The 57,671-nt window shown below is 39.7% G+C and carries 35 protein-coding genes and 2 tRNA genes (1 of these 37 running past the window's edge); 10 read left to right on the top strand and 27 right to left on the bottom strand.

The genetic code is table 11. The features are described 5' to 3' along the window. From G3T18_RS09190 to G3T18_RS09125, 14 genes are all read right to left on the bottom strand, one after another. Nucleotides 1-1,460: the start of a response regulator gene (locus G3T18_RS09190; protein WP_224410251.1), read on the bottom strand. It extends 2,206 nt beyond the left edge of the window; the window shows 1,460 of its 3,666 coding nt (coding positions 1-1,460); it begins with the start codon at nucleotides 1,458-1,460; its stop codon lies beyond the left edge, outside the window. Nucleotides 1,461-1,488: 28 nt separating this feature from the next. Continuing rightward, nucleotides 1,489-3,384, bottom strand: coding sequence for a response regulator (locus tag G3T18_RS09185; protein WP_224410250.1), 1,896 nt, complete (start codon nucleotides 3,382-3,384; stop codon nucleotides 1,489-1,491). Between the two features lie 3 nt (nucleotides 3,385-3,387). Beyond that, on the bottom strand, nucleotides 3,388-5,325 hold the full coding sequence (locus G3T18_RS09180) for a response regulator (RefSeq protein ID WP_224410249.1): 1,938 nt from the start codon (nucleotides 5,323-5,325) through the stop codon (nucleotides 3,388-3,390). Further along, nucleotides 5,318-5,719, bottom strand: a complete 402-nt coding sequence (locus G3T18_RS09175) for a response regulator (RefSeq protein ID WP_224410248.1) — start codon at nucleotides 5,717-5,719, stop codon at nucleotides 5,318-5,320. The genes G3T18_RS09180 and G3T18_RS09175 overlap by 8 nt, the downstream gene beginning before the upstream one ends. A 13-nt stretch (nucleotides 5,720-5,732) precedes the next feature. After that, nucleotides 5,733-12,215 (bottom strand): ATP-binding sensor histidine kinase, encoded by a 6,483-nt coding sequence (locus G3T18_RS09170; protein ID WP_224410247.1) that lies wholly within the window; start codon nucleotides 12,213-12,215, stop codon nucleotides 5,733-5,735. Between the two features lie 16 nt (nucleotides 12,216-12,231). Then, nucleotides 12,232-14,013 (bottom strand): O-linked N-acetylglucosamine transferase family protein, encoded by a 1,782-nt coding sequence (locus tag G3T18_RS09165; RefSeq protein ID WP_224410246.1) that lies wholly within the window; start codon nucleotides 14,011-14,013, stop codon nucleotides 12,232-12,234. 90 nt (nucleotides 14,014-14,103) lie between these two features. Continuing rightward, the gene (locus G3T18_RS09160) at nucleotides 14,104-15,429 is read right to left on the bottom strand and encodes a phthiocerol/phthiodiolone dimycocerosyl transferase family protein (protein ID WP_224410245.1); all 1,326 of its coding nucleotides are present in this window, start codon (nucleotides 15,427-15,429) and stop codon (nucleotides 14,104-14,106) included. Between the two features lie 65 nt (nucleotides 15,430-15,494). Beyond that, nucleotides 15,495-17,270, bottom strand: a complete 1,776-nt coding sequence (locus G3T18_RS09155) for an O-linked N-acetylglucosamine transferase family protein (protein WP_224410244.1) — start codon at nucleotides 17,268-17,270, stop codon at nucleotides 15,495-15,497. Beyond that, nucleotides 17,270-17,668: a hypothetical protein gene (locus tag G3T18_RS09150; RefSeq protein WP_224410243.1), complete on the bottom strand. Its 399-nt coding sequence runs from the start codon at nucleotides 17,666-17,668 to the stop codon at nucleotides 17,270-17,272. Before G3T18_RS09150 ends, G3T18_RS09155 begins: the two co-directional genes overlap by 1 nt. 5 nt (nucleotides 17,669-17,673) lie before the next feature. Further along, nucleotides 17,674-17,973 carry a hypothetical protein gene (locus tag G3T18_RS09145; protein WP_224410242.1) on the bottom strand — a complete coding sequence of 100 codons (300 nt, stop codon included), beginning with the start codon at nucleotides 17,971-17,973 and terminating at the stop codon, nucleotides 17,674-17,676. A gap of 50 nt (nucleotides 17,974-18,023) precedes the next feature. Then, nucleotides 18,024-18,677: a hypothetical protein gene (locus G3T18_RS09140; RefSeq protein ID WP_224410241.1), complete on the bottom strand. Its 654-nt coding sequence runs from the start codon at nucleotides 18,675-18,677 to the stop codon at nucleotides 18,024-18,026. A gap of 44 nt (nucleotides 18,678-18,721) precedes the next feature. Then, the gene (polA, locus tag G3T18_RS09135; RefSeq protein ID WP_224410240.1) at nucleotides 18,722-21,658 is read right to left on the bottom strand and encodes a DNA polymerase I; all 2,937 of its coding nucleotides are present in this window, start codon (nucleotides 21,656-21,658) and stop codon (nucleotides 18,722-18,724) included. Nucleotides 21,659-22,310: 652 nt separating this feature from the next. After that, on the bottom strand, nucleotides 22,311-24,617 hold the full coding sequence (locus G3T18_RS09130; protein WP_224410239.1) for a GumC family protein: 2,307 nt from the start codon (nucleotides 24,615-24,617) through the stop codon (nucleotides 22,311-22,313). A gap of 28 nt (nucleotides 24,618-24,645) precedes the next feature. Further along, nucleotides 24,646-26,220, bottom strand: coding sequence for an SLBB domain-containing protein (locus G3T18_RS09125; protein WP_224410238.1), 1,575 nt, complete (start codon nucleotides 26,218-26,220; stop codon nucleotides 24,646-24,648). 127 nt (nucleotides 26,221-26,347) lie between these two features. Between G3T18_RS09125 and G3T18_RS09120 the strand changes: the two genes are divergently transcribed. Further along, nucleotides 26,348-27,760 (top strand): O-antigen ligase family protein, encoded by a 1,413-nt coding sequence (locus tag G3T18_RS09120; RefSeq protein ID WP_224410237.1) that lies wholly within the window; start codon nucleotides 26,348-26,350, stop codon nucleotides 27,758-27,760. On the opposite strand, the gene G3T18_RS09115 is transcribed toward G3T18_RS09120, so the two are convergent. Together G3T18_RS09115 and G3T18_RS09110 are read right to left on the bottom strand one after the other, a co-directional pair. Continuing rightward, complete coding sequence (locus G3T18_RS09115; RefSeq protein ID WP_224410236.1) at nucleotides 27,757-28,722, bottom strand: glycosyltransferase family 2 protein; 966 nt, start codon at nucleotides 28,720-28,722, stop codon at nucleotides 27,757-27,759. The genes G3T18_RS09120 and G3T18_RS09115 overlap by 4 nt on opposite strands. After that, nucleotides 28,679-28,843: a hypothetical protein gene (locus G3T18_RS09110; protein WP_224410235.1), complete on the bottom strand. Its 165-nt coding sequence runs from the start codon at nucleotides 28,841-28,843 to the stop codon at nucleotides 28,679-28,681. Before G3T18_RS09110 ends, G3T18_RS09115 begins: the two co-directional genes overlap by 44 nt. Before the next feature lie 126 nt (nucleotides 28,844-28,969). Between G3T18_RS09110 and G3T18_RS09105 the strand changes: the two genes are divergently transcribed. Together G3T18_RS09105 and G3T18_RS09100 are read left to right on the top strand one after the other, a co-directional pair. Next, nucleotides 28,970-30,289, top strand: coding sequence for a flippase (locus G3T18_RS09105; RefSeq protein WP_224410234.1), 1,320 nt, complete (start codon nucleotides 28,970-28,972; stop codon nucleotides 30,287-30,289). Nucleotides 30,290-30,370: 81 nt separating this feature from the next. Further along, nucleotides 30,371-31,315 (top strand): glycosyltransferase family 2 protein, encoded by a 945-nt coding sequence (locus G3T18_RS09100; protein ID WP_224410233.1) that lies wholly within the window; start codon nucleotides 30,371-30,373, stop codon nucleotides 31,313-31,315. A 15-nt stretch (nucleotides 31,316-31,330) separates the two neighbouring features. On the opposite strand, the gene G3T18_RS09095 is transcribed toward G3T18_RS09100, so the two are convergent. From G3T18_RS09095 to G3T18_RS09080, 4 genes are all read right to left on the bottom strand, one after another. Then, a complete protein-coding gene (locus G3T18_RS09095) occupies nucleotides 31,331-32,458 on the bottom strand; it encodes an acyltransferase family protein (protein WP_224410232.1) in 1,128 nt (375 codons plus the stop codon). Between the two features lie 310 nt (nucleotides 32,459-32,768). Continuing rightward, nucleotides 32,769-34,067, bottom strand: a complete 1,299-nt coding sequence (locus G3T18_RS09090; RefSeq protein WP_224410231.1) for a glycosyl hydrolase — start codon at nucleotides 34,065-34,067, stop codon at nucleotides 32,769-32,771. 110 nt (nucleotides 34,068-34,177) lie between these two features. Then, nucleotides 34,178-34,456 (bottom strand): Calvin cycle protein CP12, encoded by a 279-nt coding sequence (locus tag G3T18_RS09085; protein WP_224410230.1) that lies wholly within the window; start codon nucleotides 34,454-34,456, stop codon nucleotides 34,178-34,180. Between the two features lie 171 nt (nucleotides 34,457-34,627). Then, nucleotides 34,628-35,839 carry a DNA cytosine methyltransferase gene (locus G3T18_RS09080; RefSeq protein ID WP_318013947.1) on the bottom strand — a complete coding sequence of 404 codons (1,212 nt, stop codon included), beginning with the start codon at nucleotides 35,837-35,839 and terminating at the stop codon, nucleotides 34,628-34,630. A gap of 297 nt (nucleotides 35,840-36,136) precedes the next feature. On the opposite strand from G3T18_RS09080, the gene G3T18_RS09075 reads away from it, so the two are divergent. The 5 genes from G3T18_RS09075 to G3T18_RS09055 all read left to right on the top strand — a co-directional run bounded on the left by G3T18_RS09075 (nucleotide 36,137) and on the right by G3T18_RS09055 (nucleotide 40,208). Continuing rightward, nucleotides 36,137-36,337: a hypothetical protein gene (locus tag G3T18_RS09075; RefSeq protein ID WP_224410228.1), complete on the top strand. Its 201-nt coding sequence runs from the start codon at nucleotides 36,137-36,139 to the stop codon at nucleotides 36,335-36,337. Between the two features lie 803 nt (nucleotides 36,338-37,140). Then, the gene (locus tag G3T18_RS09070) at nucleotides 37,141-37,620 is read left to right on the top strand and encodes a hypothetical protein (protein ID WP_224410227.1); all 480 of its coding nucleotides are present in this window, start codon (nucleotides 37,141-37,143) and stop codon (nucleotides 37,618-37,620) included. A gap of 369 nt (nucleotides 37,621-37,989) precedes the next feature. Beyond that, nucleotides 37,990-38,057: transfer RNA gene (locus tag G3T18_RS09065), tRNA-Met, on the top strand. Between the two features lie 454 nt (nucleotides 38,058-38,511). Beyond that, a tRNA-Leu gene (locus G3T18_RS09060) sits at nucleotides 38,512-38,577 on the top strand. 197 nt (nucleotides 38,578-38,774) lie between these two features. Beyond that, complete coding sequence (locus G3T18_RS09055) at nucleotides 38,775-40,208, top strand: vWA domain-containing protein (RefSeq protein WP_224410226.1); 1,434 nt, start codon at nucleotides 38,775-38,777, stop codon at nucleotides 40,206-40,208. 39 nt (nucleotides 40,209-40,247) lie between these two features. Here the strand turns inward: G3T18_RS09055 and G3T18_RS09050 are convergent, their stop codons facing one another. Continuing rightward, complete coding sequence (locus G3T18_RS09050) at nucleotides 40,248-40,562, bottom strand: DUF433 domain-containing protein (RefSeq protein WP_224410225.1); 315 nt, start codon at nucleotides 40,560-40,562, stop codon at nucleotides 40,248-40,250. 111 nt (nucleotides 40,563-40,673) lie between these two features. On the opposite strand from G3T18_RS09050, the gene G3T18_RS09045 reads away from it, so the two are divergent. Continuing rightward, the gene (locus G3T18_RS09045) at nucleotides 40,674-41,489 is read left to right on the top strand and encodes a vWA domain-containing protein (protein ID WP_224410224.1); all 816 of its coding nucleotides are present in this window, start codon (nucleotides 40,674-40,676) and stop codon (nucleotides 41,487-41,489) included. Between the two features lie 58 nt (nucleotides 41,490-41,547). Here G3T18_RS09045 and G3T18_RS09040 read toward each other — a convergent pair whose 3' ends face one another. Beyond that, a complete protein-coding gene (locus tag G3T18_RS09040; RefSeq protein ID WP_224410223.1) occupies nucleotides 41,548-41,850 on the bottom strand; it encodes a WGxxGxxG family protein in 303 nt (100 codons plus the stop codon). 580 nt (nucleotides 41,851-42,430) lie between these two features. Between G3T18_RS09040 and G3T18_RS09035 the strand changes: the two genes are divergently transcribed. Then, a complete protein-coding gene (locus tag G3T18_RS09035; RefSeq protein WP_224410222.1) occupies nucleotides 42,431-43,561 on the top strand; it encodes a J domain-containing protein in 1,131 nt (376 codons plus the stop codon). 322 nt (nucleotides 43,562-43,883) lie between these two features. Here G3T18_RS09035 and G3T18_RS09030 read toward each other — a convergent pair whose 3' ends face one another. From G3T18_RS09030 to G3T18_RS09010, 5 genes are all read right to left on the bottom strand, one after another. Then, nucleotides 43,884-45,809 (bottom strand): adenylate/guanylate cyclase domain-containing protein, encoded by a 1,926-nt coding sequence (locus G3T18_RS09030; protein WP_224410221.1) that lies wholly within the window; start codon nucleotides 45,807-45,809, stop codon nucleotides 43,884-43,886. Nucleotides 45,810-45,857: 48 nt separating this feature from the next. After that, a complete protein-coding gene (locus tag G3T18_RS09025) occupies nucleotides 45,858-48,353 on the bottom strand; it encodes a response regulator (RefSeq protein ID WP_224410220.1) in 2,496 nt (831 codons plus the stop codon). A 72-nt stretch (nucleotides 48,354-48,425) separates the two neighbouring features. Further along, nucleotides 48,426-51,488 (bottom strand): ATP-binding protein, encoded by a 3,063-nt coding sequence (locus G3T18_RS09020; RefSeq protein WP_224410219.1) that lies wholly within the window; start codon nucleotides 51,486-51,488, stop codon nucleotides 48,426-48,428. A 26-nt stretch (nucleotides 51,489-51,514) separates the two neighbouring features. Beyond that, nucleotides 51,515-52,474 (bottom strand): diguanylate cyclase, encoded by a 960-nt coding sequence (locus G3T18_RS09015; protein WP_224410218.1) that lies wholly within the window; start codon nucleotides 52,472-52,474, stop codon nucleotides 51,515-51,517. Between the two features lie 89 nt (nucleotides 52,475-52,563). Beyond that, the gene (locus G3T18_RS09010; protein WP_224410217.1) at nucleotides 52,564-57,330 is read right to left on the bottom strand and encodes a PAS domain S-box protein; all 4,767 of its coding nucleotides are present in this window, start codon (nucleotides 57,328-57,330) and stop codon (nucleotides 52,564-52,566) included. Between the last annotated feature and the right edge of the window lie 341 nt (nucleotides 57,331-57,671).

Below are 57,671 nucleotides of genomic sequence, written 5' to 3'. Positions count from 1 at the left end.
ATATGAGCATTGCCGAAAATGGGAACTTGGAAATTCGGGATTAACTCTCGTACAGAGGCAATGGAACCTATTTGTATATATTCAGCGACTAAAGGAATTTCTGGTATTGCGCTTTCAATGTAGGTGTGAATTAAACAGCGACTCGCACCGAAAGCTGCGCCAATGCGATCGGCTGCGGTAGGAAAAATTTGTTTGGGATCTAAGCTAGAGCGAATTTCTTGGGTTATTTTTTCTAGTAAGAGGACTTTGTGAATTTGTTTTTCTAATGCGGTTTTGGCGTTAGCCAGTTCAATTTCGTATTGTTTGCGATCGCTGACGTCTACTTGGATGCCGATATAATGAGTCAAATCTCCTTCGTCGGATCTCACTGGGGAAATTGTCAGTTCGTGCCAAAAAAAAGTGCCATCTTTACGTAAATTGCGCAACAATACCTGACATTCGCTGCCTTGAGCAAAACACTGACGCAATTTGGCAATTTCTCTGGGATCTGCGTCTTCAGGTTCGAGGAAGTGAAAGTTTTTCCCAAGAACTTCGGCGGCTGAGTAACCTGTCAGCCTTTCAAAACCTGAATTAACGTAAACGATCGGATTACCTGGGGCTTGGGCGTCAGTAACGATCGCTCCGTTAAAAGAAGCCGCGATCGCTCGCTCTAACAACTTTAAACGTTTTTGGGCTTGTTTGCGAATACTAATATCCCGAAATGTCACTGCTAAACCATCACTTAATTTCACCGCACTCACGTGAAACCAAGCTTCAATTCCATCCCCAGAATAATAAATTTCTCGTTCTTGAGATTTTCCTGTTTCGACTACAGAAATATAAAGGTCTAGCAAGCCTGTTTGCTGATGTCCGGGTAGGGATTCGAGCAATGTTTGTCCTACTAATTGCTCTTTTTGCTGACCGATAATTTTTTCGGCGGTAGGATTTAACAATAACCAGCGAAAGTCGCTAATTTTTCCTTCTCGATTCCGAATTGCAGCAAAGGCGGCTACTCCATCTAAAGAACTATTTAAGACACTCGCTAAAAGAGATTGAGACTCTTGTAGTTGATGGTTTTGGGCAACTAATTGTCTTTGCAAGCGAGAAATTGTTAGTTGATTTTTCACCCTAACTAATACCTCTTCCGGTTGAAAAGGTTTCGTAATATAATCAACTCCACCCAAATTAAAAGCTTTTACTTGTTCTTCAACTTCATGAAGAGCGCTTAAGAAAATTATCGGGATCTCTTTCGTCGGAGGAGCTGCTTTTAATTTCTGACAAACTTCATACCCATTCATTTGCGGCATCAGAATATCCAGTAAAATCAAATCTGGCGGCGAGTCTAAGGCGGCGTTTAATGCTAGTTCTCCCGAAATTGCTTTTTGAACTTTATAGCCATTTTCGGTCAGCAGTTTAGCTAAAAACCTCAAGTTACTTGGTTTATCATCTACTACTAAAATTTTCAGTTCGCCTTCGTTCATTTTTTTATTTTTTAGGATGCAACATTGACTATGATTTTTCAATCACCTGTTTGGTTAAACGCACAATTTCATCGAGACGAAAGTTATAAACTAAATCTTTTAATGCTTCTGCTAATGCTGCTTGGGTTGGGGGAATTTCCACGATCAATTCTTCAATTGTTTCTTCGCGAACAGTATTTGCTGCTTGATATAATTCTCTCACCCAATCAGGAGGCATTGCTGCTAATTCTGAGAAATAGAAAGAATCTGCTCGACTTACATTAGTAAATTGACGACTGCTGTGCGGAGAAGGTAAATCTTCATAAATATAGGATACTCCGAGACGTTCGCCGATGCGAGCAAAGATTGTTTCTTCGGTAAAAGGTTTACGAACAAAATCATCTGAACCTGCGGCGATAATTTCGCCCCGACGCTCTTCAAAAGCACTAGCAGTTAAGGCAAGAATAATAGTTTGGAGCTTATTTTTGCCCTGGTTTTTCTCTCGGAATCTAATTTGTTTGGTTGCCTCTAATCCGCTCATCACGGGCATTCTCGTGTCCATCAAAATCAGATGTGGTTGCCAAGTTGACCAAAGCGCGATCGCTTTGCGACCGTTTTTTGCTTCTCGAACTTGAAAGCCGATTGGTTCGAGCATTTTTACTAATAACAAGCGGTTTTCTTCTGTATCGTCAACTACTAAAATTCGATATTTTTTTTCACTGGGTTCTAAACCAACGACACGCCGGGTTGGTTGAGCAATTTCTGCTAAGGCATCTGCGATTTTTGCTTTAATATAAAATTGAAAAATTGAGCCTTTATCTAAAACACTACTAACTTTAATTTCTCCTCCCAATAATTCGACAAAGCGTTTAGTGATACTTAAACCTAAGCCAGTACCTTCTGCTGCTTGGCGACCTTTTTCTGCTTGGACAAAAGCATCGAATAAAGTTTGTATTTCTTCGGGAGCAATTCCGGTTCCTGTATCCTGAACCGTAAAAAGTAGTTCGATTTCGTCATTTTCTGGGGAGAGCGATTGAGTTTCGACTTTGAGATTAATTTGACCAAGTTCAGTAAATTTAACCGCATTACCTAAAAGATTGATTAAGCAACCTCTCAGTTTAGTTTCATCGCTTCTGATATACTGGGGAACCTCAGGAGCGAGGCGAAATTCGAGCGTCAGATTTTTCGTTTCGGCTTTAATATGAAACATCTCTTCGATTTGGTCGAGAAGACGATAAAGGTCAAAGTTAGTGTAATTAAGAGAAACTCGACCTGCTTCAATTTTTGATAAGTCTAAAACATCGTTAATTAATTCTAATAAATGTTGACTGCTACGATTAATTATACCTAAATAATCTTGTTGTTCGGGAGTCAAATCTGGTTCTCGCCTTAGCACTTGAGTAAACCCCAAAATAGCATTGAGTGGAGTACGCAATTCATGACTCATATTGGCAAGAAATTCGCTTTTCGCTTGGGAGGCAGCTTTAGCCGCAGCTTCAGCTTTTTGTCGCTCTTTAATTTCTTCTTGTAGTCGTTCGTTTTGAATTTGGAGTTGCTTTTGTAGTCTTTGAATTGTCAGTTGGTTTTCAATTCGGGCTAAAACTTCTTCGACTTGAAATGGTTTAGTAATATAATCTACACCGCCAATTTGAAAACCTTTGACTTTATCAGTAACTTCGTCTAAAGCACTAAGAAAAATAATGGGAATTTGCTTAGTTCTTTCGTCAGCTTTTAAACATTTACAGACTTCATAGCCATCCATATCAGGCATTTTAATGTCGAGTAAAATTAAGTCTGGGGGAACTGATTGAGCAGTTCGGATTGCCATTTCTCCTTTAACTGCGCCGCGAACTTTATACCCTCGTTTAGATAAAGTTTGCGATAAAACTTGCAAGTTTTCGAGAGTATCGTCAACAATTAAAACGTTGTCCTGGCGATAGCTCATTGGTTATTTCTTAATCCCCTCGATTAAATCTATTATTTTATCACAGCGAAAGTTGTTTACCAAATCGGCGAGAGCTTTGGCGATCGCTGCTTGTTCGGACGGAATTTCTGCAATCAGATGAAAAATCTTCTCGTTGTCAATAGCGTTAGCGGCTTCTTCCAACTGACTAAACCATTCGGAGTACATGATTGGTTTTAGTGTTTGCAAGGAAATTTCGGTTTTGGTGTTTTCAGGCAGAATTGTCTCTTCTTCATAAAGGTATTCTACTCCTAAATACTTGGCGATTTTTTCAAAGATAATATTTTCCCGAAAAGGTTTGCGCACGTAGTCGTCACAACCTGCTTGTTGAACTAATTTGTATTCGTCTCCTAAGACGCTAGCCGTCAGGGCAATAATCACGGTGTGAGATTGGCGATCTTTTTTTCTTTCCTGAAGGCGAATTTGTTTGGTTGTCTCGTAACCGTCAAGGACAGGCATTCGTAAGTCCATCCAGATTAAATGGGGTTGCCAATTTTGCCACACGGAAATAGCTTGTTCGCCATTTTCAGCTTCTTTAGTCAGAAAACCAACCGAGTTTAAAATTTTCGCGAGCAGTTGGCGGTTATCCCACATATCATCTACCACTAAAATTCGATATTCGGGTTGATTAGCGGTGAGGGCGATCGCGCGACGACTGGGTTGTTCGTTTTCGAGTAAGGCAAAATCGGTAACTACTTTGATGGGAATGGTAAATTGAAAGCTACTACCTTGGTGGATTCGAGAGTTAACAGTGATTTCGCCTCCCATAAGTTGGACGAACTTGCGCGCGATCGGCAAACCTAAACCCGTTCCTTCTTGGGCTTCTCTTCCAGCCTGAGTTTGGACGAAGGCTTCAAACACACTATCTAATTCTTCAGGAGCAATACCTGCTCCGGTGTCTTTCACTTGAAAGAAGATCTGGGCAGAATTTGCCTTGATGTTTTCGCCTTTTACCTGTAAACAGACCTGACCTTGTTTGGTAAATTTAATGCCGTTACTGAGCAAATTAATCAACACTTGACGTAATTTGACTTTATCAGCCTGGATATATTGGGGAACGTTACTAGTTCGCTTAAAAACTAAGTTCAACCTTTTATCTTCTGCCTTAAATTGAAACAGATCTTCTAACTCATCGAGCAGGTTGTAGAGGTCAAAGTTAGTTTCGTTGAGAGTAATGCGTCCTGCCTCAATTTTCGACAAATCCAGGACATTATTAATCAAGGTCAGCAAATGTTCGCCACTTCGGTTCATAATGCTGACATTTTCTTTATGTTCTTCCCCAAGGGTGGCACTGCGAGCCATTAATTGACAAAAGCCGAGGATCGCGTTCAGTGGCGATCGCAACTCGTGGCTCATATTGGCAAGAAATTCGCTTTTCGCTTTATTCGCAATATCGGCGGCTTCTTTTGCCTGTTGCAGTTCGATTGTCCGTTCGGCAACTTTATTTTCTAAGGAAGCATTTAATTGCTCTAATTCTCGATTAATTTCTTGTAAAGCTTGGTTTTGTTCGGCTAATTGTTTATCCTGGAAGTATCGCCGCAATGCCTCGGTAACAGTCAAATTTAAATCTGTTTTATCCCAAGGTTTAGCAATATAACGATATAAATTCGCATAGTTAACTGCGTTACCTACAGCTTCGGCACTCGCCTGTCCGGTGAGCATAATTTTTAAAGTTTTGGGATAGTGCTGGTGAATTTCGATTAATAGTTCGTCGCCTTTCATCTGAGGCATCAATTGGTCGGAAATAATTAGCGGAATTTCCACTCCTTCTGCGGCTAATTCGCTAAAAATTTCTCGAGCTTCTTCCCCACTTTCTGCTAATTCAATTTCATATTCGTTTCCTAAGTGCTGATTAAGCTGATCGCGCAAGCTAATCAACACCACTCTTTCGTCGTCTACACAAACAATTGCTGGTTTATTCATCAATTTTCTCCAATCCCGATTTCAGCACTTCGACTAAGGTAGTTTCATCCCACGGTTTAGGAAGATAACTGTGTAAATTAGCGTACTGACGAGTACGTTCAACTGCTTCTTCGTCCGCTTGTCCGGTTAACAATACTGTGACTACATGAGGATACTGTTCGTGAACTTTAATTAAAAATTCATCTCCTTTCATCTGAGGCATCAACCAATCAGAAACAATCAAAATAATTGCGATTCCTTCTTCATCTAATTCTTCAATTACTTCCAAGGCTTCATCAGCACTTTCTGCCAGTTCACACTGATATTCACTGCCGAAATTACGGGTGATTTGGTCGCGCAAACTGGTTAAAATGATTCGTTCATCATCGACACACAAAATGGCTTTATTGGGCATAACTAGCTATCAATTATGCAGACTTAGGTTGAGCGATCGGCAACCGGACGCTAAAAGTAGTTCGCCCTGGTTCGCTCTCAACTTCTATTTTACCTTGATGTTTCTCAATAATCTTGCGTACTATATCTAAGCCCAAACCACTACCTTCTCCTGCTGGTTTCGTAGTGAAGAATGGTTCAAAAATTCGCTGTTTGATTTCAGGCGGAATGCCACTACCAGAGTCGGTTATTTGAACGACAACTTGCTGGTTCTCCTGAAATACATTAATCTCTAGTTCACCTTTGTTATTCATCGCTTGAATAGCATTATGAATCAGATTTGTCCAAACTTGATTCAGTTCTTCTGGATAACAAAAAATAGTTGGCACTCCTTGATAATTTTTGTTAATTTTTATCCCATGTTTGAGCTGATTATGATAAATAGTTAATACTACATCAATTCCTGACTGAACTTGGGCTTCACTCATTTCCCCAGAGTCACTTTGACGAGCGTAACTTTTGAGAGCGAAGACAATTTTTGAAGCGCGATCTACGGCAAGTTGAATATTTTCGCTGTTAGTTTGGAGAATAGAAAGATTATAAGCAACATTAACAATTTCCCCGTTATTATCCTGTTGCAAAATTGTCAGAAAGGGAGCGATATTTTCCGTGATGCCCATGTGAACTAAGCTAGTAGCGATCGTATCAGAGTTGTCAATATTTTGGCTTGCCAACTCTTTTCTGAGCGCTCGTTTTAGTTGACGTTCTTCTCGGAAAGATAGATGTAATTCTTTTTGTCTAGCGGCGGCTAATAAAGCAAAGAAATTAGCTTGTTGTTCGGGAGAAAGACTAGCCAGGAGTTGGGGTAGTTTTTCCAGAGTGTGATTTAAAGCAGTAGTAATATTGCCAATAGAGGCGCGAATTGCTCCCATTGGCGTATTGATTTCGTGAGCTACTCCGGCAATTAATTGTCCGAGGGATGCCATTTTTTCCGATTGAATTAACTCTTGTTGAGTCATTTGGAGTTCCTGCAAAGCCTTGGCTAAATCCTCGTTTTTTTGCCGCAAAGCTGATTCGGCAAGTTTTCGTTCGGTGATATCGTTAGAAAGGGCTAGGAGACATTCTTGTCCGTGAATGTTAATAATTTCTGCGGATAAGAGTGCGGTTTTAGTGGTACCTTGTTTAGTACGAAACTCAAACTCGTAATTTTGAATTACGCTATCGGTTTGGAGAAGTTCAAATAATTGTTGGCGTTGTTCGAGATTTACCCACAAGTTTAGCTCGGTGGAGGTGCGATCGATGATTTCTTCTTTGCGATAACCAATGAGACGACAGAAGGTTTCGTTTACTTCAATATGGACTCCAGTTTTAAGAATAGTTAAAGCAATGGCAATGGGGCTAGAACGAAAAGCTTTTGAGAATTTTTCTTCAGATAAACGTAGTGCCGATTCGGCAAGTTTTCGTTCGGCAATTTCTAATTGAAGTTCTCGCGTGCGTTTGGCGACTTCTTGTTCCAAAGTACGGTTGTAGTCAGCGAGAAGTTTTTCTGCTTGTTTGCGCTGAGTAATATCGGTAAAAGTGGCGATCGCATATTCGATCTCGCCTGTTTCGGCAAAAATTGGCGTACTGGAAACTTCTAAGGGGATCGAACGATCTTGGTGACGAATTTCGATGTCGTCAACTTTCGCAGTTTCTCCACTCAGCGATCGCGCGATCGGTAAGTTTTCGCTTGGGTATAAATTTTCGCTTCCTACCTGATAAACTTGATAAGCCGCCGCGATTTGCTCGGTTGCTACTGCGGGTAAGTCTTGAAGATTTAGTAATTGTTTCGCCGTGCGGTTAGCATAGTACACTTGTCCGCTTGAATTGTGAACCGAAACACCCACGGGCATTGCTTCGAGAAACTGCTTGAGGCGGGTTTCGCTTTCCTGCACTTCCGCATAAAGTTTAGCGTTAGCAATGGCGATCGCGGCTTGTCCCGATAATAGTTGAATAACTTCTAATCTGTCTGGGGTAAAAGCACCAACTGTTAAATTATTTTCTAAATAAACTACTCCCGCCAATTGTCCTCTATTGAGGAGAGGAGAACAAAGAACCGATTTGACTTGATAGTTTTTTAGATACGGTTCGTTAGTAAATTTTCCTTCATTGCTAGCATCGTTTAAAACTATACTTTCTTTTGTCCGGAACGCATAATTAACAATTGCTGAAGAAAGTAAAGGTTTTGTGCCGTCAGATTTAACAAAATTGAGCGGCATTGACTGCAATACTTCAATTTCTCCGTTCGCAAATCCTTCCGCTTCGATCAGTAGTTCGTCGTTACTTTCTAAAATTAAAAAGCCGAATTGCGCTCCCGCATTTTCTAGCAGAATTTGCATTAACTTAGCTAGTAATTTATCCAGCTTCAATTCACTAGAAATTGCTTGAGAAGCTTTCATCACCGTAGCTAAATCTAAAGCTTCACCTAAGCGAGTGCTGGTTTCAGTTGTATCATTTGAGCTTTGCATATCTAGAAAACGAGGCACTGTTGATTTTGTCAGTAATTGAGGATATTTTTGCTCTAAATCGGCAACTTTACGTTTGGCTCCCCAAACCTGATAACTATAGCGAGCATTTTTGAGGTAAAGCCGAGCAAAATCAGTTTTTTCTTTCATTAACCAAAACTTAGCCGCCAATTCGTTGGCTAAAGCTTCATTTTGGCTAAATTTACCATCTCTTGCTGAAGAAATTGCGCGATCGTATAAATCCATCGCTGCTAAATCTTCCCCAAGAATACGCGCTCTTTCTGCTGCAACTAACCAGTATTGATGTAAAAAGTTTTCTGGACAATTATCTGCCCAATTTTTCATTAATTTTTGATTCTTTTCTAGCTGTTCCAAGTATTGTTTTTTCTCAGTTTCTGAAGCTGTTGGATAAATAGCAGTCAAGCTCAAAGAATAATAAAAATTATAAGCTACCAGCGAAATAATCCCCGGAATATTAGTTAACCCCGCTTCCGCTTTTCGGAGCAAGCTTAAGGCAGTTTCTGGTTTGGCAAATAAATATTCTTCTTGAGCCTTAACAATTAAGTAACAACAAGATAAAAATTTTTCCTTGCTGACCTGAGAATCCACTAGATTTACCGATTTTTGACGGTTATTCTCGCCACTTTGAAGCTCAACTAAATTCGCCACAGCCAACTTTAAATTGACTAAAATATCAATTTCTAATTCACGATCGTGCTTGGGTAATGTGAGGAAATAATTCTTTAATTTTTTTAGATACTTCTGTAAATTATATCCTTGATAAAAATAATTGTAACATTCGTACCAAAAAGGAGATAAGGCAAATTGAATTTCTCCCAATTCCATCCGAGAGCGTTCGGCTAATTTCGCAAGTTCTAACGAAGATCTAAGAGGCTTACGCCAATGATTTATATGACCGACTAAAACTCGCAATACTAAACTTTTTTGACGCAAACTTTGGAAATTTTTGCTTAATTGTAGACCCAAATCACCAAACTCATAAGCAGCTTGGTAATCTTGATAAACACATTGGACAATACCGTAGCAGGCATACATATAAGCAGATTCGGCTACGTTACCGTATTCTAAAGATAAATTAACTGCTTTAGCACTGATAAAAAAGAATAATTGTTGACAAGACATAAATGTTGGCGGCACTAAAGAATTAAAAATTCTCATTACCACTTTTTGCTCTTTTGATATCGAAGTAGATGGCGCGATTAAAGCAGTAGAACTAGCGCGACGGCTCAAGTTTTCTTTCACCAGTTTTATTTCTGCGGCTAAAGCAGTTTCTAAATCAGTTTCTGGCAACTCAATTCCTAATAATTGTAAAGCTTTACGTCCAGCTTCAATTGCTTCAGCATAGGCAAAACAACTATTATATTGTACGATCGGTAATTGGTATATTTCTACCTGTTCTACTGAAGTTCTCGCTTGCGCTAACAAATACTCAATTAACTCCCGTGAAGCTTGAAAATTACCATTTAAATATTCCAGTTCAGCTCGTTCTTTATACAGGCGAAAACAAAATTCATACTGACTCTGCCAGCTATCTGCTGGTAAAATTTTCAGAGCAACAGTAATATATTGAAGAGCAGTAGCATAAGCTGTCGCTGCCTTCGCTTTTTGAGCGATTTGTAAATTCAGCTTGGCAATTGTATTTTTTTCTTCTCTGTCAGTAATAAGCTCAATTCCTAGATTAATTCCCTCAATAATAGTAAATAATTTTTCTGATAATTCCTCCAAGGAAACGCGACTTAAAAGTAAGCGACCTATTTGCAAGCGAATAACTTTTTCCACCGATTTATCGATTAAAGCATAAGCCGCTTGTTGAATGCGTTCGTGGACAAATTTATAATTAGTAGCTAGTAATTGTTCGTTTAAGTCTGAAGTGGGCAAAATTAACCCTGCTTCAACTGCTACCGTTAACGCTTGAGAAATTTCTGAGGCTGATTTGTCACAGATAATTGCTAACGTATCTAAGTCAAATTCTGCACCGATACAAGCCGCCAAGCGTACAACTTGCTGAGTAGACAGAGGCAGTTTCTTCATTTTACTAATCATTAAATCCACGACATTATCCGTGACGTGCATTGCCTCGATTTCAGCAAGATTCCACTGCCAGCTTAAACAATCAAAATCAAAAGTAATTAACTTTTCAGTGTAAAGAGTTTTCAAGAATTCGTTAATAAAGAAAGGATTCCCGCTAGTTTTTTGCAAGACTAATTTTGCCAAAGATTTAACTGACTTCGTGTCACTGTGTAAGGTATCGGCAATCAGTTGGCTAATATCTTCTAAACTTAAAGGTGCTAAACTAATTTTCTCTATGGTTATATTTTGTTGATGTAACTCTTGAATGACAGTATTTAAAGGATGAGTTAAACTTAGTTCGCCTTCGGGATATGCGCCAATAATTAATACATTTTTGGTTTTCTCATCAGTTATAATTAATTGAAGCAATTGTAAACTAGCTGAGTCTGCCCAGTGAAGTTCGTCTAGAAAAATAACTAAAGGGATTTCGCAAGCACAAAAGACATAAAGCAAATTTTTTAGAGCCAGATTAAAGCGATTTTGGGATTCGCTGGCGCTTAATTCAGCAATTTTTTCTTGCTTGCCGATAATTAATTCTATTTCAGGAATTACATCAATAATTAGCTGGGAGTTAGCCCCCAAAGCTGCTAAAATTTGCTCTCGCCATGCTTGTAGTTTGTCTTCACTTTCGGTTAAAAGTTGTTCGCTTAATCCTCGTAAAGCATCGATGAAGGCAGAGTAGGGAAGATTATGCTGGGAGCGATCGAATTTACCTGTTATAAAATAGCCTTGTTTTTCGGTGATTGGTTTATGAATTTGGGCAACTAAAGAAGAAGTTCCCATACCAGTATCGCCTGAGACTAGGAGCATTTTAACTGAATTTTTTTCAGTGATTATTTGTTCAAATGCTGTTAGTAAAGTCGCAGTTTCTTTTTCTCTCCCGTAAAGTTTTTGTTGAATTTGAAATTTATTAGAAACGTCATTTTCACCAGGGATGATGTCTTCGATTTCTCCGGTTGCTTCTAACTGAAGTAAGCAAATTGCTAAATCTGATTGAATTCCCCAAGCACTTTGATATCTGTCTTCGGCGTTTTTTGCCATAAGTTTCATGACTATTTCGGAGACAATGGAGGGAATTTCTGGTTTAATTTTATGGGGAGGGATTGGTTGTTTAGCGATGTGACAATGAACTAATTCAAGAGCATTAGTTGTGGGAAAAGGTAAGCTGCCTGTAAGTAGTTCGTAGAGAGTAACACCCAGAGAATAAAAGTCACTGCGGTAATCTAAATAGCGATTCATCCGTCCGGTTTGTTCTGGGGAGATATAGGCTAAAGTTCCTTCTAAAAGATTGGGACTTTTTAAGGTTGGTTGTTCGCGGGTTAAGATTGAAGCTAAGCCAAAATCAATAATTTCTAAATTACGAGTTTCGGGATTAATAACAATATTGCCTGGATTTATATCTTTATGAATAACGTTTTTATTGTGCAAATTAGCGATAATTTCAGTAATTTTAACGCCAAGATCGAGGATTTCTGCTAGGGACAAAGGATGCTGTTGTCGTTGGCGAGATCCGATCCATTGTTTTAAGGCTATACCCCCAAAGTCTTCGAGGACGATAACTAAACTGCGTTGATAGGGGATCAAATTGTAGGCTTTGATTACGCCGTCAATGTTGAGCTTACTGAGAATTTGATATTCTTGCCTGTAGCGAGTTAAATCTTGCTGAGTTGGATATTCGGCTTTGAGTAGTTTGAGGATCGCGCGGCGATTGTCTTCCTCGCGGATACCTCGGTAAACTAGAGAGTTGCTGCTCTCACAGATTTGGGCGACAATACGGTAGCCAGGTAAGGAGATCATCGTCAAGTTCTCAATTTTTCCACAGCAATAGTTCTTGAATTTTAGGCTAGCATTTTTTCTTAAATCTGTAGCTACGGACTGGCGATCGCCAAAAATAACCCCCCAATCCGGGGGTTTGCAAGTCATTTTTCCAGAAATACTGCTATCCAATTTTAATTGGTTTTTGCGAGTTTTCTGCTTGTAGCTGCGAGTGCTTTTCAATCAGCAAATCAATCGCTTTTTTCAAGTAAATTTTGCTCTCGCTACTAAAAATTGTCTCGTCTAAATTAACTTGATGCAGTTTTTGCTGAATAATAGTCCGATAAGGATCTTCATGAATTAATCTTAAAGTCAAGCGCATATATTCTCGCGCACTTGTAGCAATCAATTCTTCTAAACCAATCGCTCTCAGCATTTGCGAACCAATCCGATTGTACCATTTATTACCTTCAAAAGTCACAATTGGCTGACGCAAATACAAGCTTTCTTTCACGGTATTATAACCGCCAAAATGGTAGGAGTCGAGACTAATATCTCCTAACTCCATCAACTCCATATACTCTTCATAAGGTTTAGCGGGAATAATCTCAAAGCGGTCTTTTCCTAACAAGGATTCCAAGTCTTGTTTAAAGGGAATAAAACCATTTTTTCGAGCCAGGGTATCGACACCACTTGTAAAAAAGCGAAAGAAAATTTTTCTTTTTGACTGGCGGATAATTTCACTTAATAACGACAGCATCGGATAATTAACTTTTTCTGATGACCAAGAACAATTGATGATAAATTCTTTGTTCTTTTTAGCTGGATTTTTCGGCTCGTAGTTGGGTGGTTGATTAATAATTCCCAAACCTGGTAACAACACTAATCTTTCGGAATAGTTTTCTTCTGCACCTTCAGAAATTTCTACATCTGCTCCACTGATAAAATAATCGACTTGCGAACCATAGGTACTTACCGGAAAACCATGACCGCAAATTTGGATGGGAGCAAGTCTTAAATTGGAAAGTAAAATACTTTCTGCACTCAGCCCCATATCCGGATAAAATACTGCCATAAAGTCATTTTCCCGAATTTGCTCTAGATTTAATGAACCATCTTTAAAGTCTACATATTTAACTTCTTTAAACACAGCCGTAGCTAAATTTTCCCTTGGCGTACCTAAGTGAATTAAAGTAAGTTCATAATCTGCGGCTAAAGATTCTACAAATAAAGAAAGAACCTGATAAACTGGATTTTCCGGAAACCATTTGGCGGTAATAATGGCAATTTTTTTCGCATTAGGATTGTTAGCAATCGTGACATTTCTAGCGAAAGGACTTTTTCTGATCGAACTATTAAGCTGCTGCTTGAGCTGGCGATCGCGCGAAGCTCCAATAAATGTTGCTCCATAGTAAACGTCGGCAATGTTATGAAAATCTGTTAATTTTTCATCGATGAATGTCAAATGTTCCCGGAGATTTTGATAAGCTTTTTTGTTAACTAAAGCCGAGCGATAAAGTTCGCAGAAATGCGAATACCACAGACAAGCAAAACTAGGATAGGCTTGAAATAAAATTTGCGGCTCGATCCTCACTGTATTGCGAGCCGAGTATAAAGCTAAAATTTTTGCGAAGTTGTGAGGCTGACTTTTTAATACTTCCAGAGAAGCATCGGTTGTCTGAAAACTCGACATAGCTACTAAATTAGCAATTGTCGTATTCAAGCGAATAAATCTCGCTGCGTGTTTTTCATTCAGAAAGTAATCCGGCTGAGTAAATAAGTATAAAAAATTCTTGACAAAAACATTGATAAAATACTGTGCATCTGCTCCGAGTTCAAAGTAGGTAATATTTTCAAAATGTTCGAGAATACCGATTAAATTTTCCGAAAGGAGATTGTAATCTTTCTGAAGATAGAGATTAAGCAGTTCTCGCGAATTTATTTCTAATTTTTGGGTATTTGTCATCTATCCGATCCTATATTTAAGAATTTGCACCCCATCTATAATGGCATATTCGCTCTCAGGCTTAGTTGCTGCTAGAGGAGTAAGATTGTCTTATCTAACTACAGCTAGTTCGGGCTTTTCTTCGCACGCCGCTACTAAAATAGACAGGGTACTATTGACGATAGTTTCCATCGTCTCGTGACTTAGGGAAGGTTCGGAATAAGGAAAATTTAAGAGCATTTTACCTGCAAAGGTGTTGACAGTAGCGGTGAAAATTCCGCTATAGGCTGCTTGGGCTGGTAGAAAACGAATTGCTTCTAACTCAAATAGTCGGTAGTTTTGGCTAATATTTAATCTGCCGAGGTTGGAAACTCCAATGCTGACGGGGACTTCTTGAGGATGAGCAAGAAAAAACTCGACCATTTGCCTCAAGACTGGCATAATTAAGAAGATATCGCCTCGTTGAATCTGTTTTTCTAGGTTTTCTTTTACTTCCCGCGCTAAGTGCCAAAATGATGTCTCTGGTTTGAGTAAGTGAAAGGTGGTTGCTGGTGCAATTAACGCTGCTAAATGTTCTTTACTCAGTGGAGGTTGCAAGCGATCGCGTAAATCCACGTATGACTGACAAGTAAAATAGGCGCTTGACTTATTTTTGATGTTAATTTTTCTGGCTACTGCTAACAGCATCGCCGCACATAATGCACCTTGTACGCTGGTTTTTTCTTTTCGACAAATTGCTACTAATTTTTCGGTTATTTGGGCGTCTAATTCGGCAAAAATTACTTGGCTACGACGTGACTCAAAAGCAACAGACTTTTCAATTTCTAGACTTTGGGGACGATACCAAATTCGTTTCCATTGCAATTGTAAAATTAATAACAGCGATCTGAGTTTATCTGGTAATTCTGATGATTTGGCGATTAATTCTGTGACTGGTGGTAGTGCGGGTAAACGAGAAACAGAAAGAATTTCTTCACCACAACTAATTTTATCACAGTATGTCAGGATTTCTTGATGTAAGTAAATGTTCGAGAATCCGTCGGCGATCGCGTGATGTATCGTAGTAATTAAATGACTGATTTCCTTTTCTTCACGATCTAAAACTAATACTACTCGCATTAAACATTGACTACTAGCTATTTTCTCATTTTGTTCGCTATAAACTATTTCTTGCCAATCTCTTTCGTGTAATTTTTCTACCACTCGCAAAGGAATTGTTTGCGTTCCTTCTTTTTCAAAAGAAAGATTATCTGAGGAGCCAACAATATGATAATTAAGCCTTTCGTGGCGACTTTGTAGAAGATCGAGAGCTTGTCTGAGAATTTCGCCACTAAAAAATCCTTTAATCCGACTAATTGTTACTATATTAAACGAACTTGCAACCTGATTTAAAATTTCCATTCCTTGCTCGATTGAGACAAGTTTTCGGTTAGTCATGTAAAATCCCATTATCTTTGCTACAAATTGTAACTTAGGAGAGAACTTGTCAGCAACTTTTGTCCTTAATTTATGATAATCGCTTCTCTTGATTTTTCCTCTTGTAGCTGCTGGTGATTCGCGACTAAAAAATTAATTGCTTTTTTAAAGTAATGCTTTTTTTCTGAACTAAAAACGGTCTTACTCAAATCTACCTGTTGCAACTTTTTTTGAATTTTAATTCGATAGCGATCGTCATGAATTAATTTTAAAATTAGGTAAATATATTCTTTTCTACTATTAGCAATTAACTCTTCTAAGCCAACAGCGCGTAACATTTGCGCCCCAATTCGATTATACCACTTTTTCCCCGACCAAGTTACGGTTGGTTTGCGTAGATATAAACTATCCGCAACCGTATTTGAGCCACCAAAGTGATAAGCTTCGATAGAAATTTTTCCTTCTTCCATGAGACTCATATATTCTTGATAGGGTTTAGCTGTCACTACCTCAACTCGTTCTTTTCCGAGCATTGCTTCTACATCTTGTTGAAAAGGAAGAAAGTCATTTTTTCTCAGTAAAGCAACACCAGAGAAAAAGCGAAATAAAATTTCTTTTTCTGATTTGGTGGCTATTTCCTGCAAACAACGAAGGAGAGGATAGTTAACTTTTTGAGCGAACCAAGAACAGTTAATAATAAATTTTAAACTGGTGTTTTCAGGATTTTTTCTTTGATAATTTGGTTGTTTGTGAATAGCACCAAATCCAGGAATTAACACTAATCTTTCGGAATAATTTTCGGCTGCTTTTTCAGTGATTTCTACATCTGCACCACTGAGAAAGTAATCAATTTTTGAACCAAATGTGCTCACAGGATGACCTGTGCCGCTAATCTGAATTGGTGCTATTCTTAGGTTAGAAAGAAAGATACTTTCTGCACTCATTCCAATATCAGGATAGTAAGCGACGGTAAAGTTATTTTCGCGAATAGCATCTAAATTCAAGGAATTATTTTGAATATTAATGTATTTAATTTCTTGAAAAGAACCGATATCTAAATAATTTTTGGTGTCACCGAGATGAATTAAAGTAATTTCATAATCGTCTTGCAAGGATTCTATATATCCAGCTAAGGTGCGGTAAACTGAATGTTGAGAAAACCATAATGCGGTGATTACTGCAAGTTTTTTCGCTTGAGGATGATTGCGAATTTCTAATTGAGAAAATAAGGGATTATTTTGGATTGCTTGGTTAATTTTTTGCTTAATTTTTCGGTCAATGTTACCGTTGATATAGGTTGCACCAAAATAAACATCTTCGACGTGATAAAATTCCGTTAGTCGCTCATCTTCATAACTCAAATGTTGTTTAAGATTCTGGTGAACTATGGGATTAACTAGCCCGGAACGATAAATGTCACAGTATACTGAATACCATAAACAAGCTAATTTGCTATTAGCGTCAAATAAGGTTTTGCGGTCAAATTTTACTTGGTTACGTGCTGAGTATAAAGTTAAGATTTTAGCAAAGTTACGAGGCTGATTGCGTAAAATTTCCAGGTAAAAATCGGTGTTTTTTAAGCTGGAGATAGCGACTAAGTTAGAGATAGTTAAGTTAAGTTGAATGAATCGAGGGACGTGGCGATCGCTCAATATATAATCTGGTTGTGTGAATAAATATAAAAAATTCTTGGTAAATATATTGACAAAATACAAAATATCTGGTAATAATTCAAAATGAGTATGACGCTCAAAGTAACTTAGAACTTGGAGAAATTGTTCTGAAAGGCGATCGTACTCTCGACGAAAATAAAGATCGAACAGTGCTTGGGGATTAATACGAGGATTACTTGTTTCTGTCATCAAAAAATGGTAAAGGTAAGATTCACGCCATCAAACTCAATCCGATATTGATTCATTAAATCACGACCAATCAAAATTATTTCACCAATATCGTCAATTGGACAACCAAAAACTCGTAAAACTGGATGACTATTATTATCAAAAATCATTCCTACATAATGAGGAATACCAATAGTTTTACTACCTCCTACAGGAATGTTAATCGCTCGACCAGAAATTTGTGCATTTACTTGCACTAATAATGGTAGAGGAATTAAAGTACAATCTGACCCAGTATCCAAAATAGCTTCACAATCAAGTTTTGTGGTTGGTGTGAGTCCCGGTGTAAATAATTGAACCTTAATTAAAGGAATTGCTGGAATTTCCGGAGAGATAAAAGTATAGTTGTAAATACCCACAGTAATTAGGTTTCCATAGGACGATAAGGAGTTCTAACTACAGGTTGTGGTTCTTGAGGAAGCACTTTTTGCACAAACATTGGTCGCCTACCCATTTTCTCATAAGTTCGTATTACTAAAGCTACTTCGTCTCGATCAAAATCTAGTACCTCTCCATCTTCAAAAACTACATACATTCCCCTATATTTATTTAGTAACTCGGCTCGTTGCAAATCAAATAATTTTGCTTGATGCTCCATATACGCCATGATTTCTGGATCTGGATATACAGTTTTTTCGGGTTTTCTTGTTGGTGTTTCTGACATTTTTCTTATTAGCTAGTTTAAGATAATTATAACATTATTGGCGGTGTTACTTACGAATCAAATAATTCAAAAATCCATAAACAATCAGCTAGAAACTTTTCCATTTCTTCTGGTTGATAGCGATAATTTCGACGATAGACAAGAAATTGCTTTCCTCTCACTTCTGTACGGATACCTAACAAAAGACCCTGAGTTTCGTAGAAAAATAGCACTGCTTCATTAAATAATTGACGAATGCGATCTTCATCTTCTCCTAAGAGTAAATAATTTTCTGAGAAACGAGGATGGCTATCAAAAAATATTTTTCTTTTTCGCCATTTTTGTCCAAATTTGTTTAAAAATAAAGCATCTGGTTCGAGAGAAAAATCTGGTAATTGCAAGCGTAAGTCTTCAATTAATACTCCAGTCCGATAATTTTTACTTTTATTTGCGTAGTAATAATTTTCAAAGATATAGATATTTTTCCCTTTAATTCTACAAAATAAAATATTGCGAAAATTTTGTCTATTATACCAAATTGCTGTTAATCTAAAATGAGGATTAATCGGTAAAATATTATTACGATTATCTTGGTGAAATTGCCAGCCTAATTTTTGCGCGATCGCGCGAATTTTCTTACTTCTTCTTACTTCCCAAAAATACGTGATTCCCAGAAAAATTAAAACAAATATTATCGGAAAAAGATAAAAGAGAAAAACGTCCATTTTTTACATAAACTCCGGAAAAATTAGCCAAAATACACCCTAGTTTACTTTGCTTCCATCCAGTTATCTCCTGCGCGTACTTCTACCACTAAAGGTACAGTTAAAGCTACTGCATTTTCCATTGTCGCACGAATTTTTGGCTGCAATTCTGAAGACTCTTCCGGAGGAACTTCTAACACTAATTCATCATGAACTTGCAACAGTAATCTTGCTTGATAATTCTGTAAAATTTGATGCAGATTGACCATAGCAATTTTGATAATATCAGCGCTAGAACCTTGGATCGTCGCATTAGCCGCAGCGCGAAGTAATTGAGAGTCAAACTGACCGATATTTTTCAGTTTATCGAGGTCAATTTCTTCTGGTTTATGACCCCGCAATTGTTGCAAATTTCTGCTAGTAAAGTTAAAGTAGCGACGACGACCATGAATTGTGGTTACATAACCTCGCGCGATCGCGTCTTTTTTCACTCCCTCTAAATACTCAAAAATACGCGGATATCTGTAACGATATTTCTCAATAAATTCCTTCCCCAATTTGGGGTCAATTCCTGTTTCTCGCGCAAACCGAAACGAACCCATTCCGTAAATTACACCAAAGTTAATTGTTTTTCCCAAACGACGTTCGTCAGACGTAACATTTTCCTTTTCAAACAACAGTTGCGCGGTAACTGTATGAATATCGCGACTATTTTGGTAAGCTTCGACTAAGACTGGTTCTTTACTTAAATGCGCTAAAATTCGTAACTCAATTTGGGAATAATCAGCCGAAATTAATGACCAATTTGATTCGGGGATAAACGCTTGACGAATTTGTCGCGAAAACTCCGTCCGAATGGGAATATTCTGTAAATTTGGATTAGAAGAAGATAGCCTTCCCGTTGCGGTCACAGTTTGATTAAAATTAGTATGAACCCTTCCTGTATCCTCGCGGACTAATGCAGGTAAAGCATCCACATAAGTTGACTTTAATTTCGACAAAGTGCGATATTCTAAAATATCATCAATAATCGGATGAGATCCTTGTAATTTTTCCAAAACCGCGTGGTTTGTCGAATAACCTGTCTTTGTTTTGCGCGATTTTCTGCGGTCTAAATTCAGTTTATCTTCATCAAACAAAATTACGCTTAACTGTTTCGGAGAACCTAAATTAAATTCTTCTCCTGCTGCTTGATAAACCCTAGCTTCTAAAGTTTGTAAATCTGCTGATAACTTTTCCGAAAACTTCTCCAATTTGGCTTGATTTATCCTAATTCCTGTATGTTCCATCATCGCCAAAACTGGTTCTAAAGGTTGTTCAACCTCCAATAACAATTGATGCAATTCAGGAATTTGTGTTAATTCTGCGCGTAATTTCGGAACTAAACTCCAGGTAGCATAAGCATCTAAACCGCAATAATCAGCAACAGTTTTGATATCCAAATCGGCAATATTTTTACCTTTAGGAATATTCAAATCCGCGTATCTTTTCGGTTTCACTCCCAGAGAATATCTTTCTGCAACATCGCTTAAATTGTGGTTATTATCTGGTTGCAATAAATAACTGGCTAACATTGTTTCAAAGGTAACTCCCGCCAGTTTTATCCCTTGATTTAATAACACTAAACGGTCAAATTTAGCATTGTGTAAAACTTTCGGATAAGTTTCACTTTCTAAAATTGTCCGTAAGGCTGTGAAAACTCGATCTTGTTCGAGATTATTTCCTTCGCTATGATTAATCGGAATGTAAGCAACCTCGTTTGATTTTTCTCCCCAGCAACAACCAATTCCGACTAATTTTGCGTCTCTTGGTTCTAAATCTGAGGTTTCTGTATCCCAAGCGACGGGTAAATTTTTGTCTTGAAAAGTTGCTAACTGTTCAACTAATTTGTTGAGTTTTTCGGGAGTATCAATAACTTGAGTTTGGATAGTAACTTCTTCAGGTAATTCAGCTTTTTCGGTTTCTTCGGGACTCCAGAAAAAGAGGTCATCATCTTCAAAACTTTCTTCAGTTTCGTCTAAGATTTCCGGTTCGGGTGTTCCGCCGAATTGTTGCTGTAATTTATCAATTTGTCCGAGAAAAGTTTTCAGTTCTAATTCTTCTAATAAAGGTTTGAGGACGGCGGTATCGAAGCCTTGTAAATGACAATCTTCGAGAGTTATTTCTATCGGTGCATCAAATTTTAATTGGGCTAAATGTCGCGAATGTTCCGCCTCTTCTTTTCCTGCTGCTAACTTTTTCTGAGTTGCACCTTTAATCTTGTCTAAATTTTCATATATTTCTGCTAAACTGCCATATTCAGTAAGCAACTGAATTGCGGTTTTATCGCCAATACCTTTAACACCAGGAATATTATCTGATTTATCGCCGCAAAGTGCTTTATAATCAACTACTAAATCGGCTTCAATACCTAACTTTTCCGTGACTTCTGCTTCGTTAAATTCATTAAGATTACCTCTGGAAGAATAACCAAAAGAATTGCGGTCTAAATAAAGAACACTAATCTGATTTTTGTCATTGACAAGTTGAAATAAATCCCGATCGCCAGTTACAATCTTGACTCGATACCCGGCTTCGCTAGCTTGTTTGGCTAATGTGGCTAAAACGTCGTCAGCTTCGTAGCCCGGAGAGGTCACGACTGGGACTTGCAAAGCAGCCAGCAAAAGTTGTAAATTCTTTAAATCAGGGATAAAATCTTCCGGAGTGCCTGGTCTATCAGCTTTGTAAGTGTCATCCGCTTCGTGACGAAAAGTTGGTAAACCCAAGTCAAACGCGATCGCCATTGACTCCGGTTGCTGGACTTCCATTACTTGTAACAAAGACCGCAGAAAGCCAAAACACACACTCGTAGGGACTCCGCTAGTCGTCCGCAAACCGCGATCGCGACTGTTCGCAAAAGCGTAATAATTCCGAAACGCCAACGAGTGACCGTCAACTAAAATCAGTAGCGGCTGTGTTTCGCCCGCCGTAGAAGGGTTAGAAGTAGAAGTAGTTTTGACCATAGCTTTATTTTAATCGACTTAGCCGCACCTCTACTTCTTGACACGGATGAAGCTATTCTTAAACTCAAAAATTTTTTTGTCAAGGACTACTCAACAACTATTCACGAAAATATTGAGAGAAATTAACTACTGTAAAACTTAGTAAATAGCAGGTACATTCCCCAACTCTTCTGCTAACTTAAAAGTAGGCACAACGAAGTACACCTGCTTCGGAAGAAAACTAGAATTAGAGCTTGTGCCTGCGGCTCTGAATTCACCCCAACTGCTTCTGGTTGGAGTCTACAGCAAAATGATGGTTGAACGCTTCACTTTAGCCCATAGTTAGTTCACTTAGTAGAGCAGGAGATTCGAGAGGTTTGTAAGTAGTGTCGGCGTTTATTACCATAATCATCGCCTGAATCGGCGAAGTAGATGTATCTAAAGAAAGAAGATTTGTTGAGGAAAAGTTGTTCACCTTTGTAACTGACTCGGATTAACAAGATAGTTATCTATATTCATTCTCTAAGTTACCCGCCCAAAGCTGCTCTTATATCTAGTGGCTAGGCGGGATAACTTTTTGGGGCTAATTTTTCAATTATTTGCTATTAGTTATTTTCGCATTTATGCAATTATTTGGTGTAGAGAGCTACCTCTCTACATCCAACCGGATTATTTATACCGTAGGAACATCTTCCCGGAAATTAGGGCGATTGCGATAATTGCGGTGATAAACAGCGTAAGAACTAGGAGTATAGCCCTTAACTTCATTCGCTACCATACCCAAAACAGATGCACCAGAAATTCTGAGTTCTTCTAAACCTTTCTTGAGTAAAGAACGGTCAGTTTTCTCCATCCGCACTACTAAAATAGTTCCGTCAGCATTAGCTGCGAGAATATGAGCATCAGCTAAACCGACAAGAGGTGGAGTATCATAAATCACTAGATCGAAAAAGCCTTGAAATTGATCCATCAAATATTGCATCTTTTGCGAAGAAAGGCTTTTAATCGGATCGGGATCGGTTTGTCCTGCACTTAAGAAAAAGAGGTTTTTCTCAGTAGGTGCTTGTTGAATTACATCATTCAAGCTTAAATCGCTTTGTACCGCATCGCTGAGTCCGCGCAAATTGGGTAAACCTAAGCGCAAGTGAAGTCGGGGACGACGTAAATCAGTATCTACCAACAAAACTCGTTGACCAAGTGCAGCCGCAGTATGGGCGAGTTGGAGGGCGATAGTGGATTTGCCGTCTTCGGGTCCCGCAGAACAAATTACTAAGGAACGAATGGGGCGGTTTTTCGAGCCAAGTAGAGAGATATTCGTATATAACGAGCGGAAAGCTTCTAAAAAAGTTGCGGTAAATTCTGGTTGAGGATAAATCGAGGGATTAATTTCGTTAGGATCGAGATTGCGGGCAAGTTGAGCGTATTTTTTCTCGTATTGTTTGAGTTTTTTCGCGTAAGGAATTGCACCGAGAACTGGTAACTTAGTGCCACCTTTAACTTCATCCGGGTTATGGTAAACAGTGTGGAGAATTTCAGCAATAAAACCAATACCGACACCAAGGAGTGTACTGAGAATAACCGCGATCGCTAACTTCCGTTTAGTATTCTTACTAGCAGCCGGAATTAATTCTCCATTCTGGTCAATCCATAATCCCGGTTCAGAAATTACTTCCCAAGGTACATCTTGCTGAGAAGCATCTAAGTTCAAATCTTCCCGTTTCTCTAAAAATTGCTTCAAGCTTTCGGTAGCAACTTCTAATTCTCGTTGTACATCAGAATATTCCCGCAAAACCGTCGGGAATTGTGCTAACTTTTGGAGAACCTCATTTTCTTTGGCAGTCAGATAGCGATCGCGTGCTTGTAATTCTTGAATCTGGACTGCAATACCTGCCAAAGCATCTTCAGCTTCTTCTGTGAGCAAACGACGTAAATTTTGCTGTTTTTCCAGCAAAACTTGCATTGGCGGACTGTCTTCGCGAAATTGAGTTGACTGAAGGGCAATTTGCGATTCGACAACCTGTAACTGAGTGAGCAAAGTTTGATAAGTGCTTTGATTCAAAGACAAAATTGACAGGATATTTCCTTGTTGGATTGCTTGCTCAAGATTAGTATATCTTGCCTGGACTTGTTCCAAATTTGCCTTTGTATCTACCTTCTGAGTCTTAATACTCAAAGCTCGATCGGATAAATCTCTGGCTGTTTGTTCGGGAAAATTCAAATCGTATTGCTGGCGCAATTTTTCCAATTGTCCCTGTAAAGTTTCCACGCGCTGTCGCAACTCTGGCAGTTGCTCGTCAATAAATTTAATTCCTTGACGCAAGCTTCTAAGCCGCTCATCTCGCGAATAACCTAAGTAAGCTGCTTCGAGAGTTTCCAAAACCGAGACGATTCTTTGAGGGTCTTCGTTTTGATACTGAATCTGTAAAATTTTCGTGCCGATTTCTTTACCTTCTTTTTCTGCGGTAATACGGCTAATTTGCAAGTTCTGAATTAAGTCAGCATAAGTAAGATCGGGATATTGTTTCTCTAACTCTTCAATTACTGGTTTGAGCAGTTTCGGACTGGTTAAAACACGAATTTGACTTTGGTAGTCAATCAAGTCAGTTTGGTCTACGCCAACCTTAGTCAGTTCTGTTGGTGGAGTATAAGTTCCTGTTTGTGCTAGCAAGGACAGCTTGGACAAGCGACCCTCAGCCGTTACAGGTTCTACCAACACTTGAAACGAACCATTGTAAGTATCTTCAGTTTGCTTAGAATTCCAAACAATCAAACTGCCAGAAATAGCACTCAAGATGATTGCGGCTAAAGCCATTACTCCAACTCGGCGACTCAAAACGGCAAATAGCCAAGCCAAATCCATTGTTTGTTCTGGCGTAGCTTCCACAGGCATTCTGGAAATTTCGCGAGATCCACTATCGGAATCGAGATATTTGCCGCCGTTTCGAGAATTAAATGTTTGATATTCGTTTCCAGTATCCATATTTGCTTTCCCCGTCTGAATTTAATGATTAATTAGAGTTAACTATTCCCAAAATTCTCAAAACATCGACAATGCGGCTGGGAATCGAAAACAAAGCTAAACCTGCTGCTGTTGGACCCAATACTGTATTCAGTCTATCGGCAAATCTCGCCCCATCGGAACGACCGATAACTATAATGTCGTTATCTTGCAGGATCGGATTGCTACGTTCATTTACACCTTCAGTGATGCTGAAGTTAACTTCTTTAGTAATCACAGTTCCGTCTTCGTTGAGGCGAATTAAGCGCACATCTTCTTCATCTGCCCTCGCTTGGTCAAATCCGCCTGCGGTGAGCAAGGCTTGATTGAGAGGGGTATTAGGTGGAATATTAATCACTCCCGGACTTCTGACTTCTCCCACCACACTAACTTGAATGGTTTCCGGGGAAAAACGAGCTGAAGCAACTTCGGCAGCTTCGGCGGCGGAGATTTCTCTGGCTCTGGGAATAACGATTGTATCTCCATTTTGCACTACTGTATCTTGATTGATGTCCCCTGCTTGCAGTAGTTGCCAGAGATTAATCTCGATAACTTGCTCTGTACCAATTTGAGTTTGTCGTCGTATTTGAATATTGCGCAAATCAGCTAAAGGTTTGATTCCGCCTGCTTGCTCGATCGCGGAGGTAACGGTAGGTAAACCGCCAGTGATACCTGCAAGTTGGTTGGTGCTGGCGGCGGTAGCAACTCCAGCTAAAGTATAAGCTCCCGGACGTTGTACTTCTCCTACCACTGCGACAGTACGCGCTCTTTCGAGATCGGCGGCAAAGTCAACTGTAGCGAGTCGGCGTACTTCTCTGAGACTAACTTGAGTTGCGGTGGGGACGAAAATTGAGTCTCCATCGCGTAAAGTTAACTCTTGAGAGCCTCTACCACTTTGTACGAAGTCTTCCAGGTTAACGGTAAAAGTGCGATCGCTATTTGGCGAGACTTTGCGTCTTACTTGAACTTGAGTAAGATCGGCAGCGAGAGTGATTCCTCCTGCTTGTTTCAAAGCTTGAGCGAGCGTCGGATATTGTACGCCCGGATTGTCTCCGGCACCACCGATTAAACTGACGGTGAAGCTACCGGGACGAGTTACTTCTCCGGATACGGAAACGTTGATCGGACGTGCTGAAAGCAGTCTAATGGTTACTAGAGGACGTTTGAGGAAGCGATCGTAGTTGGCTGAGATTAGTTGAGAGGCTTCTTGAATCGTTAATCCTTCGACTCTGACTCCACCAATCAAAGGTAACTGAATCACGCCATCAGCCGGGACTTGGTAAATACCGCTATATTGGGGAACTTCAAAAATATCGATCGTCAGGCGATCGCCTCCCCCTAACAAATAGGCATCAAAATTTCCTGGTGGAGGAAAATTATTATTAAAAGGTGTAGTTGGAGGAGCTAGATTATTAAAGTTTGGCACTTGAGCTAATCCGGGAGCAAAACCACTGACTGCTATCCACGCTAGTGCAGTCAAACTAGCTACACGTTTGGAAGTTAATTTAAGCACAACTTTAGTCATCAACCCTAAGATACAGGTATAATTTCTATTTTCTGCTAGCAAGGCAAGGGAACTTCTCACCGCCCTTACTAACTCGTCAATTTAACTCGATGCCATTTTAGCTCTAGTAGCTATAAGCTAGGCTAACAAAAGAGAGAGTAAATTTTGTTAGTCTGTACTCACTTACTTTTCTAGGCGCGATCGCGATATGAAAGCATTACTCAAAGATCCTTTAATTTTAGCTTTGATTCTGGGTATCGGTGTTGTTTATCTTGCTATCTCGTTTCATTATCTGAGCAGAAATTCTCAACTTGCTGCGAAACTGGAAAAAGTTTTAATTGCTACTTTCATTATTGTGATTATCGGGGAAACTGGCGCAACTATGTTTCCTCTTCCCAAGTTTCATCCCCGATTATTAGCTTTAACAATTACCACTCCACCGACAATTGTTGCCCAAATTACTACTTATATCATTTTCATTTTATTATTATCTTCTCGGCTGCGCCATACGTTGAAAGACTTAATCCAAGTTTTCTTTACTGTTCTCGTTCGAGAGCCTTTTTTATTTATCTTACTGTTGTTAATAACACTTTCGGCTTTTTGGTCGGACACTCCCTGGATTACTTTTCGAGGTAGTTTAGTTATTCTCGAAACTGCTCTCATTGCTTTTTATACAGCGAAACAATATTCTTGGCAAGAACTCTACGATCTCTTACGTTGGTTGAGTCTTGTTGTCCTTATTCTCAGTCTTTATTATGCTTTATTAGTTCCTTCTAAAGGAGTTTTAGATATTGGTTGGGGAGGGATTGTCGGTCACAAAAATCATTTTTCGTTTTTCATGGCTTTTACTGCCGTTATTTGGATGATTCATGCTTTTTACTATCCTCAACAGCGTCGTTTTTCTTTAGTAATAATTCTTTTAGCTTTGTTCGCTCTAAATCAAGGCAATAGTGGCGCCAGTAAAGTGATCGCTGTTGGTTTAGTTGGTCTTTGGTTTTATCTGGGATTTGTCAAAAGATTGAAACCGCAGTGGGCATTTGTTTCGGTAATTATTTTCCTAATCGTCAGTATAATTTTAACTGTTTTACTAACCGAAAATGTGGAATTTATTGTTGTCGATACTTTGAATAAAGACTTAACTTTAACCGGAAGAACTGACTTTTGGCCTCTAATCATTGATAAAATTAACGAACGACCCTTATTAGGTTATGGAATTAGTGGATTTTGGCAACCTTGGCGAGGATTGGATAATCCAGCAGCCGATATAATTGTTACCAAAACTGGTTTTGCACCACCTCATTCTCACAATGGATTTTTGGATCTGGCTACAGAGATAGGTTGGTTGGGATTATCGGTCATGATTTTATCGTTTTTTACCAACATTGCCAAAGCAGTAATTTATCTTGGTAAAGCGAAAATGCCTGCTGCCGGAATCCCGATTTTGTTACTAACTTATACTTTAATGACTAATGTTACTGAAAGCGGAATTGTCGGTGTAACTAGCGTTTTCTTTTGGTATGTTGTCGTGGCAATCCGGACGAGTATCGATCTAGATAAAAATGCGTTCAAATCAACAGAAAAATCTCAAGAACTCGCTCAATTACAATCAAAATTTTATTAACTTACTGCGGAACTTAATCCATATTTATAAGCAAAATGTTGAATTTTTTTTGCTTGTCGCCAACCGATAATTTGGGCGAAAGGTCGCATTTTGGGTCCGATAACTGGTTGGACATCCGAACCTCCTAACTCTTTGACTCTTTCTGCGGCTTGGCGACAAATTTCTGGCACGTTAGGATAAACTTCGTAGAAAAAACGTTGGAATCTATTAGCACAAGCTCTGCGGGTAGAAAGGCTATCTTCTTTTGCTAGTAAATAATTTTTACATAGTTCTAAAGACAGAAAGCGTGATTTCCATGCTTGAGTAGATTTAGCAACACTCAAACTTCCAGAAATACCAGAACGATAAAAAACTTTAGCATCCCGGCAAAATTTCACTCCAGCACTGGCTAGAACTATGCGACAAAAGTATTCGCCATCATCGTCTAGAGAAAGTCTTTCATCCCAGAGTCCCGCAGTTTCAGTAAGGTGACGTGGTACTAACCAAACACCAGGATGAATCATTGAAGGTTTGTCCCAAAGGGAAATCAACCACTCTATGGGTGCAAGATCGGTCCAAAATGGTTCTGGTTCAAATACTGCTTCGGAGGGATGTTGATAAAATTTTGCCCATTCTCCGGCTGCTACATAGTCGGTATTTCCCTCAGCAAAAATTTGCATCTGACGCTCGATTTTGTCGGGTGCAAGCAAGTCATCTGCGTCTAAATATTGGATGAAATCTCCTTGAGACTCTTGATAGGCTCGATTTCTGGTGGCGCTTGCGCCGCGATTTTCCTGAGAGATGACTTTAACTCCACGAGAGTCGAACTGTTTGGCTATTGTCAGGCTACGATCGCGCGAACCGTCATCAACAACGATAATTTCTTTATTTTCCCATGTTTGGGAGAGCGCAGATTCGAGGGTTTCTGCTAAAAATGCTTCAGCGTTGTAGCAAGGAATAAGTATGGAAACTAAGGGCTTCATCTGCTGTGTCAGCTTGAACCAGAAGGGTTGCAATTATTTTAGCGATCGAATTAATCTTCATTTTACGCCGGAAGAAATATCTGTGGAACGCGATCGCTGCCGCCGTTCTCTCCGTAAGCATCTTTGCTCGTTTTTCTTCTGGGAGAGTTTTTTCGACTAATTTTGTTTCTCTGGGCGGTATCTCAATCTAAGCCCTACAATAAGTAATTGACCACTCCTCAAAATGCTCCTTTCTTGAGAAGTTTTGATGTTCAAAAAACTTATCGATCTTCCGAAAACTCTCAGCCCTGATTTACGCAAACTAATTGGCAACACTTTCTGGCTGTTTTCTGAAAAAATTTTCCAGATGGGTTTGGGTTTACTGGTGGGTGTCTGGGTAGCTCGTTACCTAGGTCCAGAAGATTTTGGACTTTTTAATTACGCGATCGCGATCGTTTGGTTATTCGATCCAATTGCTAAACTTGGCTTAGATGATATTGTCGTCCGCGACCTTGCTCGCTCTCAAACCGATAACCCAAAAACTCTTGGTACCAGTTTCATTTTAAAGCTATTTGCGAGTATTGTCACTGCTTTTTTAGCTTTTTCAACTATTTCTTTACTTCGTCCAGAAGATCGACAACTGCAACTGTTAGTTGCCATTATTGCTGGGGGCGCAATTTTTCGCTCGGCAGAAATTATTGAGTTGTGGTTTCGCTCGCAAGTTCAAGCTAAATATGTAGTTTGGGCAAAAAATATTGCTTATATTTTCAGTAATGTTATCAAGGTAATTTTAATTAAAATTAATGCGCCAGTAGTGGCTTTTGCAGCAGCGACTTTTGCTGAATATAGCCTTGCGGCAATTGGCATGGTAATCGTTTATCAAATTACGAACAATTTGATTCAAGCATGGCGATTTAGCTTCTCTCGTGCTCAGTCTTTAATTCAAGATAGTTGGCCCCTGATTTTGTCTGGAATTGTCATTATGATTTATATGCGTATTGACCAAATTATGCTCGGACAAATGATTGGTGATGCAGCCGTAGGACTTTATTCCGCCGCCGTAAAAATATCCGAGATGTGGTACTTCGTACCAATTGCGATCGTTAATTCGGTTTTTCCTTCGATTGTTCAAGCTAAAGAAATTGGCGAAACTGTTTATTACAAACGAATTCAAAAACTTTTTAATTTAATGTCAGTTATTAGTTACTCGGTTGCTATTCCGATCACATTTTTGTCAGGCTTTATTATTACTTTGATTTATGGAAATAGCTATGCTGAAGCCGCAGAAATTTTAACCATTCATATTTGGGCGGGTGTATTTGTTACCTTGGGAGTTGCTCGCTCAACTTGGTTGACTACAGAAAATTTAATGAAATTTTCCGCCGCCACTACTGCCGTTGGTGCAGTTATTAACATTATTTTAAATAGCCTTTTTATCGATACTTATGGAGCAATAGGGGCAGCCTGGGCTACTGTCATTTCCCAAGTATTTGCTTCTTATTTAGCAGGTGCTTTTTACCCAGAAACTCGCCGAATTTTTTGGAGTCAAACTAAAGCAATAACTTTACTGAGTTTATTGAGGAGATAGCCGCCAAATCTGGTAACTAAAGATATATTGGTGAAAGAAATAGATTTGTAGCAATTTTACCTGCATGGAGGAAAAATAAACATGAGCAGTTGGCAATTAAATACTCCTGTAGCCATGATTATTTTTAATCGACCTCAGACGACGGAGAAAGTATTTGAGGCTATTCGTCAAGCGAAACCGCCAAAACTTCTAGTAATTGCTGATGGACCCCGCGCCGATAAACCAGGGGAAGCGGAAAAATGTGCCGCTACTCGTGCGATAATTGACCGCGTGGACTGGGATTGCGAGGTTCTGAAAAATTACTCGGATCTCAACTTAGGCTGCGGGAAGCGTCCAGCAACGGGTTTAGATTGGGTATTTGATACTGTGGAAGAGGCGATCGTTTTGGAGGATGATTGTTTACCAGATCCAACCTTTTTTCGCTACTGTGAAGAGTTATTAGATCGCTACCGTTATGATGAAAGAATCATGACAATTTGCGGATTAAATATTCAATTTGGTCGTCAGCGAACCGATTACAGTTATTACTTTTCTCGCTACAATCATTGTTGGGGTTGGGCTAGTTGGCGACGTGCTTGGCAACATTTTGATTACGAGCTGAATTTGTGGCCTGAAATCCGCGATAAAAATTTGCTAATTGATATTTTAGGCGATGCTCGTGCGGCAAAAGTTTGGTCGCATACTTTTGAGCTTACTTATACAGAAAAGCGAGATTGGTGGGATTTTCAATGGACTTTTGCGAATTGGGTTCAAGGTGGTTTAGCTATTCTTCCTGCGGTTAATTTAATTTCTTACATTGGTTATAACGAGGATGCTACTCACACGACGGAAGCAAGAAGTCAGTACAATAATTTGACTACCGAAGCAATGAGTTTTCCTCTCAAACATCCTCCTTATGTGGTGCGTAATCTTGAAGCAGATCGCTTTACAGAAAATACTTATTACGATTATCAACCTAATTTACTGAAAAAGGTTAATCGTAAAGTTAAAAAAGCTTTAGGAATGAATTTATCTCAAAGTTGGTAAGGTGAAAATGTCAATTTAAATTGCTTTTGGAGGTACTTTCTTTTTGACTATGATTTGCCGCAAAAACTCTACTACTGGTTTCTCGACTATCGAGTAAAATACGCAACCAATGCCTACTGATACTATTCCGATCGGTAGGTTAATTATTAAGGAGTTACCAATAAGATTAACTAGGTTTAATTTGGCAGCAATTTGCGTTAATGCGGAAATAATCGGACTGTGAATTAAGTAAATTGAGTAAGAAGCATCTCCGAGGTAGTTAACAAAATTGGGGACATCTGTTCCTTTATTTATGTCTAAAGATGCTGCGCCAATTAACATGATAAAACATGGAATTCCGGAGAAGAAAACGCGATTTATTCCTAATTCAATGCCCAAAATGTTTAAGTTTTGGACTTCGGCGATTACACCATAACTGAGTAATAAGCCAAAGAAAATAAAGAAAAAAGCGCCCACAAATAGTAAAGTTTTTCTGTGGCGGAGAGGATAAGTTACTACTAGATAAGCTGCTAAACAACCTAAAGCAAATTCTAAATTCATTGAGTGGAAAATCGTTCCTATCCAGGGATTTTCTGCCGGGATGCTGATATCGGGGACAAATTGGGTTAGGGAACCTAAAAGTAAAATTGCAACTAGCGGTAAGTAAATTTTTGGTTTGAGGAGATAGGATAAGCTAAAAATTAGGTAAAAGAAGATAATTAAGATTAAAGTCCAACCTACATCTAAAAGTGGTGGTGTACTTTGAGGAATTAGTAAAAAAGTCTTGAGGAGAAAGAATAAATTCGTGTCTCCTGCTTTGGCTAAAGATGGCACAAAAATCAATAATCCTAAGACAGCTAAGGTTACTATCCAATAAACGGGATAGATTCTAATCCAGCGTTTCAACCAAAACTTTTTAAACTTTTGCCAACTTTGAATGCCGAGTTCGTGACGATGGACGTAGAAAATAATAAAGCCACTGAGGATGAAAAAGAAATCTACTCCAGCCCAGCCAAATTTAAAGATGCCGAAGAGAAAAGTTTGTTTGAGTTTTTCGTTACTTAGTTGATCGAGGTGAAAGAGAACTACTAATAAGGCGGCGATACCTCGGAAAGCTTGGAGAAGGTTGAGTTTGACTTTTTTGGGAGGTGCGTTACTTTGCATTAAATGCTACCTAGAGAGAATATTTTCTGGAGTTAGTTTCGGCTATATGTTAATCCAGAATTTATGGGTTTGACAATTGTGAGATTACTGTGCGAGTATTATTTGTCATCCTTCGCTTCGCGAAGGATGACATTGATAAAGATTAGTATTAGTCGGCTACACTAAGGATTACATTGAGCAACGTAGCTTATCTCCAATCTAGTTAATTAACCAGATAGCGGGTAAGATGTTCGCAGTACGAAAATGCTTGGGTATTATTGTAGCTTGTTGGTTTTTGATTATGGTTGGCGATCGCCATTTCATCTGACGATTAATTTCTACTCAGTAATAAAGGTAATTGTCCAACTTGCAAACTTCCGGAAGTAGATAGAGGAGATTTTTGTCCGTTTAAGTCTGTTACTTGGGTGACGTTCCAGCTTTGGGGAATTTGTAACTGAATGTCATTTTTGGGGTTCCAGATTATCCAACTATTTTCGCCGTTTCTGGTTAGCTGACAAGTCCAGGTATTATTCCTGTCGGGGCTACAAGGTTGCATTTTTGCTCCAACCAGCCAATTTTGGATTTCTGCGTAAGCTTTGGCGGCTGGGGTGAGGGTGCGATTATCTTCTTCTACCATTAACATTGTTAAAACGTTGCGGTTGTCCCAGCCGTACCAGTAAAAACGTTCGACTCCTTGGGACCAATAAATCAGATAAGATCGGGCAACGTAAGCTTGACTTTCGGCATCAGAATAGTAATGATTTTGCTGACGGTTGCCAAAACCTGTTTCTGTATTCCATAAAGGTTTATCTGCTAGTTCGTGTTTTGCCATGACTGCTTGAATTTCCCGAATCGGGCGAATTCTGTCTTCGGGAGTGTTTTCGGCGGGCATATAAAAGTGGGCGGCAACGATGTCGGTGTAGGCATCTCCACCTTTGCGAAAGTATTCGTCTAGCCAGGCATTACCAGGTTTGGTTAGCCAAGATTCGTGGGTAGCGATGACGGAGGGAGAAACTACTTTGATTTCTGGGTCGATTTCTTGGAGGATGGTGTATGCTTCTTGTGCCAGAGTAACCATTTGGTCGATGGTTCCGGTGTAAAAATAGTTGAGGTTGGGTTCGTTCCAGAGTTCGTAATAGCGAATTTTGCCTTTGTAGCGTGTGGCAACTGTGCGGACGAAATCGCGCCAGTCTTCGATGTTTTTGGGTTCGGAGGGAGAGGGAGGTTCGCCGTAGTGAGAGGGATCTTCTGGTCTGGCGGCTGCCCAGTCTGGGGTGAGTCCGAAGGTGTAAACTAATTCTACTTGGTTTTTTTGGGCGAGTTCGACGACTTTATCGAGTCCGGTGAAGTCCCAATTGTCTGGTTGGGGTTCTAAATGGGGCCAAAAGGTGAGTTTGTATTGTTCGGTGTGTACGTCCCACAAGCGCCAACTGGCGAAGGGTATGGGGGGCCAAGGGATTTTGTAGGAATGTTCGACGTGCATTCCAAATAAGGTTGGGGGGATGGTTTGAGAGGAAATTGCGGCGATGTTTTCGTTTTCGCGGGCATTAAATCGGTTGCAGGCGATCGCGCTAATTAAAAATGTGGCTACGATTATGGTGACAAACTTGCAACCGTTGCGTTTGTTCATTGTGTGTTTGTTCATTGTGTCTACAGAGAATCAAAGTTGTCTCTATTAGTAACGCACCCGACCAATTTTTGTGGGGGTGCGTTATTTTGAGTAAAATTAATCAACTTGGCTTACAGGTCGTAGACTTTACACTCGTCGGCTTCGGGACGATCGCGACAATATCGGTCTAATGAGTTTTCTGGTGGTTGTTGGTTGCGTCGATGGGCGATCGCGGCGAGTAATTCTTCTACTGTATCCCAGGCAGAGGCGCTTTCGCTCGATCCTTCACCTTTTTCTTTGGTTACTTTTCTCGCCCATGCTAAGGCATCTTGCGCTAATTCGTGAATGTGTTCGGGATCTCCCTCGCCTCTTTTTATTGCGGCAATTTGTCGATCGATAGCCTGTACCATATAAGATCTACTCCTAGAAATTATCTTCGTCTCTAGGCTAACTATTGTTCAAGTTATCGGCGATCGCCTAACCGTAGCTTTGAGGATCGGTTTTCCGCGTTTTGGTGTTTTTCTCTCTCAGGCGCTATTTCTACGGTGTTAAGTTCAAATTTGTCAAAAATTATCTCAGGCTTAGGTTGAAGAGCTTAATTTCTGCCAGTAGGACGATGCTTGTTTTTGATTCCACCTCAATAAGGATGGTTCGCCGAGGGCAATTTTTGCTTCTGGTACTACGGGGACAATTCCTAAAGCTGTAATAATTTCCGCGCCTAATGCTCTGGCTAACAAGGGTGGCACTGCATTACCTACTTGGCGAAAACCATGCCATTTGGTAGAGTGAAAGCGAAACCAGTCGGGAAATGAATGGAGTCTGGCGGCTTCTCGAACTGAAATTACGCGATCGCGTTCTGGATGCAAGGGACGAGCTGAAGTAAAACTACCTCTTTCGATACCTGTTCCCGCCCTTAAAGTATGAGAGCATTTATTCCAGTCTAATCTTCGTAAACGACTGATTGGTTCGAGTTGTCCTGGTTGGGTTAAGTGAAAGCGTTCGATTGATTCTTGTTTATGTTGAGTACGTCGAGAGCTAGTTAACAAATTTCGGTTCCAAATACGAGGATAAGCGAAATTATCAGGATCGGGAATTAAATCTCGTAAATACTTGACATAATCACTTACTTCTAGTTCTATTTTTAACTCAATTTCATCAATATTCAGCAGTTCAGGAAAAAAATCCAAATCCGGAAGATCGGCGATCGCTTCTCTTACACTGACTCTCTCTTTTTGCTCCAGTTGAGGATAAAATAAAGCTTTCTGTTTATACCGCCACCCTAACAAAAATAACCGTTTGCGCTTTTGCGGGACGCCAAAATCAGCCGCATTCAATACTTGCACGGGTTCTCTAATTTTGTAACCTGCATCTTTCAATTCATGTTTCAACCGTTGCAAAATTCGTCGATGTTCGCCCTGACTCAAACCAGGGACATTTTCCATTACAAAATAACGCGGTTGTAATTCCTTTACTAAACGACAGAAAGCGAACACTAAGTAATTGCGATCGTCTTTTGGGTTACGCTTACCCATCGATGAAAATCCCTGACAAGGAGGTCCCCCAAAGACTAAATCGATTTCTCCTCCTACAGCTTGTCTGATTTCGCCTGCATCCAAACTGGTGACATCCCGACACAAAACCTTAGTTTGAGGGAAGTTGTAACTATAAACCGCCGCATGGACGGGATCGTACTCCACCGCGATCGCTACTTCAAACCCCGCTTGCTCAATTCCAAGGGAAAATCCACCCGCACCAGCAAACAAGTCTACCGCGATCGGACGACGTGAAGACACCTTTTTCTCTTTGTCGGAATCAATCTTAATGGTCTTTCTCCTCATTCTAGAGCTATTATTACCCGCTTACGGCGCTAGGTGGATACGCGATCGCCCCATTCTCGCACCCACCTCAAAAAAAAATTTCCCTCATCCCTTGACACTCTTGTATTATTTATGTAGTATAAATTTAGTGGCACAAGCAAACAAGCTGAAAACCACCACAAGCAAAAATAAATCAAAGTTTTATCAAGCAAACAATCTCATAACCAAAAAACTGCTCTATTTTAACCAAAAAGCAGTTATGGAGGTAACAATATGGTTCACATTCGTTTCGAGGGTCGCTCCTACGACCTCAGCGAAAACCAACTTCGCCTAAAAAATAACATGAGCGACACTCAAATTAAAGACCGTCTCGCACAATATTTGGACGTTCACACAAATCGTTTTACTGAATACGTCGTTGACAGACGACCAAGTGGCGATTTGATCGTCCGTCCCGAAGCAGTTTATGGTTAAATTAAGCCCAAATTTTAGATAGCAAGATCTAAAAAAATCAAGCTTACTCTCAATCTTTTTTAACCAGTAAAAAGTTTAATTTCCGTACCCCAACCGAGGAAGCATACAAACATTTTCCGTCTGCTAAACGGGAGGTTGTAGGTTCGAGTCCTACCAACGGCATTTTAAGCCGTTGTAGCTCAAAGGATAGAGCGTCAAATGTAAAAACAGCTTTTTTAACTTGTGCGGAATCAACATTAAAACTATGACCAAAAATGTCATTGTTTGTAGAGACGTTGCACGCAACGTCTCTACACCAGAAAATTAAATCTTGTCACAAATCATCTCCTATTACTATAGATGTTAGTTACTACCAAAAAAGTCAAAAATGTCATTCTGAGCAAAGCGTTCGCGTAGCGTTCTCCGTTGCGAAGCTTCTCGCGAAGCGAGTAGGAATAGAATCTCCATAGCTAAAACTCAAAAAAATTCAAAGTTGTCATTCTGAGCGAAGCGTTCGCGTAGCGTTCTCCGTTGCGAAGCTTCTCGCGAAGCGAGTAGGAGTAGAATCTCCATCAATTTTAGCTACTACCAAAAAACTCAAAAATGTCATTCTGAGCAAAGCCAAAAATCTCCATCAATTTTAGCAAAAACTTCTTGCTTCATGCGAGTTAATTCGCGCCCCAACCGATAAAGCTTACATACTAGCTCATTGGTAGAGCAACTGGCTATTAACCAGGTGATAGGGGTTCGATTCCCCTGTATAACACAACAGCTTTTTCAACTTGCGCGAAGTAACCTTTTCTTCCACTTAAATCAGATATTTCATGACTACCTTTGTCCATTTAACCGCAGAAAAAAAGTTAAAATCAATTCTGCGAACAGGTATCAAAATTAGTAACAACGGCGTTTATGCAATGCCAGTCTTACCTAACTTTTATACCTCACATCAATGGTTACGAGAACTCAAACGCGATGGCACAAAAACTATCTACGGAATTTACTTTCGTATTCCAAACAACGAAATAGTTTCAGTAGGTTACTTCAATCAAAGACATCAAGAAATGACGGCAAACGAAGCCAACTCACTCTTGATGAAACTAGGAAATTCTAGCGGCTACGAAGTAATTATTCCGCGAAAAATCCAAGCAAGAGAAATTCGTAAAGCCAGATATTTACCACAAATAGTTGGTTGGCGATATTTCCCCACTGCACATGGTAGAAAACCCTGCGGTTGTCCTCGTTGTTTAGCACGTGGTGAGATAAAATCTAGAAAAATCCGAGCAGCTTATCAAGCTCAAAACTAAATTAAAACTTTATCTCCCGCGCCCTAATCTGTAAAGCTTACACACATTTGGAATTCGTTTGACATAGGTTCAAATCCTATATTTTCCAGTTGGGAAATTAGCTCAGTTAGGTAGAGCGGCGATCGTTGTTTACAGCTTTATAAACTTGCGCGGGCTAACCATTTAAAATTCGTTTGTTTTCCTGGTCATTCTGAGAATAATCTCAGTTTAACTAAAAGCAAAGAAAAAGTTGAGTTTGTAGATAACTTATCTTGCCTCACTCATTTGTAAATAAACCCAAAAACTTCAATAAAACTAGAAGAAATGAAAACAAAATCGATTGTTATCTAAAAAATGAAATTTAATTCGCGCCCTAACCGAAGAAGCTTACATACTAGCTCATTGGTAGAGCATCTGACTCATAAGCAGAGAGTAACAGGTTCGACTCCTGTGTATAAAACAACAGCTTTTTCAACTTGCGTGAAGTAATTATTTTCCAACTTATTTTTGGTCGAAATAGCCAATTTTTTAAATGAAGGATACGAAAGAAGAAAAGACTAACTAAAAAAAGGAGTTATTTCGCACCCCAACCGAAAAAGCTTACAAACTAAAATAACGCTCCTAAGGTAGCGATATTCGGGCGACCGAATTAGCGATATCATTCCCACTCTCTAACGAGAAGAAGTTTGCGTGTCCAGTGCTAGTGAAAGCTGGTGTACGACGGGCGTAAAGTTAAGACAGCTTTTTTAACTTGTGCGAAAATGAGCTTAAAAAAATTAGCTAAAATGTGAATAATCGACAATCATTTAGATAATCTAGCTTACGAAACTGAGCTTAGAACGTTTCGGAACTTTACTTAGTTAATCAACCGAATTTGATTTTACTTCGCGCCCTAACCAGGGAAGCTTACATACTAGCCAAATGGAAAAGGCAATGGATTTAGATTCCATCATTTGCGGGTTCAAATCCCGTGTGTGAACAACAGCTTTCCTGACTTGCGCGAAGTGACCAAATTACATAATTTTGGCAGTTGTCGTCGCGCCCTAATCAGTAGAAATGTTGTTAGCAAAGTTTCTTGAACTTGCGCGGCAAATCAGCAGAATATTTAGTTCGTAATAGGTGACGACATTTGCCTCCAAGAAAGCTCAAATATTAATTATTTTGGAGGTAAAAAGATGAATACAGCAGAACGTGACTTACGCTTAGAAATGCTCAACAGCTTGCTAACTACACCTCACCGCAAGCTGGAAGAAGTAGCAGAATTACATCAAATGATGGTGGAACTTGACCCCATTTTTTATGGACATTTGGCGGTATGGTATCAGCGTAACGGCGATGTGCGCGACCATAAAGAAGTGTTTATCGGTAATTTGCTGACTAGCGGTTTGGAGGAACACCGGGATGCGGGTTTCGTAGTTTTGCAGGAATTTCCTCCTTATCAGGTAGCCCGAATTGTGGACTTTATGAAGGTTCACAGAAATAAAGTACCACGTTCTGCGCGTACTGCTGTCCGCCGCTATTTAGAGAAGCGCGAAGCAAACCCGGAATTTTTCGATCGCGCGGCGCTCCGAGGTCGTAAGGCGATGAAACACTTGTATGCTACGCTGCATATTAAGCCCGGTGCGCGTGCTGATGCGGTTTTGTTTAAGGATAAGCCACCTGCGGATAGCTTGAGTTTTCAACTGAAGCAGTTAGCTAAGGCGAAATCTCCTACCGAACAGGCAAAAGCGATCGTCGAACAAAAGATTCCTTACACTATTGCTATCGGTGCTGTCAAGCAAATGACACCAACTGTAATGGTTGCGTTGATTAATTCTATGTCACCCCAAGAGGTAATTAATAACCTGAAGTCGCTGCAAAAGCGAGGGGCGATGGAACACGCGCAAGTGAAGAAATTAATCGACGAAAAGTTAGAACAAGCGCAGTCTGATAAGCGCGTCTCTGCGTTAAAAAGTCGCGTTGCGGCTGATGTTACCCAGTTGGATGCAGAAACGGCGGCAAAACTGGAACGAGTGATGGACGAACAAGTGAAAAAGCGCGGCTCAATTAAAAAGCCCACTGCTTTACTTGTAGATAAGTCTAGCTCAATGGAAAGCGCGATCGAAATTGGTAAGCAAATTGCTGCTTTGATTTCTGGGGTTGCGGAGGCAGATTTGTTTGTTTATGCTTTCGATACGATGCCTTACCCGGTAAAAGCTGCTGGTAACAACTTGAGTGACTGGGAAAAAGCTTTTCGTCATGTCAGCGCTGGCGGTGCAACCAGTATCGGCTGTAGCGTTGAGGCGATGCGCTTGAGAAAGCAGGCAGTTGAGCAGATTATCCTAGTAACTGACCAAGGTGAAAATACTGCGCCTTATTTTGGGGTGGCTTTCGATGCTTATTGTCAGGAATTGCAAGTTCAGCCGAATGTTGTAATTGTCAAAGTCGGTGTTTCTTATGACTGGATGGAGACAAAATTGCAAGAAAGACAGGTGCAGGTAGATACTTTCACTTTTGCGGGGGATTACTATTCCTTGCCGAATTTAATTCCGTTGTTATCTCGTCCATCTCGTTTGGAGTTGTTGATGGAAATTATGGAAGTTCCTTTACCAGAAAGGAAGGATAAGTAAATGAGTTAGATGGCAAAAGTTTTACAGGCTTTTGTCATCTTAATTGGCTCGTTGTGCTTTAATTTTTCTGATGCGTTGTGCTATTGGTGAGGGATTTTCTAACGATTTTTGATAGCGTTTTTCTCGCCATTGCCGCAAACGAAGGAGATAAGCATCAATTTCCGACCGATTGTGCAAATAATAGGTAATAGTGGCATAAATTTTTTCTAATTGTAATTCTGGATAGATAGCAGCAATTTCTTCTGGTGTATATCCGTCGAGAAAATATTCTAGTATGTTATCGATGCCAAGGCGATGTCCTTTGATCCGAATGTCGTCGGGATCAAGAAAGTTAAAGTAATCTTCGAGTTGCATGAGAGTAAGATGAAATAGCTAGTTTTGATTTTATTTTAACTCAATGGTGTTTGTTTTTTTGCTTTAATTAAATCAGATTTTGCTTATCTATTTTGGGAGGAGGTAAAATTGATGAAGGGTCTTAATTATGTTGATATTTGTTTTGTTGTCGATACTACAGGTAGTATGGGTAGTTTTATTCAGGTAGCCCAACAACAACTTTTGAATGCGATCGCTACTCTCTCCACTGACAATAATATCAATCTCCAAGTGGGTTTGGTGGAATATCGCGATCATCCACCGCAAGATACTTCTTTTGTTACTCGCATCTATCCTTTGACAGATAATTTACATAAGATGCAAAATCATATTCGCCAGTTGAGGGCGGATGGTGGTGGCGATGGTGCAGAGGCGGTTTACCGGGGTGTGGAGGATGCTTGTCAGCAAATGCGCTGGCGCAAACATAGCTGTCGTTTTGCGATTTTGGTAGGAGATGCGCCGCCTCACGGTTTTGCTGCATGGATGCAAACAAATAGAGGTGTAAAATTAGGTAAAGGTAGCGATTCCTGGCACGATGGTTGTCCGAGTGGTTTAGATGTACAATTGGTCACGGCGACGGCTGAAGATAAGCGGGTGAAGGTGTATAGTTTGTCTATGGTGCGCGATCGCCTGACGAACGAAGCCTTTAACGCGATCGCCACTCTGACTGGTGGTGAATGTGTCCCTGCTGATAATGCTAATATCGTCATTACCCAAATTCAATCAATCCTGAAAAATGAATTTAGCAATGTCATATTCGATCGCCAAGTTTTACAAACAATTCAACAATTTGGACAGCCAGATGTAACCGAAATTGCACAACTTCTCGACAGTCCCAGATTACCAGTTGCAGCTTCCATAGCCCGACTGGGAAAGCGAGGTTTTTTAGAGGAATTCGTACAAATTTGACAAATCAAATAGACGCGAATTGATGCGCGTCTATTCTTAGAGTTGTCAGACCAATTAATTACCGACGATAATCAGGATAATTAGTAGTCGTCACTTCGCGATCGCCAACTACAGGATCATTATAAACAGTTTCTTTACGCTTTTTGCGACCAGCCAAACCAGCTAATCCAATTAAACCAAACAAACCCAGCCAGCCCCAGTCAAAGTCATCGTCATAGTATCCTTCATCATACAATTCATCGTCATAAATCTCTGGTTCTGGATCGATTTGTGCCTGAGCGGGAGAAATCGCCGGGAAAACTGCTAAACTAGCAGCTAAGAGACTAGCTCCGGCTAACTTAGATAAATTAGAAAGTTTCATATTGTAATTTCCTATCTTGACTATTTTTTCTTTAACTATCTATTATCATCCTAGAAAAAATTCAGCTTGCTTTTAATCGCTCTCTAGCCGTAAACTTTTGTTGGCTCTCCTGTATCTAAAGAAAGAATAATTTCTTGAAAAATCTACCCAACAGACGACGAACGATTGTCATCTAACTAAAGTTAGAGCGAGTTTAAACCAATAAAATATTTTTCTGGCTAAAAATAAATGCTTGCTCGAAATAATCTTATTTTAACTAATCGATTTAAGTCAGAAAAATATCTCACTAAAATGCTTTATTTAGGGAGATTAAGCTGAAATTCTGTAAATAACATCACTGAAGTTGAAGTGTAGATAGACCTAACCTACTTTTTATCTTTTTCTCGATCTCCTAGTTGCTCATTACGGACTAGGAGTTTTTTCTTGTCGGTAGTCGTTTACCTGCTCACTGGTAACCGATCGCCCCACTCCCCAATCACCCAATAGTTTCTATTCTGTTACAAATTTCTTCTTTTTTGACCCACTGTGTCCGATAATTATTGGGGGTGGAAACTTGGCTAACAGTCAGAGGAGCGTCGAAATGATTGCCACAATTGAGGAGTTGCTGCTAGCTCTATTCTTATTCGGTTTCTGTTTTTGTGGTGCATCTGTAGCCTTAACTGGGCGATCGCGATCGCAGCCGAAGATCGTCACTCAACTAGGATTAACTTCAACTGGTGAGTCAAAGCTGAGACTTACAGGAGAATTTTTTGAGTTTGCTTGTGGGTTAGAGGATGCACCAGCAACAGCGTTAACAGGTCAATTCTACCAACTGGCGATCGCGTTAATGTCTCCTTTGGCTTGTCTTTGGGAGGATGCACCAGCAACAGCGTTAACAGGTCAATTCTACCAACTGGCGATCGCGTTAATGTCTCCTTTGGCTTGTCGCTTGGAAGATGCACCAGCAACAGCGTTAAAAGGTCAAGCTTACCAATTGATGTCTCCTTTGATGTCTCCTTTGGCTTGTCGCTTGGAAGATGCACCAGCAACAGCGTTAAAAGGTCAATTCTACCAATTAATGTCTGATTTCGCTTGTCCTTGGGAAGATGCACCTATTAGTTCCTTAAAAGGTCAAGCTTACCAATTAATGTCTCCTCTGCTGTCTCCTTTTGCTTGTCCTTGGGAAGATGCACCTATTAGTTCCTTAAAAGGTCAAGCTTACCAATTAATGTCTCCTCTGCTGTCTCCTTTTGCTTGTTGCTGGGAAGATACACCTGCTACTGCTTTCACTGGTCAAGTTTGTCAACTAACAAGTGCTTTTGCTTGTCCGGTGGCAGATATACCGGCAAAAGTTCTTTTTCCTCAAGCCGAACAACTAATTTCTAGTTTAAATAACTCAACCACAATCCCAAAAGTTACTATTCATAATCTCAAAGAATTAGAACTCATTCTTCAGGAAAATTCTCCTTGGTGGACAGTTTTAGGAGTAAAAGCAAATGCTAACCATCTCCAAGTTGAAACTGCTTATAAAAAATTAATTAGAAAGTGGCATCCTGACCTAAATCGCCATCCCAAAGCAACGGAAGCAACTTCACGAATTAATGTAGCTTACGAAGATTATAAATTAATTTATGCTGCCCAAGTAGTTGAAAACAAAGCTATTAAGAAAAATTATTTACATTCGTTACTTCAAGTTTTGCGAAAGTTGATCGTTCCCAGGATTTATCGTTAAGAGGAATTGGCAGAGATGGTTATCAGTTATCAGTTATCAGTTATCAGTTATCAGTTATCAGTTATCAGTTATCAGTTATCAGTTATCAGTTATCAGTTATCAGTTATCAGGGATCGGTTTTCAGTTTTCAGTTATCAGGGATCGGTTTTCAGTTTTCAGTTATTAGGGATCGGTTATCAGTTTTCAGTTATCAGGGATCGGTTTTCAGTTATCAGGGATCGGTTTTCAGTTATCAGTAGAGATTGGAGACAACAAGCAATTAGCGAATAAACTGGTCGCTGAGAACTGGTAAATGCGGCTACGTGCTAACTGTTAGCAAAAATTAAAGTCGATCGATCAGCAAATAAGTAAGCATTTCGCCTTTACCTTTAACGGAAATTTTGCCTCGTTGTTCAAAGTTGAATTGTGTTTTTAAGCGTTCGTAAACAGCAGAAGTTACTTGAATTTTTCCTGGGATTCCGCTAGATTCCATGCGAGAAGCAATATTAACCGTATCGCCCCAAAGATCGTAAATAAACTTACTCATCCCAATCACGCCAGCGACGACAGCGCCTGTATGAATACCAATTCGCAAACTGAAGTTTTGTTGTTTTTTAAGGTTAAAATCAGCTAAAAAAGATTGCATATCGAGTGCCATTTTGGCGATCGCGGCAGTAGCATCAGGGCGAGGAATGGGTAAACCACCAACTACCATGTATGCGTCGCCGATGGTTTTGATTTTTTCTAAGCTGTGGTTAGAGGCTAGTTGGTCAAATTCGGAAAAAATTTCATTCAAAAATTCTAGTAACTCAGTAGGTTTTTTTTGGGCAGAAAATTGGGTAAATCCGACTAAATCTGCAAAAAGGACGCTAACTTCTTCAAATTGATCGGCGATCGGACTTTCACCAGTTTTCAGGCGATCGGCGATCGGCTGAGGTAAAATATTGAGTAGTAGTTGTTCGGTTTGTGCTTTTTGCAGTTCTAAGGCTTTTTGAGCTAGTTTACGTTCGGTAATGTCGGAAACAATGCCTTCGTAGTATAATAGCTTGCCTGTATCATTTTTAACCGCACGGGCAGTTTCCGAAATCCAGATAATGCTACCATCTCGACGATAAACTTGAGATTCAAAGCCGGAAACAGAATTATTAGCGGCGATCGCGGCTTTAAATTCTTCGCGAGAGTTAGGATCGACATAGATTTGCCGATCGATATTCTCCACACTTTGAATTAATTCTTGAGGAGACTTGTAGCCGTAAATCCTGGCTAATGCGGGATTAACGTTAAGATAGTGTCCTTCAGGAGTCGATTGAAAAATGCCGTCGATCGCGTTTTCGACAATACTGTGATATCTTTGTTCGGCGATGCGTAAAGCTGATTCTGCTTGTTTGCGATCGCTAATATCTCGCGCTGCTAAAATTACTGATTCTTCGTCAAAGGGCGAAATTGCGGCGGCTAACCAAACTAATTTTTCCTCAGTTTCAATACTGTAATCTAAATGATTGGTTTGCTTGGTGGTTAAAACTTGCTGAAAAATACTCAACCACGGGCTAGCAGTTTCTGGTTGAAAAAATTGTTCGATGGTTTGATTAATAATATCCGTACTCGACGCATCGATGCAAACTGCATTAGTTGGTAAAATATCGATGTTACCAACTTGGTTTGCTTGGAAATTCACAACAATCACAATATCCGTCATTGCTTCAAATACGCCACGCATTTTTTTCTCCGCAGCCAACAACTTTTCTTCTAACAACTTACTTTCGCGAATTGTGGCTTGCAATCGTTGATTTTGTTTTTGAAGAATTTGGGCTTGTTCTCGTAATTGTTTTTGCAATAAACGCTGGTAAATGTGATTTTTAACTCTAGCTAAGACTTCTTCAATTTGGAAAGGTTTAGTAATATAATCTACCCCACCAACTTGAAAACCTTTAGCTTTATCTAAGGCTTCATTGAGCGCACTGAGAAAAATAATCGGAATTTCTTTTGTCTCTGGGTTAGCTTTCAGTTGTTCGCAAACCTGATAACCGTTGAGATTAGGCATCAAAATATCTAATAAAATTAAGTCAGGTTGAAAATGCTGCACTGCTTTTAAAGCTGCATACCCATCAGTTACAGGTCGCACTTTGTAGCCTTTTTGTCGCAAACAAGTAACTAGCAAGCGCAAGTTAGCTGGCGTATCGTCTACTACCAAAATATCTGCCCTCAAACGCTCAGTTGTTTTTCGAGCAAAATCATCACCTAGTTTGGTTGAGTTGTCTTCATTGTTCATAGTTGCTGTTGCTTACTAGTTATTTTCTCTCTTTATTGTCTCCCTAATTTACTCATTTATCGCCGTTAAGATTTTTTCGTACTCGAAATTATCCAGATATACTTGAAGGCGTTGAGCTAAAGTTACATTTTCCTGCTTAATTTGTGCGATTAAGTTGCCAATTGTCTCGAAATCAGCGCCGCAAATTGCTTCTTTGAGATTGGCAATCCATTCATCGTTAGGTAAATTCGATCCTCTATTAGAGTTTGCTGAGTTGTTAGCGGTAATTGCTGCTAAAATTTTATGGTATTCAAAATTGTTGATATAAGTTTGCAGCGCCAGAGCTAAACGGGGATTTTGAAGTTGGATTTTTTCGATCGCCTTAATTAGTTTAGGTTCGTCTAACGCGATCGCTGCTTCCTCTATTTCCCCTAACCAAGCTTCGGGCAATGCTTGCAAAGCGCTAAAATCGATCTGATTTGACTCACTCGCTAGCTCTTTTGTCTCAAAGTTATCTTCGTAAAGATAACTAACTTGTAAATGTTGAGCGATTTTTTCAAACATAATTGCTTCGGGGAATGGCTTGTAAATAATATCATCGCACCCGGCGGCTAAGATCGAACTTTTCTCTTCCTCAAAGGCACTCGCTGTCAGGGCAATAATTTTGACTGAAGAGTGCTTATTTGCCAAATTTTCCACTGCTTGTTGTTTGATTTTTCTGGTTGCTGCGTAGCCATCCATGACGGGCATTCGCATATCCATAAAAATTAGATCTGGAGAATATTTTTGCCAACAAGCTATTGCTTCTTCTCCATTTGCTGCTTCTTGAACTTGAAAACCGACTTCGCTGAGTAACTGCACTAGCAATTGACGGTTTGTAGCTCGATCGTCTACTACTAAAATCTTAGTTTGAGGTTGATTGGGAGCCAGAGCAAGTACCTTCCGAGAGAAAGTTTTTGTTTCAATCCTTTCTTTTTCTACTGGAGTAACGATTATCTGAAATCTAAAAATCGAGCCTTTTCCTTCTTCGGAAATAACTTGGATATCACCGCCGAGCAGTTGAACGTATTTGCGAGAAATTGCTAAACCCAAACCGGTTCCTTCGTTACTGTTAAGACTAGATTTAGTCTGCACAAAAGGATTAAATAAATTTTCTAATTCATCGCCAGCAATACCAACTCCAGTATCCCGCACTGTACAGACGATCGCTACATCCTTCTCTGTTTGCTTGTAATTCTCTAATAACCTGGCGGGAAAGCTTTCCACGGTTAAACTCACCTCACCAACCTGAGTAAATTTGACAGCATTACCCAGCAAGTTAATTAACACTTGGCGCAGCTTGACGCGATCGCTATCGATCCCCACAGGCAAATTCGGGGCTAGGTTGAATTTTAACTGCAAACCTTTTTGTCTCGCTCTTAGCTGGAACATTTCTCGCAGTTCCTCTAGCATTTGCCGTAAATTAAAGTTGGTTTTATTGAGATTAATGCGTCCCGCTTCAATTTTTGATAAGTCCAAAATGTCGTTAATTAAATTCAGCAAATGTTCGCCACTGCTAGCGATCGTGCGGAGGTTTTCTTGCTGTTTCAAACTTAGTTGGCAATCGCGCCGTAGCAATTGGGCAAAGCCGATAATCGCATTTAACGGCGTGCGTAATTCGTGGCTCATATTGGCTAAGAAGGCACTTTTGGCTCGGTTAGCGGCTTCTGCTGCTTCTTTTGCCTGTTGCAGTTCTAACTCAGCAAATTTGCGCTCGGTGATATCTACCTGGACGCCAATAAAGTTAGTTAAGTTACCTTCGCGATCGTAGACTGGAGAAAGACTTAATTCGCTCCAAAATAAAGTCCCGTCTTTGTGAAAAATTTGTAGTTCTAGGTCATAATCTTTCCCTACTTGCATGGCTTGTTCGAGTTGAGCAACTTTTTCAGTTTCAATTGTCTGTAAAAAGCGCAAATTTTTGCCAATTATCTCGGCTTCTGTATAACCTGTCATCCGCTCAAAACCTGAATTCACGTAAATTATTGGCTGACTTGGTCTGCGAGCATCAGTGACAAAAATTCCATTACTAGAAGCCGCGATCGCTCGCTCCACGATTCGGAGTCGTGCTTCTGCCGCCAGACGATCTTCGATTTGTTTCTCTAGCTCGTTTTTTTGTTTCTCTAAGGCTTTTTGCAAATTACGGTTATTCAGGTGGGTTTTGATTCTCGCCAGTACCTCTGAGGAACGAAAGGGCTTACAGATATAATCTGCGGCTCCACTTTCAAATGCTTCTACTAAATCTTCTTGCTCGTTACTGGCGGTGAGGAAAATAACCGGAATTTCGCAGTGTTGGGGATTAGCTTTTAACTTTTGACAGACTTCAATCCCATTCATGTCTGGCATCATGAAATCGAGCAAAATTAAGTCTGGCTTTGCGCTCGCTACGCGCCCTAGGGCTTGCTCTCCGTGAGTAGCAAATGTAGTTTCGTAACCTGCTTGTTCGAGCATATTACCAATTACAATCAGGTTCTGATGGATATCGTCTACGACTAAGATCAGGAATTTTTCGGGGTGAAATGATTTCATTGGAAGTTACTAGATGGAGTCGTCTATTTTTTATTATCATTCGTTCCTTGTTTATTCTCCCTGGTTCTTTGTTTATTTTTCATTCTTTGTAACTGAAGACAGCGATCGCCAAATTTGTGGATACTCTTCGATCGTCTCTGGTAGATGCTTCCAGTCAAAGTTAGCAAGTTGAGTTTCTAAGGTTGTAGCATAACTTAATAACACTCGGCTGTGGTATTCTCTGGCTAGTGAGTGCAAACGTTGGGCAAAAGCACGCAGGTCTCGTCTTTTCATTTTCTGTCGCAACTCTTGCCAAACTGTCTCTTCTTCTTGCCGCAAGAGTGCAATTAGTTCGTCGAGGTTTTCTGTATTTATTTCACTTATTTCTTCCGGAATTTCTTTTGACAAATTTGGCTTTTTGTGGTAAGAATAATTTTCTTTTTGGGGCAAAATAGTTTCTAACTGTTTCACTAGTTGGGAGCGGCTAATCGGTTTATTCAAGAATCCTTGACATAAATCTTCTAAATCTTGATAATCATGACTCACAGCAGAAGCCGTAAGAATCACGATCGGAATATCTTTCGTTTGCTGATTTTGCTTTAAATAATGAGCCGCAACTCGTCCATCTAAAATCGGCATTCGTAGATCGAGAAAAATAATATCTGGGTGGTAAATTTGGGCAAGTTCGATCGCTTCGGAACCATTTTTCGCCATTAATAATTGATGTTCGCTTCCTGCAAAATAGCTTTCAATCAAATCGCGATTAGACTGGACATCATCTACTACTAACACTGTTGCTGGTTGAAATCGATGTAAGTCTTCATCTCCATCTGATAAGAGTTTACTTTTTGATTGGATACTGCAAATATCGACTTCCGGGAAAACAAAAATAAATTTACTTCCTTTACCTAGTTGACTTTGTAAAAATAACATTCCCCCTAACATATTTGTTAAGCGGCGGGTAATCGCTAATCCTAAACCTGTTCCCCCATATTTACGGGTACTTTGTCCTTCGCTTTGCACAAAAGCATCAAAAATGCGCTCTTGTTGATCCGCAGCAATCCCAATTCCTGTATCTTCTACCACTATTTCTAGCCAAACTTTTTCATTTTCTGCTACAGTATAAGTTTGACAGCGTAGGTAAAGTTTCACAAAACCCTCTTCTGTAAATTTTAAAGCATTACCCACGACATTAAATAAAATTTGGCGCAGCCGCACTTCTTCAAAACAAATTCCTCTCGGAAATTTTTCATCAATTTCTATTAACAAATCCAACCCTTGTTCGATTGCTTTTTGAAAAAAAACTTCTTGAATTTCTTGAATTAACAAACGTAGATCGATGGCTTCGTAATGCAGTTCAATTTTCCCAGCTTCGATTTTAGATAAATCGAGAAGATCATTAATTAATGCTAATAAAGCTTTGCCACTAGAGGCAATCGATCTCACATAAGCAGTTGTTTTAGGTTCAGTTACCATTCCTTGTAATAAATCGCAAAAGCCGAGAATAGCATTCATCGGGGTGCGAATTTCGTGGCTCATATTTGCGAGAAATTCGCTTTTGGCGCGATTAGCAATTTCTGCACGTTGAACCACTTGTTCTAATGCCGCTTGAGAAAATTCTAAAACCGCTAACATTAAGGTATTTTTTAGTTTAATTGCGGCTTCTATTTCTAACTTATTCCAAGGTAAAGATTTGCCTTTAACTGTTTCTTTCCATAACTCAAACGAACGACGAGGCGATAAGCGAACTTTGCCACTTTCTTCGATAGTTGTTATCGATTGATAGGGATTTCCTCCCCAGTCAACTGTTTGGATTATTTCTGGTCTAAACCAAACAATTTGATAACAAGTGCGATTGCCGAAAATTGAAATTGCTAATAGACCGCTAACTTGCTTTTTGTAGGCGAGAGCGGGTCGATAAATTCGGCTCAATTCATCGGTATAAAATATTTCTTGAGGCTGATTTTTCCGCAACCAAAGCAATAATTCTTCTACCTTTTTTTCACTGGGAGTAGCACCACTCAAGGTTAAGCGATCGTCTAAATATATTACTACTCCACTAGCCTTAACCAGTTCCAGTAAGAGATTGCTATTTTGCTGAAAAATTTGTTGAAACTCGCTTCGATCGGCTAATCCTTTTTTGAGTTGATTGTGAATAATATTAACTTGTTCTGAATAGCGCAATAAATCTTGTTGTTGCTGCTTGAAGAGTTCAACTGACATGAATTGTCCGAGAAGTTCGCAAGCTTTGCGAGTTTCATAATCGACATATTTTGGTTGATAATGATGGCAAACAATTAAGCCCCATAGTTGGTCGTCATCGATCAGGGAAATGCACAAAGAAGCGGCAACTCCCATGTTTTGTAAATATTCAATATGAATTGGAGAAACGCTTCTCAGAATTGAGTTGCTTAGATCTAAAGGTGCATTGGTGAGAGGATTATATTCGGGGACAATTTTGACAGGTTGATAGTTAACATCAACAATGATTCGCAACCAATTTTGAGCATATAATTTGCGAGCTTGGTTGGGGATATCGGAAGCTGGATAATGCAAACCTAAAAAAGTTTCTAATTCAGTCTTTTTGTCTTCGGCAATTACTACACCACTGCGATCGGCTGCAAAGCGATATAGCATGACGCGATCGTATCCAGTGATTTGCCGAATTTCGCGAACAATCATTGCTGCTGATTCGGCAAAAGTTGCTGTTTTAGTAACTTTTTTTAGGCAAGCTTTAACTAAATGATAAAAATCCGCACGATGAGTCGATTGCTCGTTAAATTTTGGCTCTAATTCTAAAATAATGACTGTTTCCGAGCGATGGATTACAGTTTCAAAAATAATCTTTTTTTTGCCAATTTGAAAAAATAGCTGATGGGGGTTAAGATATTCGAGTTTGTCTTGGAAAATACAATCTGCTAAAAAATTAACTTCTGGTTCGGGAAATAAAGTAGTTAATTTTTTCCCGAGTAGAGATTCTCCGGAAATGCCTAAAATTGGTTCGACATTTTCACTAACTTGTAAAATTGTCAATTTCGGTGCTTGCAAAACTAAAAGCACTCCGTGGGGTTGAATTTTCCCCGGAAGATGAATCGGTTCGCGATCGCAGTTACTCAAGTCGATCGGTTCGGAGGTGACAAATTTAATTTTAGCCATAGTTAATTGTTACTAAACTTCTCGATCTAGTTGTCAGTTTCTAGGTGAGTAACAACGCGATCGCGTCCCAAATTTTTCGCTTGGTAAAGGGCTTTGTCCGCACGTTGTAGTAAAACTTCCAATGATTCATCTTTCATTTTACAGGTTGTTACGCCAATACTAACAGTGATTTGCACGAGTTGGTTTGGTGGGGTAATAGTAAGTTTGGTGATGGTTTGACGAATGCGTTCGGCAACTTCTCTGGCAGTTTCTAGGTTGGTTTCTGGGAGTAAGATGGCAAATTCTTCTCCACCAAAACGTCCGAAACTATCTGCTTTTCGGAGAGATTTTAGCACGGCTTCGGTCATGGCTTTAAGAACTTCGTCACCTATAGAATGTCCGTAGGTATCATTAATTCGTTTAAAATGGTCGAGATCGAGCATTAATAAAGAAAAGCCGCAGTTGTAGCGATGGTAACGACTCAGTTCTTTGGTTGCTATATTTAAGAAATGACGACGATTTAAAATTCCGGTTAGGGGATCGGTGGTTGCTAATTTTTCTAATTTAGCGATTAGGTGTTTTTGTTGTTCCAAAACTTTTTTGAGTTGGTCTCTTGTTTGCTTTAGTTCCAAGTGATTCCTTACTCTGGCTAAAAGTTCTGGTACGTGGAAAGGTTTGGTTACATAATCAACTGCGCCAAATTCAAAGGCTTGAATTAAGTTTGTTTTCTCGTCACTAGCCGTCAAGAAAACGATTGGTAACTCCTTAAATTGCAAGTCTTTCTTGATGATTTGGCAAACTTCTAAGCCGTTCATTTCGGGCATCATTAAGTCTAGTAAAATTAGGTCTGGATCGGCGCTTTTGATTCGTGCAAGGGCTTGTTCGCCGTTGGTAGCAAAAGTGGTTTCATAGCCTTGTTTTTCCAAAATTTCGCCAATAACCTGTAAATTTTGATTAAGGTCATCGACAACTAAAACCAAAAAATCTTCGGGATGAAATGTGCTCATTACGATTAGAATTAAGAAGTGAAAGGTCGAGTTTTATCCGCATTTACCAGTTATTAACTTATAGCAACTACCAATTAACAATTTAACCACTACGGCTCAAGCGATCGCCAAATTTGCGGATACTCTTCTATTGTCTTTGGTAAATGTTCCCAATCAAAGTTAGTTAACTGATTGTCTAGTTTTGTAACATAGTCGAAAAGTGTCTGAGAGTGATATTCTCTGGCTAGATGGTGCAGGACTTCGCTAAATTTTTTAATTTCTTTTTTTTTCATCGTCTGCACGATCGATTTCCAAGCGGTTTCTTCCTCTTGACGTAGTTTGCTGACTAACTCTGGTATCCGGGCTAAAGTTTCTGGATCGGGTGGGAGGATAATCCGATCGCTATTGACAACATCGTCGTTTTCTTTTGCTAAAGTGCTAGGATCTTCATCTTGAGGGAGAATTTTGCGTAATTCCTCGAATAATTGGTTGCGAGTGAAGGGTTTACGCAAGAAACCGTTAGTCAACTGCTGTATCCAAGTTTCGTCCTTTTGGGAAACAGAAGCTGTAACAATCATAATCGGGATATTTTTAGTTAAGGACTCTTGTTGCAAAACTCGTGCTACCTCTAATCCCTTCAGGTCAGGCAGACACAAGTCGAGTAAAATTAAATCGGGCTGGTGGGCGATCGCGTTTTCAATTGCTTCTCGTCCGTTATGCGCAAACAGCAGCCTGTGTTTGCTACCAGAAAAATAACCAGCGATTAAATCTAGGTTTGATTGTACGTCATCGACAACTAAAATTGTTGCTGCGGCAAATGAATTTAAGTCTGCTTGTAAGTTTGGTTTAACCCTAACCTGAGACGTAGCAGTAAAAGTAACTTTGGGAAAGATAAATCTAAAAGTAGTTCCCTGCCCTAGTTCGCTTTCTAACTCAATTTTACCGCCTAACATTTGCGTTAATCGCTTCGTAATTGCTAATCCTAAACCCGTCCCACCGTATTTGCGGATGCTTTGTCCTTTACTTTGCTGGAAAGCGGCAAAAATCTTTTTCTGTTCGTCAGGACTAATGCCAATTCCGGTATCTCGAACGCTAATAATAATTTGACAGTTGTTTGCTGATTGGGGATTTCCTGGGAATTGCTCGCTATTAACTAATAACTGTTCGCTGGTTACTAATATTTTCACATAGCCTTTTTCGGTAAACTTAAGCGCATTACCCACAACATTAAAGAGAATTTGCCGCAGACGCACTTCGTCAAAAATAATCACTGTGGGGACGGAATCATCGATTTCGGTTTGCAATAACAAATTCTTTTTTCTAGCTTTTTGAAGAAAAATTTCCTGAATTTCTCTAACTAAATTTCGCAAATTGACAGGTTCAAATTGCAGTTCTAGTTTTCCGGCTTCGATTTTTGATAAATCGAGGATATCGTCGATTAAAGCTAATAGCGTATTACCACTAGCGACAATATTATTGAGGTAAGTACGCGCTTGGGGTTCAGTTACTATTCCTTGTAGCAATTCGGTAAAACCGATGACAGCATTCATGGGGGTGCGAATTTCGTGACTCATATTCGCTAAAAATTCGGATTTTGCTTGGTTAGCAGCATCGGCGGCTTCTTTGGCTTGTTGCAGTTTTTGGGCTGTATTGACTCTCTCGGTGATGTCTTCTGCAAATCCGACAAAGCGGTAAGATGTTTTTAACTCCTGCTGTACCGGGAAAGAACGAGCGCGAATCCAACGTATTTCTCCTTCTGGACGAATAATGCGGTAGGTTTGGTCAAATTCGATCCCTTCGTTAATTTGACCATTCAGGGCTATGGTTATTTGCGGTCGTTCCTCTGGATGTACTGACTCTAACCAAGAACGAGGATTTTCGTACAAGCTAGCGCGACTGCGTCCCCAAATTTGTTCGTAGGCGGGGCTAATATAAATCATTTTCCCACTATGGGAAATAATAAAGAAAACTTCGCGAATATTTTCTGCCAATTCACGGAATTTGGTTTCACTGTCGCGTAACTCTTGCTCTGCGAGTTGGCGATCGCTGATATCTTGAACCTGAGAGATAAAATAACGCGGTTGTTGTTGCTCGTCTCTCAGCAGCGAAACATTAAGCTGTACCCAAACTTGATGTCCTTGTTGATGAAAGTATCGCTTTTTCATCTCGTATGTAGAAATTTCCCCTGCTAGCAATTGGCGGACATATTCTAAGTCAGTTTCTAAGTCTTCGGGGTGGGTAAGATCTTGGAATCTTAAGTTCAGCAGTTCGGCTTCGGTATAACCGACAATTTCGCACAAGCGATGATTAACTTTTAACCAGCGTCCTTCGAGAGAAACTAGCGCTATACCGATTCCTGCATCTTCAAAAGCCCGACGAAAGCGTTCTTCGCTATCGCGCAGGGCGGCTTCCTGTTTTTTAATCTCGGTAATGTCCATTTCGATTCCGTCCCAAATCACTCGTCCATCACCAAGCCGACGGGGAACAGAACGTAGTTGCGACCATTGTATTTCACCATTGCGGGTTCGCTTACGCATCTGCATTTCGTAAACTGAGAGATTTTGCAGCGACTCTTCGGTTAAGCGATCGTTAAGCAAGCGGTCTTCTGGGAGAATCAAATTATGTAAAACTTGGGGATTGCGGATTACTTCTTCTGGTTTGATTCCGAGCAAACGTTCGATTCCAGCGCTAATGTAAGAAAAATGATAGCTTCCGTCTGCTTCGCGCACCAACTGGTAAATTAAGCCTTTTTCCAGGTTATCGCCGATAGTCCGCAACATAGTTTCTCTTTCAAGGAGATCGAGTTCTGCTTGTTTGCGATCGCTAATATCTCGTCCTTCGGGGATCAAAAGTGTCACTTGTCCTTTGTCGTTAAAAATTGGACGCAGGGAAAAGTCGATGGTTGCAAGGCGATCGCCTCCTTGTACCTCTACTTCATAACGAATAAATTCGCCTTGGGCGGCTTTGGCGATCGCCTGTTGTAACTGCTGTTGAGTTGCGGGGGAAGTTGTCCACCAGTCAGTTTCCCAAAATGGCTTACCGACTACATCTCCATGAGTTATCCCAGCAAAGTCGAGCGCTGTTTGATTAACTTCGAGGACAATACCATCAGGTTGTAGTAAGCCCATAAACTGAAATGAGCAATTGAAAATCGCCCGAAATTTTGCTTCACTTGCCCGTAATTCCTGAGTTTGGCGGACAATTTCTGTTTCGAGACGATGATTGTATTCAGCGAGAATTTTCTCAGCTTGGCGGCGATCGCTAATATCAATAAAGGCATTAATCGCATAGATAACCTCACCTTGGCGATCGAAAACAGGCGTAGTTCTTACTTCTAAAGGGATGATTTTTCCATCAGCTTGACGAATTTCCATATCTTCAACCAAGACAGTTTCTCCCTTTAAAGCTCGGACAACTGGTAATTTTTCCCTCGGATAAAGTTGCTCGGTTTCACTAAGATAAATTTGGTATGCTGCTGAGAAATCTTCTCTGTCTAAGCTAATCAAAGAAGCATCACCAAGAATTTTTTCACCTATTTGATTGACAATTACTACTTTCCCCCTAGCATCAAAAACCGATATTCCCACAGGTACGCTGTTCAAGAATGTGGCAAATTTAGCTTCGCTTTCTTGCAATGCTTGAAATAATTCTTGTAATTGCACTGCCATTTGGTTAAATGCTTGGCTCAACTCGCCTATTTCATCATCGTGTTTTACTTTCAGTTGTTGTTGAAAATCACCCTTAGCAATATTTTTCGCCGCAGCGTTTAATTCAATAATTGGTTTAGTTATCCAGCGTGCTGTTAAAATACCCAAACCTGTGGCGACAATCGCTGCAACCAGACAAAGTAAAATTGTTTGGCGATTATTTTTATTAATTTCTGCCAAAAAATCTGATTCAGGAATCGCTGTCACTATCAGCCAATTTAAGCCTTTATCATCTTGATAAGGCATAATTTGCACAAAATTTTTTTTGCCTCGATCGGAAAACATCAATTGTTTTGGCGCCTTAATTTTTAAGCTTTCCCCAAACAAATTGATTAACTTTTTGGTGGTAGCGCGAATCAAGCTATCTTGGCTATTTAAACTTGACAATCTTTCGGTATTATTCCCATAACTGCTGGCAAGAAAAGGAGTTTCTGAAGTAGAAGTAGCAACTAAATCGCCTGAAAATTCGATAATAAATATTTTGCCATTTGGAGAAACTTCTAAACCCTGGAGAAAGTTACTAATTTCTTCTAGAGTTAAATCAATCATCCAAACTCCTTGAAACTCGCCAGTAGTTGTATAAATTGGCGCAACCGCACTAATTCCTGCTGTGGGATAAACAATCCATGAATAAATAGGTCCCCAAGTTGGTTTTCCTGCTTTTTTTCCTGCTTGATACCAAGGACGCTCTCGTGAGTCGTAGTTAGGTATAATATTAAATAATTTAAGCGGATTGCCTTCTTGGTCAGCAATGTAGTTTCGGCGAACTCCGCGATCGCTTGTTTTTAGGACAGTAATATAATTTGTACCATTACTCAAACCACAGCCAATATATTCACCTTGGTTGTTAGCATAAGAAATTGCCGTAATTGAAGGAAAAGAGTTAATTTGCCGACAGAAGTGACGCTTGAGCTGCTCAAAATCTTGCAAGTTTAATTGGTTTAATTCTAGAGAATTAGCATTAAGTTGGTTAATCAAATGAGGTTTTTGCAAATAATCATCGAGGCGACTATTAATTCGCTCATTTGCTTGTTCAATTAACTGCCAAGCCAAGTTTTCTACGGCTTCTTCTCCATTTTTATAAGATAAAAATCCCACTAATCCTACTGTCCCGACAATTTGCAAAACAAAGGGGACAATTAAGATCGTCCGTAAACGAGCTTTTTTCAAATAACTTCTCACAACAGCGTTTAAGAAATTGGGCAACATGACAAGGCGAGAAACAGAGACTTTTTCACTCTACTATGGTAAACCCGTTCAGCCGAGCGATCGCCTTAAGAGCAATTATTATTTATCTACCTTGATTAACTTCAACAAAAAAAAATCTTCACAACTGAGAAGATTTAGCTTTTCTGATAATAACTATAATTACTCAGCAGTCTTGGCTGCGGGGAGAGGAGAGTTCTCGCTATGCTAGAGGCGATCGCCTCTCGATCTTCGCTGGGAGTGGTTGGCGGTAACTGTATCATTGCTTACCTTTAACTGTTTTACAACAATTAACCAGTTATAAA

This window comes from Oscillatoria salina IIICB1 (genome assembly GCF_020144665.1).
GTDB lineage: Bacteria > Cyanobacteriota > Cyanobacteriia > Cyanobacteriales > SIO1D9 > IIICB1.
Note: the sequence above shows the minus strand (reverse complement) of the source record. Positions and strands in the feature narration are given on the sequence as shown.

Coding starts and splice junctions, on each gene's coding strand:
- G3T18_RS09170 (WP_224410247.1), bottom strand. CDS start 12,215: ATGACTTGCAAACCCCCGGATTGGGGGGTTATTTTTGGCGATCGCCAG.
- G3T18_RS09160 (WP_224410245.1), bottom strand. CDS start 15,429: ATGACTAACCGAAAACTTGTCTCAATCGAGCAAGGAATGGAAATTTTA.
- polA (WP_224410240.1), bottom strand. CDS start 21,658: ATGGTCAAAACTACTTCTACTTCTAACCCTTCTACGGCGGGCGAAACA.
- G3T18_RS09090 (WP_224410231.1), bottom strand. CDS start 34,067: ATGAACAAACGCAACGGTTGCAAGTTTGTCACCATAATCGTAGCCACA.
- G3T18_RS09165 (WP_224410246.1), bottom strand. CDS start 14,013: ATGACAAATACCCAAAAATTAGAAATAAATTCGCGAGAACTGCTTAAT.
- G3T18_RS09030 (WP_224410221.1), bottom strand. CDS start 45,809: ATGAACAATGAAGACAACTCAACCAAACTAGGTGATGATTTTGCTCGA.
- G3T18_RS09155 (WP_224410244.1), bottom strand. CDS start 17,270: ATGACAGAAACAAGTAATCCTCGTATTAATCCCCAAGCACTGTTCGAT.
- G3T18_RS09120 (WP_224410237.1), top strand. CDS start 26,348: ATGAAAGCATTACTCAAAGATCCTTTAATTTTAGCTTTGATTCTGGGT.
- G3T18_RS09070 (WP_224410227.1), top strand. CDS start 37,141: ATGACTACCTTTGTCCATTTAACCGCAGAAAAAAAGTTAAAATCAATT.
- G3T18_RS09025 (WP_224410220.1), bottom strand. CDS start 48,353: ATGAAATCATTTCACCCCGAAAAATTCCTGATCTTAGTCGTAGACGAT.
- G3T18_RS09015 (WP_224410218.1), bottom strand. CDS start 52,474: ATGAGCACATTTCATCCCGAAGATTTTTTGGTTTTAGTTGTCGATGAC.
- G3T18_RS09085 (WP_224410230.1), bottom strand. CDS start 34,456: ATGGTACAGGCTATCGATCGACAAATTGCCGCAATAAAAAGAGGCGAG.
- G3T18_RS09075 (WP_224410228.1), top strand. CDS start 36,137: ATGGTTCACATTCGTTTCGAGGGTCGCTCCTACGACCTCAGCGAAAAC.
- G3T18_RS09140 (WP_224410241.1), bottom strand. CDS start 18,677: ATGGACGTTTTTCTCTTTTATCTTTTTCCGATAATATTTGTTTTAATT.
- G3T18_RS09180 (WP_224410249.1), bottom strand. CDS start 5,325: ATGAATAAACCAGCAATTGTTTGTGTAGACGACGAAAGAGTGGTGTTG.
- G3T18_RS09185 (WP_224410250.1), bottom strand. CDS start 3,384: ATGAGCTATCGCCAGGACAACGTTTTAATTGTTGACGATACTCTCGAA.
- G3T18_RS09055 (WP_224410226.1), top strand. CDS start 38,775: ATGAATACAGCAGAACGTGACTTACGCTTAGAAATGCTCAACAGCTTG.
- G3T18_RS09110 (WP_224410235.1), bottom strand. CDS start 28,843: ATGCTTACGGAGAGAACGGCGGCAGCGATCGCGTTCCACAGATATTTC.
- G3T18_RS09045 (WP_224410224.1), top strand. CDS start 40,674: ATGAAGGGTCTTAATTATGTTGATATTTGTTTTGTTGTCGATACTACA.
- G3T18_RS09115 (WP_224410236.1), bottom strand. CDS start 28,722: ATGAAGCCCTTAGTTTCCATACTTATTCCTTGCTACAACGCTGAAGCA.
- G3T18_RS09040 (WP_224410223.1), bottom strand. CDS start 41,850: ATGAAACTTTCTAATTTATCTAAGTTAGCCGGAGCTAGTCTCTTAGCT.
- G3T18_RS09100 (WP_224410233.1), top strand. CDS start 30,371: ATGAGCAGTTGGCAATTAAATACTCCTGTAGCCATGATTATTTTTAAT.
- G3T18_RS09020 (WP_224410219.1), bottom strand. CDS start 51,488: ATGGCTAAAATTAAATTTGTCACCTCCGAACCGATCGACTTGAGTAAC.
- G3T18_RS09050 (WP_224410225.1), bottom strand. CDS start 40,562: ATGCAACTCGAAGATTACTTTAACTTTCTTGATCCCGACGACATTCGG.
- G3T18_RS09035 (WP_224410222.1), top strand. CDS start 42,431: ATGATTGCCACAATTGAGGAGTTGCTGCTAGCTCTATTCTTATTCGGT.
- G3T18_RS09145 (WP_224410242.1), bottom strand. CDS start 17,973: ATGTCAGAAACACCAACAAGAAAACCCGAAAAAACTGTATATCCAGAT.
- G3T18_RS09095 (WP_224410232.1), bottom strand. CDS start 32,458: ATGCAAAGTAACGCACCTCCCAAAAAAGTCAAACTCAACCTTCTCCAA.
- G3T18_RS09105 (WP_224410234.1), top strand. CDS start 28,970: ATGTTCAAAAAACTTATCGATCTTCCGAAAACTCTCAGCCCTGATTTA.
- G3T18_RS09175 (WP_224410248.1), bottom strand. CDS start 5,719: ATGCCCAATAAAGCCATTTTGTGTGTCGATGATGAACGAATCATTTTA.
- G3T18_RS09130 (WP_224410239.1), bottom strand. CDS start 24,617: ATGGATACTGGAAACGAATATCAAACATTTAATTCTCGAAACGGCGGC.